45 protein-coding genes and 1 tRNA gene (2 of these 46 only partly in view) are annotated in these 57,671 nt (G+C 58.2%); 18 read left to right on the top strand and 28 right to left on the bottom strand.

The genetic code is table 11. The features are described from left to right. The 7 genes from B9Z41_RS14350 to B9Z41_RS14320 all read left to right on the top strand — a co-directional run. Positions 1 to 4,103, top strand: partial view of a VCBS domain-containing protein gene (locus B9Z41_RS14350; protein WP_233202708.1) — the 3' portion only. It extends 5,524 nt beyond the left edge of the window; only the last 4,103 of its 9,627 coding nucleotides appear in the window; the start codon falls outside the window, past its left edge; it ends in the stop codon at positions 4,101 to 4,103. Between the two features lie 159 nt (positions 4,104 to 4,262). After that, complete coding sequence (locus tag B9Z41_RS14345) at positions 4,263 to 5,888, top strand: efflux transporter outer membrane subunit (protein ID WP_100147753.1); 1,626 nt, start codon at positions 4,263 to 4,265, stop codon at positions 5,886 to 5,888. Next, complete coding sequence (locus B9Z41_RS14340; RefSeq protein WP_100147752.1) at positions 5,885 to 10,339, top strand: peptidase domain-containing ABC transporter; 4,455 nt, start codon at positions 5,885 to 5,887, stop codon at positions 10,337 to 10,339. The genes B9Z41_RS14345 and B9Z41_RS14340 overlap by 4 nt, the downstream gene beginning before the upstream one ends. A gap of 36 nt (positions 10,340 to 10,375) precedes the next feature. Then, entirely contained in the window at positions 10,376 to 11,572 is a 1,197-nt protein-coding gene (locus tag B9Z41_RS14335; protein ID WP_100147751.1) for an HlyD family efflux transporter periplasmic adaptor subunit, read from the top strand. Next, entirely contained in the window at positions 11,572 to 13,257 is a 1,686-nt protein-coding gene (locus tag B9Z41_RS14330) for a LuxR C-terminal-related transcriptional regulator (RefSeq protein ID WP_100147750.1), read from the top strand. The genes B9Z41_RS14335 and B9Z41_RS14330 overlap by 1 nt, the downstream gene beginning before the upstream one ends. A 10-nt stretch (positions 13,258 to 13,267) precedes the next feature. Then, complete coding sequence (locus tag B9Z41_RS14325) at positions 13,268 to 14,455, top strand: ABC transporter substrate-binding protein (RefSeq protein ID WP_199173003.1); 1,188 nt, start codon at positions 13,268 to 13,270, stop codon at positions 14,453 to 14,455. Position 14,456: 1 nt separating this feature from the next. Continuing rightward, entirely contained in the window at positions 14,457 to 17,090 is a 2,634-nt protein-coding gene (locus B9Z41_RS14320; RefSeq protein ID WP_100147748.1) for a bifunctional diguanylate cyclase/phosphodiesterase, read from the top strand. Positions 17,091 to 17,101: 11 nt separating this feature from the next. Here the strand turns inward: B9Z41_RS14320 and B9Z41_RS14315 are convergent, their stop codons facing one another. The 11 genes from B9Z41_RS14315 to B9Z41_RS14265 form a co-directional block, all read right to left on the bottom strand. After that, a complete protein-coding gene (locus B9Z41_RS14315; protein ID WP_100147747.1) occupies positions 17,102 to 18,178 on the bottom strand; it encodes an HD domain-containing phosphohydrolase in 1,077 nt (358 codons plus the stop codon). Positions 18,179 to 18,187: 9 nt separating this feature from the next. Continuing rightward, positions 18,188 to 18,568 (bottom strand): response regulator, encoded by a 381-nt coding sequence (locus B9Z41_RS14310; protein WP_100147746.1) that lies wholly within the window; start codon positions 18,566 to 18,568, stop codon positions 18,188 to 18,190. Between the two features lie 9 nt (positions 18,569 to 18,577). After that, on the bottom strand, positions 18,578 to 21,331 hold the full coding sequence (locus B9Z41_RS14305) for a PAS domain S-box protein (RefSeq protein WP_100147745.1): 2,754 nt from the start codon (positions 21,329 to 21,331) through the stop codon (positions 18,578 to 18,580). Positions 21,332 to 21,413: 82 nt separating this feature from the next. Next, positions 21,414 to 22,502, bottom strand: coding sequence for a Stealth CR1 domain-containing protein (locus B9Z41_RS14300; RefSeq protein ID WP_100147744.1), 1,089 nt, complete (start codon positions 22,500 to 22,502; stop codon positions 21,414 to 21,416). Positions 22,503 to 22,581: 79 nt separating this feature from the next. Next, a tRNA-Thr gene (locus tag B9Z41_RS14295) sits at positions 22,582 to 22,657 on the bottom strand. 37 nt (positions 22,658 to 22,694) lie between these two features. Next, the gene (locus B9Z41_RS14290) at positions 22,695 to 23,696 is read right to left on the bottom strand and encodes a class 1 fructose-bisphosphatase (protein ID WP_100147743.1); all 1,002 of its coding nucleotides are present in this window, start codon (positions 23,694 to 23,696) and stop codon (positions 22,695 to 22,697) included. Positions 23,697 to 23,722: 26 nt separating this feature from the next. Next, on the bottom strand, positions 23,723 to 26,461 hold the full coding sequence (gene pepN / locus B9Z41_RS14285) for an aminopeptidase N (RefSeq protein WP_100147742.1): 2,739 nt from the start codon (positions 26,459 to 26,461) through the stop codon (positions 23,723 to 23,725). A 34-nt stretch (positions 26,462 to 26,495) separates the two neighbouring features. Then, a protein-coding gene (gene prfB, locus B9Z41_RS14280) for a peptide chain release factor 2 (protein ID WP_100147741.1) occupies positions 26,496 to 27,600 on the bottom strand; the annotation gives its coding sequence in 2 pieces (ribosomal slippage) (positions 26,496 to 27,518 and positions 27,520 to 27,600; 1,104 coding nt in all). Positions 27,601 to 27,646: 46 nt separating this feature from the next. Then, positions 27,647 to 28,216 carry a hypothetical protein gene (locus B9Z41_RS14275; protein WP_146183337.1) on the bottom strand — a complete coding sequence of 190 codons (570 nt, stop codon included), beginning with the start codon at positions 28,214 to 28,216 and terminating at the stop codon, positions 27,647 to 27,649. A gap of 25 nt (positions 28,217 to 28,241) precedes the next feature. Continuing rightward, positions 28,242 to 28,811, bottom strand: a complete 570-nt coding sequence (locus B9Z41_RS14270; protein WP_143474210.1) for a hypothetical protein — start codon at positions 28,809 to 28,811, stop codon at positions 28,242 to 28,244. A 19-nt stretch (positions 28,812 to 28,830) separates the two neighbouring features. Then, on the bottom strand, positions 28,831 to 29,739 hold the full coding sequence (locus B9Z41_RS14265) for an alpha/beta fold hydrolase (protein ID WP_100147769.1): 909 nt from the start codon (positions 29,737 to 29,739) through the stop codon (positions 28,831 to 28,833). A 25-nt stretch (positions 29,740 to 29,764) separates the two neighbouring features. On the opposite strand from B9Z41_RS14265, the gene B9Z41_RS14260 reads away from it, so the two are divergent. Genes B9Z41_RS14260 through plsY form a run of 3 tightly spaced genes read left to right on the top strand, consistent with a single transcriptional unit; the run spans position 29,765 to position 33,322 of the window. Next, a complete protein-coding gene (locus B9Z41_RS14260) occupies positions 29,765 to 31,537 on the top strand; it encodes an acyl-CoA synthetase (protein WP_233202707.1) in 1,773 nt (590 codons plus the stop codon). Between the two features lie 41 nt (positions 31,538 to 31,578). After that, complete coding sequence (locus tag B9Z41_RS14255) at positions 31,579 to 32,646, top strand: aldo/keto reductase (RefSeq protein ID WP_100147738.1); 1,068 nt, start codon at positions 31,579 to 31,581, stop codon at positions 32,644 to 32,646. A 13-nt stretch (positions 32,647 to 32,659) separates the two neighbouring features. Continuing rightward, entirely contained in the window at positions 32,660 to 33,322 is a 663-nt protein-coding gene (gene plsY / locus B9Z41_RS14250; RefSeq protein ID WP_100147767.1) for a glycerol-3-phosphate 1-O-acyltransferase PlsY, read from the top strand. A 5-nt stretch (positions 33,323 to 33,327) separates the two neighbouring features. On the opposite strand, the gene B9Z41_RS14245 is transcribed toward plsY, so the two are convergent. Both B9Z41_RS14245 and B9Z41_RS14240 read right to left on the bottom strand, forming a co-directional pair. Next, positions 33,328 to 34,530, bottom strand: coding sequence for a peptidoglycan-binding protein (locus tag B9Z41_RS14245; RefSeq protein WP_158236192.1), 1,203 nt, complete (start codon positions 34,528 to 34,530; stop codon positions 33,328 to 33,330). Between the two features lie 216 nt (positions 34,531 to 34,746). Then, the gene (locus B9Z41_RS14240) at positions 34,747 to 35,232 is read right to left on the bottom strand and encodes a YajQ family cyclic di-GMP-binding protein (protein WP_100147736.1); all 486 of its coding nucleotides are present in this window, start codon (positions 35,230 to 35,232) and stop codon (positions 34,747 to 34,749) included. 40 nt (positions 35,233 to 35,272) lie between these two features. Between B9Z41_RS14240 and murB the strand changes: the two genes are divergently transcribed. Beyond that, positions 35,273 to 36,337, top strand: coding sequence for a UDP-N-acetylmuramate dehydrogenase (gene murB, locus B9Z41_RS14235; RefSeq protein ID WP_100147735.1), 1,065 nt, complete (start codon positions 35,273 to 35,275; stop codon positions 36,335 to 36,337). Positions 36,338 to 36,384: 47 nt separating this feature from the next. Here the strand turns inward: murB and B9Z41_RS14230 are convergent, their stop codons facing one another. From B9Z41_RS14230 to B9Z41_RS14205, 6 genes are read right to left on the bottom strand one after another with little or no spacing between them, the layout of a single operon-like run. Next, positions 36,385 to 37,584, bottom strand: coding sequence for a DUF1501 domain-containing protein (locus B9Z41_RS14230; RefSeq protein WP_100147734.1), 1,200 nt, complete (start codon positions 37,582 to 37,584; stop codon positions 36,385 to 36,387). Positions 37,585 to 37,599: 15 nt separating this feature from the next. Beyond that, positions 37,600 to 39,168 (bottom strand): DUF1800 domain-containing protein, encoded by a 1,569-nt coding sequence (locus tag B9Z41_RS14225; RefSeq protein WP_100147733.1) that lies wholly within the window; start codon positions 39,166 to 39,168, stop codon positions 37,600 to 37,602. Between the two features lie 36 nt (positions 39,169 to 39,204). Further along, positions 39,205 to 40,188 carry a tripartite tricarboxylate transporter substrate binding protein gene (locus tag B9Z41_RS14220; RefSeq protein WP_100147732.1) on the bottom strand — a complete coding sequence of 328 codons (984 nt, stop codon included), beginning with the start codon at positions 40,186 to 40,188 and terminating at the stop codon, positions 39,205 to 39,207. A 39-nt stretch (positions 40,189 to 40,227) separates the two neighbouring features. After that, positions 40,228 to 41,193 (bottom strand): tripartite tricarboxylate transporter substrate binding protein, encoded by a 966-nt coding sequence (locus tag B9Z41_RS14215; RefSeq protein ID WP_100147731.1) that lies wholly within the window; start codon positions 41,191 to 41,193, stop codon positions 40,228 to 40,230. A 10-nt stretch (positions 41,194 to 41,203) separates the two neighbouring features. Continuing rightward, entirely contained in the window at positions 41,204 to 42,229 is a 1,026-nt protein-coding gene (locus tag B9Z41_RS14210) for an amidohydrolase family protein (RefSeq protein WP_233202704.1), read from the bottom strand. A 36-nt stretch (positions 42,230 to 42,265) separates the two neighbouring features. Further along, on the bottom strand, positions 42,266 to 43,300 hold the full coding sequence (locus B9Z41_RS14205) for an esterase (protein ID WP_100147730.1): 1,035 nt from the start codon (positions 43,298 to 43,300) through the stop codon (positions 42,266 to 42,268). Positions 43,301 to 43,416: 116 nt separating this feature from the next. On the opposite strand from B9Z41_RS14205, the gene B9Z41_RS14200 reads away from it, so the two are divergent. From B9Z41_RS14200 to B9Z41_RS14175, 6 genes are all read left to right on the top strand, one after another. Beyond that, positions 43,417 to 44,376 (top strand): tripartite tricarboxylate transporter substrate binding protein, encoded by a 960-nt coding sequence (locus tag B9Z41_RS14200; RefSeq protein ID WP_158236191.1) that lies wholly within the window; start codon positions 43,417 to 43,419, stop codon positions 44,374 to 44,376. A gap of 26 nt (positions 44,377 to 44,402) precedes the next feature. After that, complete coding sequence (locus B9Z41_RS14195) at positions 44,403 to 46,142, top strand: CocE/NonD family hydrolase (RefSeq protein WP_233202703.1); 1,740 nt, start codon at positions 44,403 to 44,405, stop codon at positions 46,140 to 46,142. 13 nt (positions 46,143 to 46,155) lie between these two features. Next, positions 46,156 to 46,674 carry a heme-binding protein gene (locus tag B9Z41_RS14190; RefSeq protein WP_100147728.1) on the top strand — a complete coding sequence of 173 codons (519 nt, stop codon included), beginning with the start codon at positions 46,156 to 46,158 and terminating at the stop codon, positions 46,672 to 46,674. A gap of 67 nt (positions 46,675 to 46,741) precedes the next feature. Beyond that, entirely contained in the window at positions 46,742 to 46,957 is a 216-nt protein-coding gene (locus B9Z41_RS14185) for a DUF3820 family protein (RefSeq protein ID WP_100147727.1), read from the top strand. A gap of 128 nt (positions 46,958 to 47,085) precedes the next feature. Next, positions 47,086 to 47,388: a DUF6516 family protein gene (locus tag B9Z41_RS14180; RefSeq protein WP_233202702.1), complete on the top strand. Its 303-nt coding sequence runs from the start codon at positions 47,086 to 47,088 to the stop codon at positions 47,386 to 47,388. Further along, a complete protein-coding gene (locus B9Z41_RS14175; protein WP_100147726.1) occupies positions 47,388 to 47,786 on the top strand; it encodes a MarR family transcriptional regulator in 399 nt (132 codons plus the stop codon). Before B9Z41_RS14180 ends, B9Z41_RS14175 begins: the two co-directional genes overlap by 1 nt. A gap of 57 nt (positions 47,787 to 47,843) precedes the next feature. On the opposite strand, the gene B9Z41_RS14170 is transcribed toward B9Z41_RS14175, so the two are convergent. The 9 genes from B9Z41_RS14170 to B9Z41_RS14130 form a co-directional block, all read right to left on the bottom strand. Then, the gene (locus tag B9Z41_RS14170) at positions 47,844 to 48,830 is read right to left on the bottom strand and encodes a tripartite tricarboxylate transporter substrate binding protein (RefSeq protein ID WP_100147725.1); all 987 of its coding nucleotides are present in this window, start codon (positions 48,828 to 48,830) and stop codon (positions 47,844 to 47,846) included. A gap of 81 nt (positions 48,831 to 48,911) precedes the next feature. Then, a complete protein-coding gene (locus B9Z41_RS14165; protein ID WP_100147724.1) occupies positions 48,912 to 50,375 on the bottom strand; it encodes an aldehyde dehydrogenase family protein in 1,464 nt (487 codons plus the stop codon). Between the two features lie 59 nt (positions 50,376 to 50,434). After that, positions 50,435 to 52,219, bottom strand: a complete 1,785-nt coding sequence (locus tag B9Z41_RS14160; RefSeq protein ID WP_100147723.1) for a thiamine pyrophosphate-binding protein — start codon at positions 52,217 to 52,219, stop codon at positions 50,435 to 50,437. A 2-nt stretch (positions 52,220 to 52,221) separates the two neighbouring features. Then, positions 52,222 to 53,184: a tripartite tricarboxylate transporter substrate binding protein gene (locus B9Z41_RS14155; RefSeq protein WP_100147722.1), complete on the bottom strand. Its 963-nt coding sequence runs from the start codon at positions 53,182 to 53,184 to the stop codon at positions 52,222 to 52,224. A gap of 93 nt (positions 53,185 to 53,277) precedes the next feature. After that, a complete protein-coding gene (locus B9Z41_RS14150; protein WP_143474209.1) occupies positions 53,278 to 54,063 on the bottom strand; it encodes a sulfite exporter TauE/SafE family protein in 786 nt (261 codons plus the stop codon). A 3-nt stretch (positions 54,064 to 54,066) separates the two neighbouring features. Continuing rightward, positions 54,067 to 55,053 carry a tripartite tricarboxylate transporter substrate binding protein gene (locus B9Z41_RS14145; RefSeq protein ID WP_100147720.1) on the bottom strand — a complete coding sequence of 329 codons (987 nt, stop codon included), beginning with the start codon at positions 55,051 to 55,053 and terminating at the stop codon, positions 54,067 to 54,069. Positions 55,054 to 55,062: 9 nt separating this feature from the next. Further along, the gene (locus B9Z41_RS14140) at positions 55,063 to 55,935 is read right to left on the bottom strand and encodes a fumarylacetoacetate hydrolase family protein (RefSeq protein WP_100147719.1); all 873 of its coding nucleotides are present in this window, start codon (positions 55,933 to 55,935) and stop codon (positions 55,063 to 55,065) included. A gap of 83 nt (positions 55,936 to 56,018) precedes the next feature. Next, on the bottom strand, positions 56,019 to 56,921 hold the full coding sequence (locus tag B9Z41_RS14135; protein WP_233202701.1) for a DMT family transporter: 903 nt from the start codon (positions 56,919 to 56,921) through the stop codon (positions 56,019 to 56,021). Next, positions 56,918 to 57,418 carry a methylated-DNA--[protein]-cysteine S-methyltransferase gene (locus B9Z41_RS14130; RefSeq protein ID WP_100147718.1) on the bottom strand — a complete coding sequence of 167 codons (501 nt, stop codon included), beginning with the start codon at positions 57,416 to 57,418 and terminating at the stop codon, positions 56,918 to 56,920. The genes B9Z41_RS14135 and B9Z41_RS14130 overlap by 4 nt, the downstream gene beginning before the upstream one ends. A gap of 80 nt (positions 57,419 to 57,498) precedes the next feature. Here B9Z41_RS14130 and B9Z41_RS14125 point away from each other — a divergent pair, with 80 nt between their 5' ends. Further along, positions 57,499 to 57,671, top strand: the beginning of a protein-coding gene (locus B9Z41_RS14125; protein WP_100147717.1) for a phosphomannomutase/phosphoglucomutase. Its footprint extends 1,228 nt past the window's final position; 173 of the gene's 1,401 nt are visible here — the first part of the coding sequence; it begins with the start codon at positions 57,499 to 57,501; its stop codon lies beyond the right edge, outside the window.

Genomic DNA, 57,671 nt, shown 5'->3' with positions numbered 1-57,671 from the left:
TGATCACCGTCACGATGACCGGTACGAACGATGCCGCGGTGATCACCGGAACCAGTACCGCCAGCTTGACGGAAACAAACGCAGCAGCTTCGCTCTCAACTACAGGTACGTTGAGTGCCACGGACGTGGACAGCAGTGCGTTGTTTGTCGCCCAAACAGCGGTCGCAGGCAGTAATGGCTACGGTCAATTCAGCATTGGCACCAACGGCTCTTGGACCTACACGGCTAACAGCGCGCACAACGAGTTTGTCGGTGGTCAGACCTATACCGACAGCTTCACGGTCGCGACGGCAGATGGCACCAGCCAAGTGATCACGGTGAGCATGACGGGTTCGAACGACGCAGCGGTGATCACCGGAACCAGCACCGCCAGCCTGACTGAGACCAACAGCGCAGCCTCGCTCTCCACAACCGGCACATTGAGTGCTACCGATGTAGACAGTAGTGCAGCCTTTGTTGCGCAGAGCAATGTGGCCGGTAACAACGGCTACGGCCAGTTCAGCATCGGCACCAACGGCGCCTGGACGTATACCGCCAACAATGCGCACAACGAATTCGTCGGTGGTCAGACATATACGGATAGCTTCACGGTGGCGACGGCTGACGGAACAAGTCAAGTGATCACCGTCACGATGACCGGTACGAACGATGCTGCGGTGATTACCGGAACCAGCACGGCCAGCTTGACGGAAACAAACGCAGCAGCTTCGCTCTCAACTACAGGCACATTGAGTGCCACGGACGTGGACAGCAGTGCGTTGTTTGTCGCCCAAACAGCGGTCGCAGGCAGTAATGGCTACGGTCAATTCAGCATCGGCGCCAACGGCGCCTGGACCTACACCGCCAACAGTGCGCACAACGAGTTTGTCGGTGGTCAGACCTACACTGACAGCTTTACGGTGGCGACGACGGATGGCACAAGTCAAGTGATCACCGTCACGATGACCGGCACAAACGATGCCGCGGTGATCACCGGCACCAGCACGGCGAGCTTGACGGAGACAAACGCAGCAGCATCCTTGAGCACCACAGGCTCACTGTCTGCAACAGACGTTGACAGTAGCGCGGCCTTCGTCGCCCAGAGCAATGTGGCCGGTAACAACGGCTACGGCCAGTTCAGCATTGGCACCAACGGCGCTTGGACCTACACCGCCAACAACGCCCACAACGAGTTTGTCGGTGGTCAGACCTACACCGATAGCTTCACGGTGGCGACAGCGGATGGCACGAGCCAAGTGATCACCGTCACGATGACCGGTACGAACGATGCCGCGGTGATCACCGGTACCAGTACCGCCAGCTTGACGGAAACAAACGCAGCAGCTTCTTTGAGTACAACTGGTACTTTGAGTGCCACGGACGTGGACAGCAGTGCAGCCTTCGTCGCACAAACCGCGGTGGCAGGCAGCAACGGTTATGGTCAGTTCAGCATTGGCACCAACGGCTCTTGGACCTACACGGCTAACAGCGCGCACAACGAGTTTGTGGGTGGACAGACCTATACCGACAGCTTCACGGTGGCGACGGCGGATGGCACGAGCCAAGTGATCACAGTCAGCATGACGGGTTCGAACGACGCAGCTGTCATCACGGGAACCAGCACCGCCAGCCTCACTGAGACCAACAGCGCTGCGTCGCTCTCCACAACAGGCAGCTTGAGTGCCACGGACGTGGACAGCAGCGCGGCCTTTGTTCCACAGAGCAATGTGGCTGGGAATAACGGCTACGGCCAATTCAGCATCGGCACCAACGGCGCTTGGACCTACACCGCCAACAACGCCCACAACGAGTTTGTCGCTGGGCAGACTTACACCGACAGCTTCACGGTCGCGACAGCAGACGGAACAAGCCAAGTGATCACCGTCACGATGACCGGTACCAACGACGCGCCCGTGCTCACTGCCAACGCCACACATCTGGCGTATACCGAAAACGCAGCGGCTGCAGCCATCAACCCAGGCATGACCGCCACAGACGTCGACAACACCGTACTGACCGGTGCAACGGTCAGCATCACCGCAGGTTTGACCACGGGTGACATGCTGAGTTTCACCAATCAAAACGGCATCGTGGGCAGTTACAACCAGACCACAGGGGTATTGACGCTTTCGGGGTCCGCCACCGTGGCGCAATACCAAACTGCGTTGAGTTCAGTCAGCTACGCATCGCTCAACGACAACCCCACCAGCGTGTCTGCAACACGCACCATTGGTTGGGTAGTGAACGATGGCACTGCCAATTCGAGCACCGCTACCAGCACCATCGATGTGACCGCCGTCAACGATGCGCCGGTGGCGAATACACAAAACCTGATCGTCGCTCCCGGAAAAATCTTGTTCATGGCTGCCGACATCGACAATGCCACGCTGTCACTCAACACCCCATTTGCCAGCGCATTTGGCAGCCCATCGGTGGGCACGGGTGGTTATTTTGAGTTGACCCCCACCCAACAAACCAGTGCCGTGACTGGCACCTTGCAAGTCAGTGATGGCACCGCCAACACCAACGTCCTCGCGATGAGTTTGGGCACCAGTGGTGCCGACAGCTTTGACCAAAGTGCGAGTTCAAGTGCCAACGCCTTGTTTGGCTTTGCTGGCACCGACACCCTCAAAGGCGGCTCTGGTGCCGACATGCTGGTGGGTGGTGCAGGCGCCGATACCCTCACAGGTGGTGCAGGGGTTGACACCTTTGCCTATGCCTCGGGAGATACCGCACTCACGATTGGCGGCACCAACATGAACGGCACGATCACGGGTTACGACGTGATCACCGACTTCGCGTCGGGCACCGACAAGCTGATGTTGCCCGGCACACCGTTTATTCCAGCCAACGCAACGGTCAATGGCACCAATTCAACCTTAAAGGTCAACACCAACACCACGGTTTCATCGCACAAAATCACCGATGGCATCATCCAGTTTGACGATAACAACACGTATTCCGCTGCGGTGTCGCTGACCACCATTGGCGATGTTGCTGCGGTGGTGCAATATTTGCGAGCCAACGACTTGGGCAATGCCGGCGCCACGGTGGCTTTTACCGCCACCATCAGTTCCGTCACCCATACCTATATCTACACCCAAGTGGGGGCAACGCCCAGCGCGACAAACGACCTTTTGATTGATCTGTCTGGGGTCAGCAACATCACGGGTTTGTCTGCCTTGATCAGCAATGGCACGCTGGCTGCCAGCACGGACTATTTGGTTGCCACCTCGGGCAACGACACCTTGACCGGTGACAGCGGCCTTTCAGACACGGTCAGTTACTCTGCTGCAACCTCGGGTGTGACGATGAACTTGTCTGTCGCCACGGCGCAGACCACGGGCGGCTCAGGCAGTGACACCGTCACTGGGATGGAGAACGTGGTGGGTTCTGCCTTTGCCGACACCCTGACAGGCAACGCATCCAACAACTTGTTGATCGGTGGTGCGGGTAACGACACCTTGTCGGGCGGCGGTGGCAATGACATTTTGATTGGCGGGCAGGGCGTAGACACCCTCACGGGGGGAACCGGCGCCGACACATTCAAGTACAACACCCTGACCGATTTGCCGACTTTGTCGTCGGGCTCCAAAGAGCTGATCACCGACTTCAACAGCGCCATCGATGGCGACAAACTTGACTTTGGTACCTTGTTGAACAACTTGCCCAGTTCTGCGGGTACTTTGTTGCAAAACACCATGACCATTGACTCGACAGATGGCGCCACCACACATTCAATATTGAATATCTTTGATGGCAACAACACCTATGTGTTGGACATTCAAAATGCCAACCCCAACAGCGGTGTCAACGGTGCTACCTATGTCGAGCTTGATTCGCAGAAGTTGTTACAAGGCACCAGCAACACCACCACGGCCAGCAATTGGTCAGACATTGTGGACATCAAAGGCACCTACCACGGTGTCTCGGCCGCTGGCACCACACCTGTGGATGGGTGGGTCATCAAGGCGGCGTCCACACCCACGTGGGCGAGTGGTTTGTCGGTGGACAGTGCCTCGGGTTTTGCCGACACCTCAGGCAACACCACGGTGCAAATCGTGACCTCCGATGGAGTGACCCACAACATTGACAACGTTGACAAGATTATTTGGCATGCCTAGAGATAAGGTGTTATGTCTATCTATCCAGACTAACTTGAGTTAGTGTCTTTTTATTACCAAAAAATAAAATTTCAAAGTTATATAACTTGGCATAAAAGACCAAGTCCAGTATCATTCTGAGAATGAAAAAAGCATGTTTCATGCCCCTTAATCGCTGATATGAAGGCACCGGGCGAATCACTCCTTCCAAGTGTTTTTAATAATAAGGTTCGCTGCAAACTAGTAATTAAACCTTTAATACTCACATTGTTGTTTTCATTAATACAAGGTTGTTCTTCTTCTAAAATTGCTGACAATGCACCGCCTACAGGGCCCGAGTATGTTGGCTGGTTGCCAAAGACATTCAGCAGCCCACCTACCGAGGCTGTCTTGCCTGCCCCGAAAGAATTGTGGTGGCAAGACTTTCATAGCCAAGAACTCAACCAGCTGGTGGCGTTGGCGCTGACCAACAACTACGACTTGCGCATTGCCGTGGCGCGCGTGGCGCAAAGCAGGGCGCAGATTGATTCGGTCAAAGCGGCTCAGTCACCCACGGTGGATGTAACAGGGGGCTACCAGCGACAAGCACCTTTTCCGGCGGTGGGTTCGGCGGCCAGCAAAGCCGATTGGTACAGCCAAGGGACTTGGCAAATTGGTGCGATGGTGAATTACGAGGTTGACTTGTGGGGCCGCAAAGGTTTCAACACCGACGCGGCCTACGCGCAAGCCGTGGCCAGCGAGTTTTACAAAGAAGCCGTGGCGCTGACGTTGGTGGGCGATGTGACAGCCACCTACTTTCAGGTGGTGTCTACCGATGAGCGCATCGAGGTGGGCGAACGTAACCTCGAAACCATTTATGGCATCTCACGTGGCTTGCAGCAACGCGTGAGCAAGGGGGACGCCACCTTGATCGAGTTGTCGCAGCAATTGATTTTGCAAAGCAACACCGAGGCCTTGGTCACCAGCCTCAAGCTGCAACGCGAGCGGGCCTTCAACCGCTTGGCTGCTTTGTTGGGAACCACCGCATCGAGTTTAAAGATTCAAGCCAAATCGATTCAGAACTTGTCCATTCCCATCGCTTCGGCGGGCTTGCCTTCGGACTTGCTGTGTCGTCGCCCAGACATCAAGCGTGCTGAGGCCACTTTGCTGGCGGCGCAAGCTGACTTGTACGCTGCGCGGGCTAATTTATTTCCGTCCTTTGTGTTGTCGGGGCAGGGAGGCTATGGCAGCTACATGTTGTCAACGCTGACCAGCCCACAAAGTCTGTTCTACAACGTGTCATCCAATTTGGTGGCCCATGTGTTTGACGGTGGCAAACGCAAAGCAGATATTGAAATTGCCCAAGCTAAAAATATTGAACTGCTTGAGGCTTATGCCGGCACTGTGATCGCGTCGATGCGCGATGTTGAGGAAGCTTTGTCCAGCGTGGTGATGACCGACAAGAGCTACCAAACACTCAGCCAATCGCGCGCGCGGGGCAAGCAACTGGCGGCGATGACTTCCAAGGTGGTTGAGTTGGGTGGCATGGACTACATGCAGCTGTTCGAAATTCAACGCTCTGTGCTCGCTGCAGAGGATGCAGCCATCAGCGCGCGCCTGGACCAGTTGCGGGCTTCGGTCGATTTGTTCAAGTCCATTGGTGGGGGGCTCAAGCTGGGACAAAGCCCATGCTATGGCGGTGGCAAGCTACCCAAGCCAGATGCCAGCTGGATCGAGGCTGCACGCAAGCTAGATGCCTCCAACGGTTCAATGGCGGCTGTCAATGCACTGCAAGGTGTCGGTTCTGAGGCGACGGTCAAGCCATGAAATTCGTACAAATGCTCATGAAATTTGTGTTCCGAGTTCTCTTGCGAATTCTGGAAGTGGCTTTGTTTTTGGCCATCTTGCCTTTGCGTTTGTTGTTTGCCTTGTGTGCTTTGCTGAGCCAGGGCGTGAGCGCCTTGTGTCGCGGGATGGCACACAACCCAGTCACTCGAACCTTGATGTTTGTATTGCGTCGTGTGAGCGCTGCCTGCGCCAACGGTGGGCAACGCCTGTGGGCTGTGCTGCCAACAGGCTTGCGCCAGGTCCTGCGTCCTCTGGTGTGGGTGGTGGGCTTTGTCTTTGTTGCCGTTTGGCGGATCTACCGTCTGACCGTCCATCTCTTTGCCGTCATGCTCAACGACATGGCGCAAGCGTTTCACGTGCGTGAGACCACGCCCACACAGGCGCCAGACCTTGGTTTTGTGGAGCACTTTCTGCTGGGCAAGCAGTGGCGCAAGTTCAAGCAGGAGATGGCTGATTTGATGGCCCGCTGGGACAAGATCCAACAATCGGGGCCTGCGCTGCAAGCCATTGAAACCTTGTCACCGTTTGGGCAAGAGCGCACGATCATCGTCATCTCCAGTATCTTGATCAACGTGTTGGCGTTGGCTTTGCCCTTGTTGATGTTGCAGTTGTACGACCGCATCTTGCCGCACCAGTCATTGGAGACATTGACGATCTTCTCGATTGCCGTTGCCGTGGCGATTGCTCTGGAGTCTTTGATCCGCATCATCCGCTCCTACATCACGGCTTGGATTTCTGCCCGCTTTGAACACCGCGCCATCATGGCCGTGGTGGATCGCATCATGGTGCAGCCTTTGCATGAGTTTGAACTCAAAGGCACAGGTGCCGTGATGGAAGACTTCAAATCGGTCTCGACACTCAAATACCACTACTCCGGTCAAACCTTTCAGCAATGGATGGATTTGCCATTTGTCTTTTTGTATGTGCTGATCTTGACCCTCATCAACGTGTGGGTCGGCCTGTTGTTGGTCTGCGGGTACAGCGTGTTCGTGTTTGTCACGTGGCGCAACGGCCGGCATGACCCGGAGCTGATCAAGCAACAAAAAGAAAGTGATTTGCGGCGTGGCAACTTCTTGAATGAAATTTTCAAGAACATCCACACTTTGAAGGCGATGACCATGGAGTCGCTCATGCTGCGCCGTTACGAGCGCTTGCAAGAGAGTTGCGCCAAGGTGATGCTGCGCATGACCTATGCCTTGGACATGTCGTCGGGCATTGGGCAAGTGTTCTCGTCCTTGATGACCGTGTTGATTGTGGCGCTCGGGGCTTTCTTGGTCACGCAGGGACGGCTCACCAACGGCGAGTTGGCGGCTTGTGTGTTGTTGGGCATGCGGTCTTTAGCCCCCTTGCAACGTTTGAGTGGTATGTGGAGCAAGTACCAACAAGACGAGGTGCTGCGCGACCGCTTGGTGGCACTGTTGCAGCAGTCGGGTTTGAAACAGCCCCAGCAAGGGGGCGATCAAGCCTTAGAGGCCTTTCGTGGCAAGCCCATTGCGTTGGACATGCAGTCGGTGCGCTACAGCTTTCCCAAATCTGAAAACGCCTTGATTGCTGACTGCACCCTCGCCATTGCGGCGGGTGAATGCGTGATGGTGGAGGGCGATAGCGGTGCAGGGCGCAGCATTTTGTTGCAACTGCTTGCTGGTGTGTTGACCCCAGACGCTGGCCAGGTCTTGCTGGACCAACACGACTTGCGGGCTTTGGGCGTTGACGGTGCGTCCAGCTACATCGCCTATTTGCCGCAAAAGGCGGTGATGTTGGAGGGCTCAATCCTGGACAACATCACCTTGTTCGATCCATCGCGTACCGAGCTGGCTTTGCAGATTGCCACCGAACTCGGGCTGGACCGCTTTGTGGCCAAAATGCCGCGCGGCTGGGACTCGCCCATTGGCGACATGGCGACCGACTCGTTGCCTCCGGGCTACCAGCAACGCATTGCCATCGTGCGTGCGTTGTCGTCTAACCCCAGCATCATCTTGTTTGACGACGCCACCTCTGCCATGGACTCAGAGGGCGATGCGAACTTGCTCAGATACCTGGAGAAGGCGCGTAAAAACTTCACCATGGTGTTGGTCACGCAACGCCCGTCCTTTCGCAAACTGGCAGATCGCCGCGTGCGTTTGAGCAACGGCCACATTCAGGAGGTTGCGTTGACGGCCATGCCCGAAGGTGTGAGCGAGCGCTGGGGCGCCGAGCTTGAACCCGCCGCACCAGGGACTCTGCCTGTGGTGCAAAGCGCGGTTTTGCCTGCCCAGAGCATGCGGGCGGCGAGCGCCAACTTCTTTGAATCGCACACCCAAAAAATGTTCTTGGATGCGCAGAAATGGGAAGACATCCATGACACCATCCAGTCGAACTTCAAAGAAGTCGATGACTTGTCCGACTGCTTGGCGCTGTTGCTCAAGCTGTTGAACGCACGAGACTCCGCACGTGAGGTGTCTGAGGCCTTGCCTTACTTCATGCAAAACCTGGACCTCACGGGTTTTCAAAATGCCATGGCGCAGTTGAGCTACAAGGTGTCGGAGTTGAACTGCCACCTGTCTGACATCGATCCACGGTCGGTGCCCTGCCTGTTCATTCCCGATCACGCACCTGCGTTTGTGGTGACAGGTTGTGTCGATGGTCAGATCCGGGTGGCGCGTAACCTGGAGACGTCGTCTGAACTGCTGCAAGACACGCATGTGCGCGGTCGTGCTTTGTTCTACGAATACGTCGAACGCAAACCCTCTGAGATTCGCTCGTGGGTGGCCCATGTGATGTTGCGCTTTACACCCATGATGGTCATGGCCACAGTGACTGCGTTGCTGTCGGGCCTGGTGATGATGACCAGCTCGCTGTTCCTGACCGTGGTCTACAGCACCGTCATTCCAACCGGGGCGCAAGACACCTTGGCCTATCTGACCGTTGGCGCTGTGCTGGCGATTGCGGTGTCTTATTTCTTCATGCGCCATCGCGCCAAAATATTGGCCTTTGTGGCCGGGCGCATTGAATACATCTTCGGCACGGAAATTTTGAAACGTGTGCTGCAGATGGCGCCCAGCTACACCGAGCGTGCGTCAGTGAGTTCGCAGGTCACGCGCTTGCAGTCGTTCGATGCGATTCGCGATGTGTTCACCGGCCCCCTGGCATCGACGATTTTTGAGTCGCCCGCCACGTTGGTCATTTTGGTGGGGCTGTCCATCATCAACCCGGTGGCGCTGTTGATCTTTGTGGCCATGGCAGCCATCTATGCCTTGCTCTACCGCTTGTTCTTGCACAAGACGCAAGACTTCGTGCTGGCCAGCAGCAAAGCCTCGTCACGGCGCAACGCGTTTTTGATTGAGATGGTGTCCAAGATGCGCATCATCCATGAGTGCGGTGGCAGCTTGGTGTGGCGTGCGCGGTTACGTGACATTTCGGCCAACGCCACCATGGCTTCGTTCCATGCCGAGCAGCTCGCATCAATGCTGGTGGGCATTTCGTATTTCTTCATGATGCTTTCTGCCTTGCTGATCGTGGCCTTCACCACGCCGTTGGTGCTGTCGCAAACCTTGTCCTCAGGTGCGTTGATTGCTTCGATGATCTTGATGTGGCGCGTGCTCAGCCCCTTGCAAACCATTTTTGTCAACATGACGCGGGTCGAACGTGTGCGTGGTGCCGGAGAGCAAATCAATGCGTTGATGAAAATTGCGGGCGAGCGTCAAGACTATGCCGCGTCGCCCATTTCACGTGGTCTGCAAGGGCGTGTCGAGTTTTCACGGGTGTCATTTCGTTACTCCTTGAACCTGGACCCTGCTTTGGTGGGGGTTGATTTCCGAATTGAGCCCGGTGAGATGGTGGCCATTTCGGGCCCCAACGGCGGGGGCAAGTCCACCTTGTTCAAGTTGATGATGGCCATGTACCAGGCCCAGTCGGGTGGGGTGCTGGTCGATGGCGTGGACATTCGACAACTCGACCCCCTGGAGCTGCGCCGCCTGATTGGTTACGCACCCCAAGAGGCGCAGTTGTTTCGGGCCACGATTGCACAAAACTTGCGCCTGGCCCGCCCCGATGCCACCGACCAACAAATTCTCCAAGCGCTGGAAATGGCCGGTGCGCTGGACCAGGTGTTGGCCTTGCCCAGAGGGGTGGAGTACCGCGTCGGTGACAACACCAACTCCTTGCCGTCAAGCCTGAAGCAAAAAATATCGCTGGCCCGGGCCTACATCACGCGCGCGCCCATCATGCTGTTTGACGAACCTGGCAATGCGTTGGACGCTGCGGGGGACCGCTGCTTCACCGATGTGATGACGTCGCTCAAAGGCAAGTCCACCGTTCTCTTCATCAGCCACCGCCCCAGCCAAATTTTGCTGGCCGACACCTTGCTGGTGTTTGATAAAGGCTATTTGCGTGCAGCGGCGCCACCCGCAGAAATTTTGAAGCAGACCACCGTCACGGCGATCAAACCATGAATGCGATGGACATGACACGAAGAACAAGGAGTCGCAATGCGTGATGCAAACCCCGAACGTCCCAAGCTGGCGTTGGGCAATCGCTCGGACAACTACTTGGCCAAAGCCATTTTGTTGGAAGAAGCTGCCCCGCCGCGTTACATGGAAACCACGGTCAAACTGGTCTTGTACGCCATCTTGGCGTTTGTGGTGTGGGCTTTGTTTGCCAGTCTCGATACGGTGACCACAGCCAGCGGGCAAATCATGCCCATTCAGTCGGTGCAAGTGGTGCAACACATCGATGGTGGGCGCATCAAGTCCATCGAAGTGATCGATGGCCAAACCGTGACCAAAGGGCAGTTGCTGATCAGCTTCAACGAGGCTGAACCGAATGCGGAATACGAAACCGTGGCCGCCAAATATTGGGCACTCCATGCGCGGGTTGAGCGTTTGCGGGCGTTATTGGCCAACCGTCCTGCCAATTTCAACGAGATTCCTGCACAGTACAAAACCTTGGTGGAAGAGCAAAAGCACACGCTCAAAACCTCGCTCGATCAAATTGCCCAGTTAGAGAAAGAAATCACCATCCTCACCGAGATCAGCAAAATTCGAGGTGACTTGGCCAAAGACAAGCTGGCCACACGCGTGCAAGCCCTGGACGCGCAGCGCAACGTGAACCAGGTTCAGGCCGAGTTGTTGCGCTTTCGGCGTACCAATCTGGATGACTTGAACACCTCAGCCAGTGAACTGGCACAGACCGAGGAGCAGCTTGGCAAATTGCGTGACCGTCTGGAGCGCTTGCAGATAGTGGCGCCCTCTGATGGCGTGGTGCAGGACCTGCGCTACCGCACCGTGGGCGGGGTGGTGACACCCGGGGCTGTGCTCATGAACGTGGTGCCCGCCGATCGCAAATTACAAGCCGAAGTGCGCGTCTCGCCCAGCGAGATTGGGTTTGTGCATGTGGGCCAAACCGCACGCGTAAAAATTGGCGCCTACGACTACATGCGCTACGGCACCTTGGATGGTTCGGTGTCGATGGTGTCGGCATTTAGCACCTTGGATGAACGTCAACAGCCTTACTTCAAAGTGATCGTGACCTTGCCCGCCACACACTTGGCCACCGCTCACCAGGTGCTCAGCATCGAGCCCGGCATGACGGTTCAAGCCGATGTGGTGACCGATCACCAGTCGGTGCTGCGCTATTTGTTACGTCCGATTTATGTGGCCTTCCAGCAGGGCATGCGTGAGCGCTGATGAGTGACAACGACGCATCCCTCAAGCCTGCATTGAGCCATCGGCAAATGCAGGTCTTGATGCTGCTGTCGCAAGGCAAGTCAAACAAGGAAATTGCGGCTGAACTGAGTATCAGCTATGGCACGGTGAAGCAGCATTTGTTCACCATTTTCAAAATCATCGGGGTGAGCAATCGCGCCAAGGCGACCATCATTGCCCGGCGCATGATTCAAAGTGAAGAAGGGCAGTCGGTGGCCCCGACAAGCCGATCACGTCACTTTGGTTATGTGGTGCGCACGGTCACGTCGGTGGCGGTGGTGGCCCCTGGCAGCTTGCCCACCCCTGTTGAAACGCTGGCCTTGCGGCATGTGTTTTTCAATGCCTTGCAAGAGCTGGCCACCCGTTTGAGCGATGCCTTTGATGGCCAGCTCATGCAGTTGCCCGATGGGGGGGTGTTGCTTTGGTTTGGTCATCCGGTGGCGCATGTGGATGACGCCGATCGCGCTGTTTATGTGGCTCAGTACCTGCAAGCGTGGATCAATCAGCAGCCCTATGTGCACGAACTCCGAGCGCATGCCAGCAACCAGGCAGGCAAACCCCTGGAGCGAGCTATTGGCGTTGGCATTGCCTCACACATCGAGTTTGTGGCCAACGGGTCGGAGCAATTGCGCGCTGCGGCGTGCTTTGCCATTGCCATTCAGCTGGCCCAGCATGCGGCGTTGGGCATGCATCCTTTGAGTGACCAGTTGACGCGCAAACTGGCGGCGTTGAGTGTGCCTTGGTTGGCGGTGAAGGCCGTGAGCCCGAACGCAGACAGCGCACCCAAAGCCTCAGAACATGTGTTTGCCCTGGGCACAGCGGCCATGCCGTTGCCCGATGTCAAAGACCGCTGGGGCGGTTTGCCCTTCCTGCATGACATTTGCCGTCTCGTGGAGTCGGGCTTGGCGCAGTGGGCATCGGTTGAGTCTTGGCCACCTGCTGTGGCTGCGTCGTTGATGGATGCCATGGGCAACACATGCCTGCTACAGGGCTTTACCTTGATTCGGTTACGACTGCCGCACTCCAGGCAGCGCGACCGCTTGCTGGAGTGTTTGTTTCAGCAAATTTCTTTTTCTCAACTCAAGCTGGATTTCGAGGACATACGTGCTTCTATGACGGCGGGAGAGCGCTTGGCCACGATGCTGATCAAGGCCGCCAACGCTGGGCCATTGATGCTGCAGGTGTATGGGTTGCAGTCTTTGGACATCATGCGCACTGTGTTGGGTGACAAGGGCATTGCGCGGTTGGTAGGGCACCGCATCTTCCTGGTCGTCACCAATTTGCAAGCCTTGGCCGATCAACAAGTTTCTGTGCGGGTGCTGGGGCCTCGTCCTGCCGAGGCGCCTTTGACGCGTGTTCACCACATGCACGCGCCCAGCGTGGATGATGTGTCGCTGACCACGCGCAACAACTTGTTGGCGGTGTTGGACAATTTGTCGCCGGGTGCCTATGCCCTGATCACGCAAGCGGCACGGCAATCTAAGCAAGTGAGTTTTGACTTTTTACAAGAGAACCACATTCCTCGCCCGGTGCTGCAAGCGTCCATTCAAGAACTGTTGGCCATGGGCCTGATTGCGCCCAGTGTGAATGGTGGCTTTGAGTTTCGTGACCTGACAACCGTCAGCGCCATTCGAAGTTTGTCGGTGGACCTCACTGAGGATGCATGAGATGAAGAAGATGGTTCAAAAATCAATCGGTCTTGGCTTGCTGAGCTGCCTGCTCAGCGTGTGCTGGGCGGCGCCATCGGGTGGGGCGGCAGGCGCTCCAGTGCTGATTGGATTTGACGGTGCCTATGGTCAAAAGACCAATACAGCGCCGCAGTCGATCGAGTGGGGCATCCGTGCGGCGATGGCTGAAATCAATGCTGCGGGTGGCGTGCTCAATGGCCGTCCTTTGAGCTTGGTGACCACCGACAACAAAGGCGTGTCGGTACGTGGCAAAGACAACTTTGTGGAGTTGGCGGGGCGCCAGGATTTGGTGGCTGTTTTAGAGGGCAAGTACAGCCCGGTCAGTGTGGAAGTTTTGCCCGACGCACACCGGCTCAAAGTGCCGCTGATCAGCGTGTGGGGGTCGGCCGACCAAATCACCGACCACAGCTACAAGCCTTCCTACAGCTTTCGGGTGTCTTTGAAAGACTCGTGGGGTGTGGAGACCATGATCAAGCGTCTGGCCGTCAAGTACAAGGCCGACAAGGCATGTGTCTTTTTGCCCAACACGTCGTGGGGGCGGTCTTCGGAAGCAGTGATCAGGGCCAAGGCGGGGCAGTACAAAGTCGACTTCAACGTGGTGCGCTGGTACAACTGGGGCGATGTGAGTTTTGTCGAGCCCTACCGTGCGTGTTTGAGTGCTGGCAGCAAAGCCTTGATGTTTGTCGGCAATGAGAAAGAAGCGGCGCTGTTGCTGCGAGACGTGGCGTCACAACCCCCGCAGCTACGCTTGCCCATGGTCTCGCACTGGGGGGTGTCGGGCGGGGTGTTGCACGAGCTGGCGGGCGAGTACTTGGGGGACGTCACGTTCGACGTGATTCAAACCTTCACGTTTGTCAAAAACAACCGGCCCCGGGCCAAGTACCTGGGCGAATGGATTCGCAAGAACGGTGGCTTTCAGTCATTCACCGACATTCCCAGCCCGGTCGGTGCTGCACAAGCCTATGACACCGTGCATTTGCTGGCCATGGCGGTGAACAAGGCGCAATCGACGCAAGCTGTCAAAGTTCGCGATGCGCTGGAGAAACTACCAGCCTTTGAGGGGGCGGTGAGACACTACACGCAGGCGTTCACGTCTGCTCGGCATGACGCGTTGGATGCGTCACAAGTCTTGTTTGTGAAGATGGACCGTTTGGGTCGCTTGATACCGATTGAATGACATGAAGTCCGTGACCCTGCGCGAGCAAATTGGCCGAAAACTGTTCAAGATTTTTGGTCTCTATTTGTCAGTGCTGACCGCGCTGATTGTGCTGTTGGCCGTCAGTGGCTCGCTGTTTTACAAGTACAGCCAGTTGCAGCAACACCAGTCGTTGGTCACGTCTACCTTCTCGGCTGAAGTCAGTGCCATGCTGCGTGAGGCGGATTCGCTGGGCAACTCTTCCTTGATCTGGACTGGCTTGACCGATTCAGTGGGACGTGACGTGTACTTGGTTCCCTTGTTGAATCGACTCAACAACAACACCATCCGTCGCATCGACTTGCTCGATTACAAAGGGCGTGACTACATCTTGAGCACCCAACCGGGGAGGGCCTTGCGCCCTTCGAATCAAATGATTCAAAAAACCATCGATGAGGTTCGGCCATTCCATGAGCTGTTGACCCAAGACGATGGCCAGCACTTGGTGTTCACCTTGCCGGTGGTGGCGCCATTTTCAGATGGCGTGCTGGGCATTTTGTTGATTTCATTCAACGTGACCCATCTGACCGATGAGTTGCATTTACCCAAGGATTTGGCGCTGATGTACTCATTGACCGATGGGCACGAGACGAGCACCTTGGGGGCTGTGACCCATGCGTTTGTGAAGGTGCCTATTGCACTGGGCAAATACGAATTCCCGGTGTACCTGCACCTTTCTCAAATGATTTGGGACAGTCTGTTGGTGGTGGCCGCCGCGTTTGCTTTTTCGTTGATCAGTGGCGTATGGTTGTTTCTTGGCTTGTATCGGTGGACCAAAACTTTTTCACAGGAAACCACACGCAGACTCAATGCCCTGGTGGATTTGGCTTCGCGCATGATCAATGGCCAAGAGGTGGAGATGGAGACCGGCCCTATGGGCGATGAAATTTCTTCGGTGCATGACGCGTTGCTGCAACTGCTGTTGCGACAACGTGCGGCCAACCAGCAGTTGTTGATTTCAGCGCGTGTGTTTGAAACCGCGGCCGAAGCAATTTTGATCACCGATGTACATGGGCGAATTGTCGATGTCAACACCGCCTTGATCCGCATGACCGGGTATGAGAAAGCACGTTTGCTGGGCAAGCCAGCAGGCATTTTGTACCGCAACGAAGACTTGGGAGGCTCGGGGCTGTCGATCGTGGAGTCGATCAAGCATCATGGTGAGTGGCGGGGTGAAACTTTCTTCACCACAGCCGACAAGCAGTCGATACCCACGATTCTGTCCGTGTCCACCCTGCTCAATGACAAAGGCGTGAGTCAGGGCAATGTGGCCATCTTTTCCGATGTGCGTCCTCTGAAAGCCGCCGAGTCGCGGTTGAAGGATTTGATTTACCTTGACCAGTTGACGGGCTTGCCCAATTACCGTGCCTTTTTTGAATACATCACCGAGCGCTTGAATAAAAAATCGGGCAGTCCTCAGTTTGCGGTGTTGTTCATCGACTTGGACCACCTCAAGAGCATCAACGACAGCTACGGCCATGAGCAGGGCGACGTGGTAATCAAGCAGGTGGCGCAGCACCTGAGCGAGAAATTGCCTGGCCCCAAATACATCTGTCGCCGCTCAGGCGATGAGTTCATCGCAGTGATCGACATGAACGAAGACGTGGCGTCTTTTCAGCAGCGCCTCAAGGACTCGATCCAGGCGGTGGCCCTGAACATCCAGTTCTCAGGCGGCATTCACCTCACGGCCGGGTTCAGTGCCGGCGCTGCCATGTACCCGAGTGATGCGGACAACATCAACGACTTGTTGATCTATGCCGACACCGCATTGCTGCATGCCAAAGAGTCTGGGCGATCGCGGATTGAGTGGTTGGACGCCAAGCTGATCAAAATCATTTCACGCCGCAACAAAGTGGAAGCCAAGATGGCCGTGGCCCTGATGAACCAAAGTTTGTCTGTGAATTACCAGCCTGAGGTCGATTTGAGGACCGGAAAGATTTTGGGTTTTGAAGCGTTGGCGCGTTGGCATGACGATGAATTGGGCATGGTGTCGCCTGCCGAGTTCATTCCGATTGCGGAAAAGATCGGTGTGATCGACCAGGTCACAGAGCTGGTGTTGATTCGCATCACAGAAGATATCAAGCACATCCAGCAGCGGTTTCCGGGTTGCAAAATTGCATTCAACTCGTCGCCACAGCTGTTTGCCAAGAAGAAAATTTTTAAATTGCTGGCCAAATACCTTGGGTCGTACAACGACGATTACGCAGGCTTGGTGCTTGAGTTCACAGAGTCCGAGTTGTCTCAGAGTGAGCACGAAGTGAACAGCCAGTTGGAATCCATGATTGGCATGGGCATTCAAATCGCGATCGATGACTTTGGCAAAGGCTACTCGTCGATGTCGCGCTTGGCCAATATGCCGGTACACAAGCTCAAGATTGACAGCTCATTCATTTCCGCTTTGCGCCACACGGGCGACTCTCGTGTGGTGGCCAGCATCATGGCCTTGTCCAAAGCACTCAAGCTGGATGTGACCGCCGAAGGGGTGGAGTCAAACTTCCAACGCGAAATCTTGATTGAGACAGGCTGCTTCAAGGCCCAAGGTTTTTACTTTTCCAAACCGTTGCCACTGCAGGAGGTGCTGCAATTGCCCAGTGCGCTTCGGCCATTTGACGACTGATGCAGCCAGGTTTATGCGGTGTGTCGCACGTCAAGGTGCGCATCAAAAATATCTTGGAATTGCGTCGCGCATTGTTTGAAGGCTTGCAACACGTCTGGGGCAAAGTGTGAGGGCGCTGTTCTGCCGTCGCCGGTTGTGATGATCTCCAAGGTGCGCTGATGCGACAGCGCCTCCTTGTAGGGTCGCACCGAGCGCAGGGCATCGTATTGGTCGCAGATGTTCATGATCAGCGCCGACATCGGGATGGCTGTGCCCACCAATCCCAAGGGGTAGCCGCCACCATCCCAACGTTCATGGTGGTGGGCGGCGATTTCTGCACCCATGAGCAGGTAGGGGGAGTCGGAGCCGCTGAGCAGTTTGGCGCCGAGCTGTGAGTGGGTTTTCATGATGGCCCATTCCTCAGGGGTGAAGGCCCCGGGCTTGCTCAGGATGGCGTCGGGGATGGCAATTTTTCCGACGTCATGCATGGGGCTGGCGTAACGAATGAGATCGGAGAAAGTGGCATCCATGCCCAGCGACTGCGCCAAAACTTCGGTGTAGAGCCCAATGCGGGTCACGTGGGCACCCGTTTCCTCGTCTTTGTAGGAGGCAGCGCGGGTCAGCACTTCGATGGTCTGGTGGTAGCTTTTGACCAACTGCTGGGTGCGTTGCATCACCAAGGCGTCGAGCAGGTGGTTGTTTTCTGCCAGGAAGTCGTTGAAGGTTTTGAGGCGCAGCAGGTTCTTCACGCGGGCGAGCAGTTCGATGCGGTCAACCGGCTTGGTTAAAAAGTCTTCTGCCCCTGCTTCTAGGCCACGCAAGCGAGAGTCGCGGTCATCCAGCGAGGTGAGCATCACGATCGGAATGGCACGCGTGTTGTCTTGTGCCTTGAGGGCGCGTGCCACCTGGTAGCCGTCCATGCCAGGCATCATGACGTCAAGCAAGATGATGTCGGCGCGCTGCGTGGCCATGGTTTGCAATGCGGCTTGCCCGCTGCCCACGGCGTTGACCAGGTAGCCTTCGACTTCCAGCATGGAGGTGAGGAGGCGGCGATTCCGCTCTTCATCGTCAACGACCAAGATGAGGGCATGTTTGGGTGTGTGTGTCATAGCAACTCCTCAATCGTGCAAGCCTTTCACGTCGAGCAGGCATTCAATTTCTGTGAGAAATTTTTTGTATTGAATGGGTTTTTCAAAGTAACCATCAAAACCAGCCGCCAGCAGCCGCTCGGCATCGCCCTTCATGGCCAGCGCGGTCAGGGCCACCACGGTCAACCCATGGGTCTGTGGATTGGCGCGCAATTCACGCAGCGCGGTGAGTCCGTCCATGCCTGGCATTTGGACATCCATGAACACCAAGTCCGGGCTTTGCGCGGTGGCCAAGGCAATGCCATCGGGGCCGTTGTCGGCACTCAACACTGCGTACTCGGCTTGTTCAAGCACGGCCACTGCGAGTCGTAAGTTGCGTGCATCGTCGTCGATCACCAGGATCTTTTTCATGCGGCCCCCTCATCTATCGTTGCGTTTGGGCAAGGCCCGGCGTACTTCGGCCAACAGTTCAGCGTTGTTGAAGTGGGTTTTTTCCATGATGCTGTCCACGCTGAGTTTGAGGCGTGCCCGGTCCTCTTCGCTGAGCTCCATGGCGGTCAACACCAGAATTGGCATGTGGACGCTGTTGGGTTTTTGTCGCATGGCCAATGCCACCTCGAAGCCATTGACCTCGGGCATCATCAAATCCAAGATCATGAGGTCAGGCACTTCCACACTCACGGCATGGATGGCTTCTGCCCCACCATAGGTGCGTGTGACGCCATAGCCTTCGGCCTCCAAGAGTGTGGCCAAGAACTCCACCAGTTTGGGGTTGTCATCCACAATCAAAATTCTGACCTTCGGCGTTCCCGGTTGTGGCGACACCACAAGCCCGCTCAAGGCCGATCTCAGTTGGGCGCGTGAGAACGGCTTGTGCAACACCCGTCGTGCACCCAGAGCCAAGCCGTGGTCCATTTCTTTGGAGGCCGTGATCAGCACCACAGGGGTGTTTTTCAATTTGGGTGAGGCTTTGAGTTTGCGCATGAAATCAAAGCCGTTCATCAAAGGCAAGAAGATGTCTAAGGTGATCAAGTCGGGTGGTCGCCTTTCTGCCCGCACCAAGCCTTCTTCAGCGGTGACCGCGCAGATCACTTCAAAGCCATCCATCTGGAGTTGCCCCGCGATGAGGCGGGCGGCATCTTCATCGTCTTCGATCACCAAGGCCAAGGGGGGCTGCAAGCTCGTGTTGGAGGTCACAGTCAAGGCCGGGCTATCGAGCAGATGCTCGGTGTCTTCTTCTTGCGCCTCGGTATGGGCCACTTCGCAATACGGCAGCCAGACCTGAAAGCAACTGCCCATCCCCAGACGGCTGCTGACCCCAACCGTGCCGCCGTGCAGTTCTGCCAGGCGGCGGACCAGCGACAGTCCCAAGCCCGTGCCCGATTGCAGGCGTGCGGCAGAGCTGTCGACTTGCACAAAGGGTTCAAACAGTTTGGGCAGGTCTTCTGGCGCAATGCCAATGCCGTTGTCTTCAATCGCGATGTGCAAGAACGCTTGGTTGTCGCTGGTTGGCAGCTCCAGCAGCCGTCCCGGCAGGGCGGGGTTCAGTGTGATGTCTGCGCGCGTGCAGCGTTCAATGCGCAAAGACACGGTGCCACCGTGTTCGGTGAATTTGATGGCATTGGCCAACAGGTTGTAGATGATTTGTTTGACCTTGCGCTCATCGCACAAGGCGGTGCCAATGCTCTGGTCGATGTGGGTGCTGAGTTCAATCGCATGATTGAGCGCTTTCTCGCGCACCATCAAGGTACTGGACTGAAACAGTTGCAGCAAGTTCACGGCACTGAGTTGCAGCTGCAACATGCCAGCTTCAACTTTGGACAAGTCCAAGATGTCGTTGATCAAGGACAGCAAGTGTTTGCCTGCTTCGTAAATGTCGGCGCTGAAGCCGCGTTGCCGCTCGTCCAGTGGTCCCAGTGCGCCGTCTTTGAACATTTCTGAAAACCCGATGATCGCGTTCAAGGGGGTGCGCAACTCATGCGACATATTGGCCAGAAAGTCGGACTTGGCGCGGTTGGCCGCCTCCAATTGCATGGTGCGTTCAGCGATGCGTTTTTCCAGCAGGTTGTTGGCTTCATTGAGCATCGCCTCGGCTTGTTTGCGCTCGGTGATGTCCACCACGGAGGCCACCACCTGCATGTCGATGTTGCTGTCTGGGCCGGTGGGGTTGAGGCCAATTTCGACGGGGAACTCATGCCCGTCTTTGCGCAGACCAAACAGATCACGGCCTACGCCCATGGCACGGGGTTGTGGTGTTTGCAGATAGTTGTTGCGCAGCATGATGTGTTTGCCGCGGTAGCGTTCGGGCAACAACATTTCAATGGACTTGCCCAGCATTTCTTCTTGTGCCCATCCAAACAAGCGCTCCATTTGGGTATTGACCATGACGATGGCGCCGTTTTTGTCGATGGCCAACATGCCGTTGGGTGCGGCGTTGAAAATGTTTTTGATGCGATCACGCCCGGCACGCAGTTCCGCTTCGGCTTGTTTGCGCTCGGTGATGTCGACCACTGAGGCGACGATTTGCAGGCCAATCACGCTGTCGGGGTCGGTCGGGTTGAGGCCAATTTCAACCGGGAATTCCTGCCCGTCTTTGCGCAAACCAAACAAGTCCCGCCCAGCCCCCATGGCGCGCGGTGTCGGGGCCTGCAAAAAGGTGTGGCGCAGCATCAAGTGTTTGCCGCGGTAACGTTCAGGCAACAACATTTCAATGGGTTGCCCCAGCATTTCTTGCCGAGACCAGCCAAAGAGGCGTTGCATTTGGTTGTTGACCATCACGATGATGCCGTTGGTATCGATGGCCAGCATGCCGTTGGGTGCCGCATCTAGCATGGCACGTAAGTGGCGGTCGCGTTGCACGCCTTCGAGAACCCACTGCTTGCGTTCTTGCGCCCGCAGATAGCCGATGCACAGGGCTAAAACCGCCAACCCCAGAAGCATGCCCATCAGACCAGCCCACAAGGGCATGTTCCCGGTGATCAGCCAGACCGTCCAATGGGTGGGGTCGTCATCTTGGTAAGACCACCAAGCCAAACCGACGAGGATCAGAACCAGGGCCGTCAGCCCGCTGCCGATCCAAAACGAGTGCCAAAGAGTGCCGGGGTATTTCAGCCGATCAGGCCATCCCTGCCCGTGCGGGCCATTTGTCTGCGTGGGCGATGGTTGCTTGGACATGGCCAGCTTTCAATGAAAAGTTCAATTGAACAAAGTCTTCATTTCGGTGGCAATACTACTCCTAGGGAATTAATTTGTGAATCTAAATTAAAAAATATGTAAGTAAATTTGACTGTCGTTGCGGCTTGCCCGATAAGCCCCGATGTGACGTGGCGTGGCGCATCTTTTCAAAGGAAGAGGGCGCTTGGAGCAGGGTTTGCAAGGTGTCGCGTACCTGGGTCAGGCGCGGATCGTCAGGGTGAGCGTCGTCGGTGGTGTCGTTGATGCAAAAGAAGTCCAGTGAACCCCAGGCATGGCGCAGTTGTTTGAGTTGAGTGTGCGTGTCCGAGGCACCCGTGGAAACATAGCTGTGGCTGTAGTCTTTGAGTTGGGCCACACCATGTGCCAGTGCCCAGCGCAAGACAAAGTCAGACACCAGAGTGGGTTTGTCCCAGGCGCGAAAGACGGTGGAGCGTACCTGTGCAAACAAGTCGGGTGCTTCATGTTCCAGGGCATACAGCAAGGACTTCAACATGGGCCGTGGCGAGTGCGCAAAGGTGCGTGGGGTGTGCGCGTAATGGGGGTCTAAGCGGTGTGCGCCGATGGTTGTGTGTGGTGTCTGTTGGGTGGCTTTGGTTTGCAGCCATTGGCGCGACAAACGGCTGGCGTTTTCTAACGAGGTGTCGTGGCTTTGCATGGCCAAGCCTGGCACACACGGGTCGTCCGACCAGGTGACGTAAAAGCCACCCGGGTAGAACCAGTCGCTGGCGTGCACAGGGGCGCCAAAAAATACGTCGTCGTTGAAATAAAAGTAACGCTCGGACAAGCCCGGGATGCGGTGGATGTACGACTCGATGTGACCGGAGTCAAAGGTGGGCAGCGCGTCGTGTGGAATCAGCGCCCGGTGATCGACGATGGTCAGTCGGTTTGAGTCTTGCAGCCACGCCGGCACTTGTGCGTCGGTGACGAGGTAGACGTGCCCATGGGTTGGAAAAAATTGATCCAACGCCCGCAGGCTGTAGCGCAGCTCTTGGTTGTCACGAAAGCGCCCCTCTACATTGCCAAAGCGGGCCATCGCGTTGTGACCGTCAGCGCAGAGTTTGCTGGCTGCCTGCTGGCGTTTGAGACGCCATTGGCTGTCGTTGCCATCGACCCAGAGGTACACGATGTCGATGGGAAAAGTGTCTTGCATGCCGTGATGTTTCAAGTGGGAGGGGTGTTGCAGACAAGAAAAAGCCCCGTCTTGTGAACGGGGCTTCTTGTGTGATGTGTGGTGCCGGAGAGATGAATCGAACACCCGACCTTCTCATTACGAATGAGCTGCTCTACCGACTGAGCTACACCGGCAACCGAGCCAAGATTATAGCCAGGCTGTGTGTGTGGCTCAGCCTTTGAGGTGGTAGCTGGTGATGCGGTCGACCTCATGTTTAGAGCCCAGCACCACGCTGACACGTTCGTGCAGTTGCGTGGGCTGAATCTCCAAAATGCGTTGACGCCCATTGGTGGCCGCACCTCCGGCTTGTTCGATCAACCAGCTCATGGGGTTGGCCTCGTACATCAGACGCAACTTGCCGGGTTTGTTGGGTTCGCGCTTGTCCCAGGGGTACATGAAGACACCGCCACGCGTCATGATGCGGTGCACATCGGCCACCATGGAGGCGATCCAGCGCATGTTGAAGTTCTTGCCACGTGGGCCTTCTTCGCCTTGCAAGCACTCGTCGATATAGCGCTTCACGGGCTCGTCCCAGTGACGCATATTGCTCATGTTGATGGCGAACTCTTTGGTGTCGGCCGGAATGCGCACATCTTCTTGGGTCAACACAAACGAGCCTTGCTCGCGGTCGAGGGTGAACATGGCCACGCCATCGCCCACGGTGAGCACCAGGGTGGTTTGCGGGCCATACACGCAATAACCTGCTGCCACTTGGGCTGTGCCGGGTTGCAGGAAGTCGTCTTCGCTCACGCCTTTGCTGGTATCGGTTTTTTTCAGCACGCTGAAGATGGTGCCAATGCTCACGTTGACGTCGATGTTGCTGGAGCCGTCGAGCGGGTCAAACATCAGCAGGTATTCACCCTGGGGGTAGCGGTTGGGCACCACGTGGATGGTGTCCATTTCTTCTGAAGCCATTGCTGCCAGGTGGCCGCCCCATTCGTTGGCTTCAATCAGCACATCGTTGGCGATGATGTCGAGTTTTTTCTGCACCTCGCCTTGCACGTTCTCGCTGCCAGCGGTACCCAGCACATCGCCCAGTGCGCCTTTGTTGACGGCTTGGCTGATGCCTTTGCAGGCGCGAGCCACCACTTCGAGCAGCAAACGCAACTCAGAAGGAATATGGCCTTTGGCACGTTGCTGTTCGACCAGATAGCGGGTGAGTGAAATGCTCATGGTGTTTCTCTGTGATGAGGGTTGAATTAACTGAGGGCACGCGAGATGACTTCGCGCACGTCGTTGCTCAAGTCAGACTTGGCGGCAATGCGGGTGAGGGCCACATGGGCGGCGCTGCGGTAGGGCTCGGCCAATTTGCTCCAACGGTCCAAGGCGCGGGCCAGGCGGGCAGCGACTTGGGGGTTGATGGCGTCGAGTTCGAGCACGCGCTCGCTCCAGAACACATAACCCGCTGCATCGCTGCGGTGGAAAGCCCCTGGGTTGGCGCTGCAGTAGCTGAAGATCAGGCTGCGTGCGCGGTTGGGGTTTTTGAGTGTGAAGTCGGGGTGCTGCATGAGTTGACGCACCACGGGCAGCACATTGCCGCCACGGTCAGGTGCACCGGCTTGCAAGGCAAACCATTTGTCCATCACCAATGCTTCGCGCGAGAACAGGCTGTAGAAGCGTTGCAACGCAGGCGTGGCCAAAGCGTGTCCGGATGCCACCAGAGCGCTCAAGGCGTTGAAGCGGTCGGTCATGTTGTGCGCGTTGTCAAAGCACTGCAAGGTGCGCTCAGGCCACGTGATGTCGCCACTGCTGCGCGCATCCAGGCACAGCATGTGCAGCGCCAAGCCGCTCAGTGCACGACGTCCGCTGGAGACCGGGTCGGGTTGGTAGCTGCCGTTTTCGCGGTGTGACTCAAAGGCCCAGGCCCAGTCGTCATGCAGGGCTTGCGCGAGTTGTGCGCGCATGGCTTCGCGTACCGTGTGGATGCGCTGTGGGTCCACCACATCGAGCTGTTCGGCGATGTAGGTTTCGGCAGGCAGGGTGAGCACGAGTTCTTTGAACGCGGCATCCAAGTTGGGATGGCGCAAGACCGTGCGCAGGGCTTCGAGCAAAGCTGTGTCGAGCACCTGGGTGGGGTCGCCATCCGCTTGCACAGCCGCCAAAGCGGCTTGCAGGTAGAGGCGTTGTGCGGCTTCCCATTGGTTGAAGGGGTCGCTGTCGTGGGCCAGCAAGATCAGCAGTTGGTCGGCGCTGAAGTCCATCTCCAGCACCACCGGCGCACTGAATCCACGCAGCAGTGAGGGCACGGGCGCTTGGCCATCGGCGATCGGCAGGTCATGGAACTCAAAGCTTTGCGTGGCCTCGGTGAGCACCAGCAACTGGCTCGGGAGCACCTCGCGACCCGTGTGGTCGAGCAAGCCCATTTGCACGGGAATGACGAAGGGTTCTTTGTGGTCTTGGCCGGGGCTGGCCGCACAGCGTTGGCTCAGTGTGAGGGTGTAGCGGTGGGTGGCCGCGTCATACGTGCCTACCGCCTGCACGCGTGGTGTGCCAGCTTGGGCATACCAGCGCTTGAACTGTGGCAAATGCAGGGCCAAGGCGGTGCCGGGGTTAGCGTCGGCGATGGCTTGGGCAAAGTCGTCGCAGGTGACGGCTTGGCCATCGTGGCGCTCAAAGTACAAGGCCATGCCTTTGGCAAAGCCTTCGCGCCCGGTGTGTGTCAAGCCACCCACGGTGCCGCTGGCGGTGAGGGCGGGCGCCACCAAGGTTTGCATCATGCGCACCACCTCGGCGCCCTTTTCATAAATCGTGACCGTGTAGAAATTGTTGATCTCGACATAGCTGTCGGGACGCACCGGGTGGGCCATGGGGCCGGCGTCTTCGGCAAATTGCACGGTGCGCAGCAAACGCACGTCTTCGATGCGTTTGACGGCGCGCGCCGAGTTGGCGGCTGCCTCGTCGCCCGCCAGTGCATGACTGGCCAAGTCTTGGCTGAACTCTTGGTCGCGGAACACCGTGAGGCCTTCTTTGAGCGAGAGCTGAAACCAGTCGCGGCAGGTGATGCGGTTGCCAGTCCAGTTGTGGAAGTATTCGTGGCCCACCACGCTCTCGATGTTGGCGTAGTCGGTGTCGGTGGCGGTAGCCGAATTGGCCAACACGAACTTGGTGTTGAAGATGTTGAGGCCTTTGTTTTCCATGGCGCCCATGTTGAAGTCGCTGGTGGCAACGATCATGAAGCGCTCCAAGTCCAGGCTCAGTCCAAAGCGTGCTTCGTCCCACGCGATGCTGGCACGCAAGGAGTTCATGGCGTGTTCGGTTTTGTCCAAGTCGCCCGAGCGCACATACACCTGCAACAGGTGTTCTTTGCCCGAACGTGCCGTGACGCGTTGCTCGCGGCACACCAACTGACCGGCCACCAAGGCAAATAGGTAGCAGGGTTTTTTGTGCGGGTCGATCCACTGTGCAAAGTGACGGCCGTCTTCCAGGTCACCGTGTGCCACCAGGTTGCCGTTGCTGAGCAAGACGGGATAGGCCTTTTTGTCGGCGCGCAGGGTCACGCTGTAGCTCGACATCACATCGGGGCGGTCCAGAAAGTAGGTGATGCGACGAAAGCCCTCGGCCTCACACTGGGTGAAGAACGATTCGTTGCTGACGTACAAGCCCGACAACTGGGTGTTCTTGCTGGGATTGCAGGTGGTGAAGATTTCCAGCGCGAAAGCGTCGGTGCCTTCGGGCAGGTTTTCCAGCACCAATTGGTTGCCGTCCATCTTGAACGAGGTGCCTTGGCCGTTGACCAGCACGCGCGCGAGGTTGAGCTCTTGGCCGTCCAGGCGCAGGGGCTGGGCCGCTACGTCGGGGTTGCGACGCAAGGTCATTTTGTTGAGCACACGGGTTTTGACGGGGTCGAGGTCAAAGGTCAAGTCAACGGTGTCGATCCAAAACGCAGGCGCGCTGTAGTCGGCGCGTTGGGTCAAGGTGGCAGAGCCTTCACGAAGCATGGTGTTTTCCTAAGGTAGGCGCAAAACGGTGTGTTTACACACCTTGTTTGAGAGAGGCTTCGATGAACGCATCGAGGTCGCCGTCCAGCACTTTTTGGGTGTTGGAGATTTCAACGTTGGTGCGCAAGTCTTTGATGCGGCTTTGGTCGAGCACGTAGCTGCGAATTTGATGACCCCAACCCACGTCAGTCTTGGTGTCTTCGAGCTTTTGCTGGGCTTCTTGGCGCTTGCGCATTTCAAAGTCATACAAACGCGAACGCAGGCGTTTCCACGCCACGTCTTTGTTGCTGTGCTGGCTACGACCGTCTTGGCACTGCACCACGATGCCGGTGGGGATGTGCGTCAAACGCACAGCCGAGTCGGTTTTGTTGATGTGCTGGCCGCCCGCACCGCTGGCGCGGAAGGTGTCGGTGCGCACGTCAGACGGGTTGATGTCGATCTCGATCGAGTCATCGATCTCGGGGTAGACAAACACACTGGCAAAGCTGGTGTGGCGACCGCCTGATGAGTCAAAGGGCGACTTGCGCACCAAGCGGTGCACACCGGTTTCGGTGCGCAGCAAACCAAAGGCGTAGTCGCCTTCGATCTTGATGGTGGCGCCTTTGATGCCGGCCACGTCACCCGCAGACTCGTCTTCGACGGTGGCTTTGAAGCCTTTGCGCTCGGCGTATTTGAGGTACTGGCGCAGCAGCATGCTGGCCCAGTCGCAAGCCTCGGTGCCACCGGCGCCGGCTTGGATGTCCAAGAAGGCGTTGCAGGGGTCAGCCTCGTTGCTGAACATGCGGCGAAATTCGAGTTTCTCGATGTCGGCGACCAGACCTTTGGTTTCGGCTTCGATGGTGAGCAAGCCGTCTTCGTCGCCGTCGGCTTTGCTCATGTCAAACAACTCGGTGTTGTCGGACAGCTCTTGCGTCAGGCGTGACAAAGTCACGACCACGTCGTCGAGGGATTTTTTTTCACGGCCCAGTTCTTGGGCTTTTTTGGGATCGTTCCAGACCGAAGGGTCTTCTAGGGAGGCGTTGACGGTCCTCAGGCGCTCTGACTTGGCATCGAAGTCAAAGATACCTCCGTAAATCAACCGTGCGCACGCTCAGGTCTGCGAGGGTGGTGCCAATGAGGTTGATGCGTTCTGCTTCCATGATGGGTCTTCTTTAAGTGTCTGGGAAACCCGAGATTTTCTCACGTTCAGAAGCGGTGGCTGTAGGCGAACAAAACCCCTGCTGTGCCCAGCAACATCAGTTGGCCCGAATCGTGGGGCGTGAAGGCATAGCTGAGCGACGGAATGATGGCGGGTGCTACGCCGTAGTTGTTGAAAGGGATCTTGTCTTGGTACTCGTTGCGGTAGCCGTAAATCAGGCCCGCCGAGACTTTGGCGGTGAGTTTGGGCTGGCCCCATATGCCTGACCACTGCTTGCCAACGTAGACATACGTGGCGGCTTTGCCAAAAGAGTTGCGAAACAGGGCCAGACCGCAAAAACGCTCGCCTGCCACATGCCGCTCCAAGGCACCCAGGATGACCGGACGGTGTTCGGCGCTGTAGTTCCAGTGGTAGGTGTAGGGCGAGAGAACAAGTTCCCATTGCTGGTCAGGGTCGGGTTCAGCCGCGTTGTCTTGTGCCAGCGCCTGCGTGCAGGGGTTCCAGTTGTGCCAGGTCTGCTCTGAGCCTTCGGCCCGGGCCATGTCAAACAGCGCAGTGATGCACAGCGTGCCGATGAGCAGGCATTTGGCCAGACCTTGGGTGGGGATGCGCAGCATGGCTGTGAACTTCAAAGTACGCATTCTATTTGGGTGCCAAAACCGCCGGGCCAATTTCTTGCAAGGGGCCCAGGGGGTTGTTTTGGACGTCGACTTCATTGATTTCGGGCTGGCCACCCCACGAGCGGTACACCACCACATCGTCGACCAGCAAGATCAGCGCGTTGAAGCGCCAACCGGTGGTTTCGGAGCGTCGCTTGAAGTTGACGAAGTCGGCAAAAAAGTTGCCGGTTCTCACCTTGTTGACTTTGGACACGTTGATTTCCCACCCGTGGCAGGTATCCCGTGCTTCGATGCACATCAAAATGCCTGGCCCCAAGTCGGCTTTGGTGAGCACGCTGCCGTTGACCACCCGTCGAACAATGTCGGGATAGGACAGGATGACCGTGTTGGGTTGTTGGGCCGGGTCAATTTTGAGTCGCACCAAAGTGTCGGTGGTGCTTTGCATGGGCACCAGTGACTCAACGGCGTCACGTGCGTCTTGAAAGCTTTGAAACGTGGGTGACTCGGTGCGCGCACGCGGCAGCAAACCAGCGCACCCGACGAGCAGCAGCGCTGAGGCAGTGGCAAGGAGGCCGATCACGCGTCGTGTCATGTATTGCTTTCCGTGTGCGTCACGCTTGGGCAAGAAAGTCTTCGATCAATTGTGCCAATTGTTGCGGCTGGTCATGGTGCAGCATATGTCCTGCGTCTTCTACGACGGCATGGCGCAGTTGTGCCACCACGGCGATGCGTTGTTTGAACTCGTCCAAGGTGTACTTGCCTTTCCACCACTGGCCCAGGCTGTCGCTGCTGGCCACCACGCACAGCGTGGGAGCGCTGATGCGTTGGTAAATGGCTTGTACCTCGTCGACGCGAAACAATTGGGCGTTGACCACTTTGTGGCCTGCATGGCCCAGGATGCGCCATTCGCCCTGTGCATTGGCGCAGGCCCAGTGTTGGGCCAACCAATGGGCTTTGTCGGTGCCTAGGCGTGGATTGGTTTTGATCAGGCGTTGCGCCACAGCCTCCAGGCTGTCGTAGGGCTTGAGGTCCATCTCACCGCGTTGCAGGCTTTTGAGTTCGTCGATCCATTTGGCATAGCGCCCGGGTGCCTGCGCCGAGCGCGAGGCTGGCATGCCAAAGCCCTCCAGGTTGATGAGGCGGCGTACGCGCTCGGGGCGCACGCCCGCGTACAAGGTGGCGATGTGTCCGCCCATGCTGTGGCCTACCAGATGCACGGGCTGGTCACCGACGTAGTGGTCGAGCAAGAAGTCCAGATCGGCCAAGTAGTCGGGGAACCAAAAGTTGTCGGTGGCAGGGGTTTCGGTCAGGCCAAAGCCGCGCCAGTCAGGCGCAATCACCCAGTGGTCGTGTTGCAAAGCGTCGACCACAAACTGAAACGAGGCGGCCACGTCCATCCAACCGTGCACCAGCACCAGTGGCGGCGTGTCAGGCGAAGGCGTGCCCCATTGGCGCACGTGGTAGCGCAGCTGTCGTATCGGTACAAACTCGCTGCGAGAAACTTTTTGGATTGGGTACATTTTTTCAATCATAAGGACACCGCCCATGACCCAGCGCTCAGCCTCTCAGACACCTGATTTTTACGCGGCGATGCACCAAGGCTTTCGCTGGGCTGTGCCCACCCACTTCAACATGGCCGAGGTGTGCAGCCGCCGCTGGGGCGCGCAGCCCGATGCGGCTGCGCGCATCGCGGTGATCACCCACCACTTGGATGGCCAGATCCGCAGCCACAGCTACGCCGAACTGTGTGCGGCCGCTGACGCCTTGAGCCATGTGCTGGTCAACCAGGGGGTGCAGCGTGGGGACCGGGTGGCGATAGTGTTACCGCAGCGTTTTGAAACAGCGGTGGCTTACATGGCGGTGTTGCAGCTGGGGGCGGTGGCCATGCCCTTGTCGATGTTGTTTGGGCCAGAGGCGCTGGCTTATCGGTTGCAAGACAGTGAGGCGGTACTGGCTTTGGTCGATGAGGCCACTGTGGATCACGTGCTGGCTGCGCGCGCGCAGTGCCCAGCTTTGCGCTGTGTGGTGGGTCTGGATGGCGCTGCACCGCGCTGCGATGTGGACTATGCCAGTGCCATCGGCGCGCAAAAGCGTCGCTTCACGGCGGTGCAGACGAAGGCCGACGAAGCGGCGGTGTTGATTTACACCAGTGGCACCACCGGGCCACCCAAAGGGGCCTTGATTCCCCACGGGGCCCTGATGGGCAACTTGACGGGCTTTGTGTGCAGCCAAAACTGGTTTGGTTTTGCGACCACATCGGCTGAGGGCCTGGTGGGACAAGGGCCGGTGGCGGTTAAGGCGGCGGGTGCCGCCGCTGATATGCCGCCTGAGCCTTTGGTGCCGACCGTGTTTTGGTCCCCCGCCGATTGGGCCTGGACCGGTGGCTTGATGGATGCCTTGCTGCCCACGCTGTACTTTGGCCGACCCATCGTGGCGTTCAACGGTCGCTTCAGCCCTGAGCTGGCCTTCACGCTGATGCAGCAGCACCGTGTGACCCACACCTTTTTGTTTCCGACCGCGCTCAAGGCCATGATGAAGGCCTATCCCACCCCGCGTGACACCTTTGACCTCCAACTGCTGGCCATCATGAGCGCGGGCGAAGCGGTGGGGGATGCGGTGTTTGCCTATTGCCAAGACCACTTGGGCGTGACAGTGAACGAGATGTTTGGGCAGACCGAGATCAACTACATCGTGGGCAACTGTGCCATGCCGGGCGGCTGGCCTGCCAAACCGGGCAGCATGGGGCGCGGCTACCCTGGCCACCGTGTGGCGGTGATCGATGACGAGGGCCGTGAGTGCGCCGTGGGGGTGCCTGGCGATGTGGCGGTGAACCGCTTGGATGTGCAGGGCGACCCCGATCCGATTTTCTTTTTGGGCTATTGGAAAAACCCGCCAGCCACGGCGGCCAAGTTCACCGGTGACTGGTGCCGCACAGGGGATGTGGCGGTGCGTGATGCCGACGGTTACCTGTGGTACCAAGGGCGCGCCGACGATGTGTTCAAGGCCGCGGGTTACCGCATTGGTCCCAGCGAGATCGAGAACTGTTTGGTCAAACACCCGGCGGTGGCCAACGCCGCCGTGGTCCCCAAGCCCGATGCCGAACGCGGTGCAGTGGTCAAAGCCTATGTGGTGTTGGCGCCGGGCTTTGAGGGCAGCGAGGGGCTGGTGGCTGAGCTGCAGCAGCATGTGCGTGGCAAGCTGGCGCCGTATGAATACCCCAAAGAGATCGAATTCCTGACCGAGTTGCCCATGACCACCACGGGCAAGGTGCAACGCCGCGTGTTGCGCTTGCAAGAGGAGGCACGCACGAAGCTTTAGACTTGGCAGCTTTTGACAAGCAGCTTCAGGGAGTGGTTGGTATGAGTTTTCCTTTCGTGCAATTGGGCACCAGTGCGTTGCACGTGACGCCGATTTGCCTGGGCACCATGACCTTTGGCGAGCAGGTGAACGAAACCACGGCACACAGCATCCTCGATCGCTCGTTGGAGCGGGGGGTGAATTTTTTAGACACGGCCGAGATGTATTCCGTGCCCGCCAAAGCGCAGACCTGTGGCGCAACCGAAACGATTCTTGGCAACTGGTTGGCCAAACGGCCCGGGGCCCGTGACAAGCTGGTGTTGGCCACCAAGGTGGCGGGGCCTACCCGTGGCATGCCCTGGATTCGCGAAGGCACGGGCATGACCTCGCAAGACATTGTCAATTCCTGTCATGCCAGCTTGCGTCGCTTGCAAACCGATGTGATTGACCTCTACCAAATCCATTGGCCCGAGCGGCATGTGCCGGCGTTTGGCACCGCGTATTACGACCCCAGCAAAGAAACCTCCACCACGCCGATCCATGAACAGTTGGAGACGCTGGCCGGTTTGGTCAAAGCGGGCAAGGTGCGTGCCATTGGCGTGTCCAACGAAACCCCGTATGGCGTGCATGAGTTTGTGCGCCTGGCCGAGCAGCACGGCTTGCCCCGTGTGGCCAGCACACAAAACCCGTATTGCCTGATCAACCGCACCTTTGAAAACGGCCTGGATGAAACCTGCCATCGCTTGAACGTGTCCTTGCTGGCCTACTCACCCCTGGGCTTTGGTTTGCTGACAGGCAAATACGATGCGAGTGGCACCGAAGGCCCCCAGGCGCCGCAGGGCGCGCGCATCAGCACCTACGAGACGGTGCGCAAACAACGCTGGGGCCGTGCCGAAGCACTGGCGGCGGCACGCCGCTACAACGCCTTGGCGCGTGAGCATGGGCTCACCCCCGCGCAAATGGCCCTGGCGTTTTGTTACACCAAATGGCAAGTGGCCAGCACCATCATCGGTGTGACGTCTGTGGCGCAACTCGACACCGACCTCGACGCTTGGGGCACCACCTTGTCACCTGAAGTTTTGGCCGCGATTGACGCGATTCGTTGGGAATTGCGCGATCCTGCGCTTTGAAAGTTTGACCATGATGTCTTTAGATTCATCCACCATTTTGGGTCTCGTGCTGGGCGGCTACTTGATCGGTTCGCTGTCCTTTGCCGTCATCGTCAGCCGTGTCATGGGCCTGGACGATCCACGCACCTATGGCAGCCAAAACCCCGGTGCCACCAACGTGCTGCGTTCGGGCAACAAGCAAGCAGCCGTGGCCACTTTGTTGCTGGATGCCTTGAAGGGCTTTTTTCCGGTGTTTTTCGTCAAGTTGTATGGCGCCCAGTTTGGCTTGGACGAGCGTGCCGTGGCCTTGGTGGCGCTGTCAGCGTTCATCGGCCATGTGTGGCCCGTGTTCTTTCGGTTTCAGGGGGGCAAGGGCGTAGCCACTGCGGCGGGCGTGCTGTTTGGCATTGAGCCCGTGTTGGGCTTGGCCACTTTGGGCACCTGGTTGATCGTGGCGTTTTTCTTTCGCTACTCTTCTCTGGCCGCGCTGTCAGCCGCTGTCTTTGCACCCATGTATTACTGGTTGGGGGACCGCATCGTCTGGGCGGCCAGTCAGGCCGAATTGCTGGCCGTGACCTTGATGTGTGTGGTGTTGATCGTGCGCCACTCCGACAACATTGCCCGCTTGCTGCGGGGCGAAGAATCCAAAATTGGGTCTAAGAAACCCGCGGCATCCAGCGACGCGGATTCCAACTAGACGCTTTATTTGGCTGAGGTCGTGATGCCAAGAGCGTCGAGGGTTTCGTAGGTCAGCAGTCCAGTCGCAAGACCTTGGCGTGCTTGGTAGGTTTGCACCGCAGTCAAGGTGCGATCGCCCAGCTTGCCATCCACCGCACCCACATCTTCGCCTTTTTCGCGCAAAGCGTTTTGCACTTCTTTGATCAAGGTGGCCGGTGCATCTTTTTCGCACAGCACACGGCGCCACGTCACTTGAGGAATGCTGGTGTATTGCTTGACTGTGATTTGGCTGCTCGTGGGCGGAACTTCTTGCGTGGCAACAACCGCAGGCGTATCTACAGTGGTCACAGGCAAGTTGATGGTGACGGGTGGAATCGGGACGGGAATCACTTTGGCACTCTCGTTCAAGACCATTTTGGTGATGGTTTTGTAAACGGCCGGAGTGATTTCTTCGCGGACGGATTCAGCTTTCACCAGCAACAGTCTTTTCACTGTCTTATAGCGCGCAGGAACTTCAGTGGCACATTGGGTTCTTGGGGCTTCAGACTGCTTCGTGCCCGCTATCCGCAGTCCAGCGGCGCGGCACGAGCGCAGCACGATGTGTGCGGACTCAACCAAGACATCTTCTGTTTTTTCTTGGTAGATAGCAGGCTCAACGATCATCTTTTTCACTTCGTCTTTGACCTTCACAGACTCCGTGACTTGTGTGTACGTTGGGGGCTGCACACGGAAAGTTTCGGCGCCTTCTTTGCGCACGAAGGCAAGCTTGTCTGTTCGCAATTGCGCGGGCTGCACGTTGTAGCTGAGTCGACCTTCTTGGGTCACAAAGTCTTGAACTTCTTGTGAGACACGTGACGGGATGACCAGTTGAGCCCAACATTGCCCCACGGGAACCATCATGCCATCTTGCTGCAACGCAACTGGTTTCGATTCGTTCTCGGCAGGTGCCAGTTCCTTGGTCGAAACTTCAACGCGTTGCTCTGTGGTCGGCAACAGTTCGAGCGCAGCAACTGCTGGCACGTTGCGTGCTGGCACAGGTGCATTGGTTGATGGTGCTTTGTCGGGTTGACTGCCATTCCAGTCTGAGGCCAGCCAGTAGGAACGGGCATTGGGTGTCGGGGCATTGGCAGACGTGTTGCCAGGCAAAACAGAACAAGCACTCAGTGCCGATGTAGCCAAGATGGCTACCAGCGTGCGGGCTGAAAAAGCGACGAAATGATCGGACATGCAGTAAAACCTCATTCAACGCACAAGGCGTCTTAACTTCAATATGGCGTGCAAAATTGTTACAGATGATAAACGTGTTCTGAGCTTGAAGCTGTGCCAGAGTGGGTGTTTACAAAATTTATCTGTTCGCTATCAAGAAGGGTGAGTTGCACTTACAACGTGGCCACCCCCATGCAAAACACAAGGCCCGTGTTTGGTATGCACGGCGCAAGTGTGTCAGTCGCGAAAGTTGTTGAACGACAAGGGCAGGTCAGTCATCTCTTTGCGAATCAGAGCCATGGCGGCTTGCAAGTCGTCGCGTTTGGTACCGCTCACACGCACGGCATCGCCCTGGATCGAGGCTTGCACCTTGATCTTGCTGTCTTTGATCAAGCGCTGGATCTTTTTCGAGACTTCGGTCTCAATGCCATTGCGTACTTTGATGACTTGCTTGACCTTGTCGCCGCCCACCTTTTGGACATCGCCTTTGTCTAAGAAACGCACATCGACTTCGCGTTTGGTCAGTTTGTTGCGTAGCACGTCTTCCACCTGCACCAGTTGAAAATCGGCGTCCCCGTACATGGTGATTTCTTTGTCTTTGAGCTCAATGGCGGCAGAGGTGCCTTTGAAGTCAAAGCGCGTGACAATTTCTTTGGCCGTGTTTTCCACGGCGTTTTTCACTTCGACCAGGTTGGGTTCACACACGGTGTCAAAAGAGGGCATGGCAATCGCTTGAGGTTATTCAGGGTGAGACAATTCTCCTATGTTAGTTGAGTCCAATTACCCCCTTCAAGCGCACAACACTTTTGGCATCGTTGCCAAAGCTTTGCAACTGGTGCATGTGCGCAGCGAGGCCGATGTGCAGGCCGTGGTGGCCCATGCCCAGCTGCGCGACTTGCCCAAATTGGTGTTGGGTGGCGGCAGCAACATCGTGTTGACAGGGGACGTGAAGCCTTTGGTGCTCAAGGTCGAACTCAAAGGCATGCGTTTGGTCGAAGAGACCGACAAGGCTTGGATGGTCGAGGCTGCCGCTGGCGAGTCTTGGCACGAGCTGGTGCAATGGACGCTCGCGCAGGGTTGGCCCGGTCTGGAAAACATGGCTTTGATTCCTGGCTCGGTCGGGGCATCACCCGTGCAAAACATCGGTGCGTACGGCGTGGAGTTGCAAGACCGCTTTGAGTCTTTGGACGCCATCGATTTGCGCACCGGTCACAGCTTCAGTCTGGACGCTGCGCAATGCGCCTTTGGCTACCGTGATTCGGTGTTCAAACACGGCCCCAACCAAGCCAGCGGCGGCTCGCGCAGCATGGGACTGGCAGGTCAAGCCTTGATCAGCCGGGTGCGGTTTCGTTTGCCCAAGGCCTGGAAGCCGGTGCTGGGCTATGCCGACTTGGAACGCAAGATGGCCGAGACGGGCATCACACAGCCCAGCGCCCAGCAAATTTTTGACTGGGTGTGCGCCATTCGCCGTGCCAAGCTGCCCGACCCCGCCGTGATTGGCAATGCGGGCAGTTTTTTCAAAAACCCCACGGTCACGCCAGAGCAATGCGCCGACATCATCGCGCGCGATCCCAAGGTGGTGCACTACCCGCTGGATGACGGCACCATCAAACTGGCCGCAGGTTGGTTGATCGACGCCTGTGGCTGGAAAGGCAAAACAGTCGGCAATGCGGCGGTGTACGACAAGCAGGCGCTGGTGCTGGTGAACAAGGGGGGGCGCGACCATCCTTGTACCGGCGGGGAAGTGATGACACTGGCCAAGGCCATTCAGACCAGTGTGTATGAACGCTTTGGCATTCGTTTGGAGCCTGAGCCGGTGGTGGTGTGAAGCGAGCATGGCCTGCCAACTACCTAGAGGCGTTGCAGGTGGCGGTGTCAGGTGAGTACGCGCTGGGCCAAATCTGCCAGCACTTGTTTGACATCACGCGTCTGTTGGAGGTCCATACCTTGGTCAAGCTGGTCTGTTGCGAGCCCGGGCCATAACGTGGGCGGCAACAGACCACGAGCTTGCGTATCGAGTGCCCACACAATGCCCGCATGGCCATGGTCGGTACCGCCACTGGCGTTGGCTCTGAGTCTTCGTCCGAACTCGCTGACCACGACCATGGTGGTGTGCTTGCCAGCAGCTTGCACGTCATCGAACAAAGCACGAAGGTTGGCCGACCACTGACGCACCAAGTTATTGATCTTGCCGCTTTGATATTCGTGCGTGTCCCAGCCACCTAAATCCAGGCAGGCAACTTGAAGTCCGATGTCCATACGAATGAGTTGAGCAACCGTTTGTACGGCTTGTTGCCAGTCGTAGTTTTCTGTGTTGTAGCTCACGCTCTTGGGTGCCATGTAGGAGGTGATGCGGCCATTGATACGAGGGGCTTTGTCGTCGACCAAGGCGAGTTGTTGCAAGGTTTGCCGACCTACTTGGAGCACCGGGTCTGAGCCAGGGGCAGATGGGTGATTGGCATAAAGTGCTTCCAGTACAGATCTGCCCACAGTGTCGCCAGGCAGGCTGAGTCCATTTCGCAACTCGCCCACCAAATTAATACCCGAATTCAAGCCTTGAAGGCTGCGAATTTGACCGGCCGATGTGGCTGCAAAGTCAACGCTTTTGCCTGTGATCGACGGACGCACAAAAGGTGCGATCCAGCCAGGCGTAGACGCTATGGGACGGCTTTGTGTTTGAGCAGAAGACTCCAAGATTTCTTGTGCCACAAAGTGGCTGCGGGTGGCATTGGTCAGGCCACAGGCGTGCAGCAGCTGTGCATGCCCACTTTGAAACAAGTCCAACAGGGGCGCGGCGGCTGGGTGGATGCGGCAGTCTTGTTCTGCGGCAAATCCTTTTGGCAAACGCAGACCAGCGTTTTGTGCCCCCTCAATGATGCGCAGCTCGGGGGGACGATTGGCCAGATAGTTGCGGTCGTTCACTGGCGCTGCCATGTGCAGGCTGTCAGCGCCACCACGCAGAAACACCACCACCAAGGTGCGGTTGGGTTGGGCTGCAAAGCTCAGGTTGCGAAGCGAGACCGCCTCTGCCAAACCTGTGTAACCCAAGGCTTTGAGGAGTTCACGGCGTTTCATGAGCGGCTCCTCGCTTCATTTCCACTGAAAGGCGGGGCTCATGGCCATGTAGGCCAAGTTGCGACGCACACCGGACCATTCGTCAGAGGCCGCGCTGAGTAAGCCTTTGGGTGTGAAGTTTTGCGCAGACAGAATTTTCTGTATCGCACTTTGCGCGGCTTGTGGGCCCAGCAGTTGTTCGGCGTGATGTGCCAGCAACTTTGCTTCATCCACGGGTTGCGCTATGCCTTGGCTGAGTTGCTGAGGTGTGACTTGGCCTGTTCCCCACCAGTTCTCCATGACACCCATGGCCAACATCCAGCGTTTGCGCATGGTGTGCGGTGTGAGCCAATAGCCTGTGACATCAGGGTGACCATCGGGGGTGGGCCACATATAGAGACGGTGGCCTGCAGCAGACATTTCGTTGATCAAACCCATGGAAGGTGCCAGGGGTAATTCCAGTTTTCGCGCGAGGCTGATCACCAATTCGAGCGGGCGTTTGAGCTTTTTGGGGCTGGGTTGATGCACCGCTAGGTTGAATTCCGCAGAAGCGAAAATGTGAGAGAGAACGCGTGCAACTTGCTGGGGGTGATGGATGTTGTCGCCCCACACTTTGCTGCTGGAGTGAACCAAGCTGGTGGGAGGCGTGTCGGCGACAAATCGGCGGCATAGCTTTTCGCACAGGTTCTGCGCGGTGCCAGGGTGCTTGACCAACATTTCAAGCACCCGTTTGCCGTCGGACATCGGGGATGCAAACGGGTCAAAGTCTTGCGCCAAGATGCGTTTTTGGTAAGGGTCATGCCAAGCGTCAAGGTAGACGAACTGCCCGGTCCGGGGGAGCGATTGCCCCCCACCGAGGGCTCTTCCGTCCTCAATCACCCAGCCAGTGAAGGCGCGGGCTGCTTCGTAGACGTCTTGGTCGATATACCCTCTTGGTTCACCTTGTAACGCGCCAGGAACTTCTCGCCACTTGGCGTACAAATCGTTGAGGTAGTGCTGTTTGCCCAAGGTGTGGAGCTCAAAGAGTTCACGTGCATAGTTTTCATTGGGCGCACCGGTGCGTGAGTTGCGGTTGTTGAGGTAGATCAGCATGGGCGTGCTGGTGGCCACGGCTTGGAGCATGTCTGAGAAGTTACCCAAGGCATGTCGTCTGATGCAGTCACGCTCAAAGCTGGGCATGGACACAGCCATCGATGCGTCGCTCGCATGGACGTTGAAATGGTCCAACCAAAAGTCCACCATCAGCTCTTTGATTTGCCACTGGCTACAGGCTGCATGCAAGAGACGCGAGGCCATGAGTTCGCGCAAGGGCCGCATGCGTTCCTCATACGCCATTTTGGTTTGGTTGTCGGTGAGTTTCCAAAGCTCAGACAGCGGCTGCGAGAGCAAGTTCAGGGGTCTGTTTTCGCTCAACGCTGAATAGTCAGGACCGGCGCCATAGCTGATTTTGAGAACCGCTGCATTCAGTGCTTGGGTGAGTACAGGGTCATCGTGCGTAGGGTGGAGCTGTGATTCGATCCACGCATTGACACCGGTTTTTTGAAGCGTTTCTATGTCGGCGCGTTGCGCACCGAAGCTAAGACGGTCTAGGATGGCGACAGACATGCTTCAAATTATGCGCGCCATCCGTGACGCTGTGTGTTACTCCACCTTGATGTCAAACTCACGCACCATCTGTCCCCAAAACGCGTAGTCAGCCGCAGCCACCGAGGCCATGACGGAGGCAGATGTGCCTGTGGGGGTGAGACCCAGCGCACGCATGCGGGCTTGAATTTCGGGCAGTTTCACAATCTTCACGATCTCGGTGTTGAGCTTGGCCACGATGTCGTCGGGCGTGCCAGTGGGCACAAAGATGCCGTGCCACGAACTGCCAATGACGCCGTTGACGTCGAGGTTGGCACCGAACTCGGTCATGGTGGGTACATTGGGCAAGCTGGCGATACGCTCTGCGCCCGAAATGGCCAAGCCTTTGACCTTACCAGAGGTGATCAGCGGAATGGCGGTGGTCGAGGCTTCGATGGAGAGGCTCACCACGCCACTCATCACATCGGGGGATGGGTTGGTTTTGTAGGGGATGTGGTTGAGCTTGATGCCTAGGCGTTGGGCCCAGGCTTCCATGGCCACATGGGGCTGTGAGCCAACGCCGAGCGAGGCGTAATCGACCTTGCCGGGGTTGGCCTTGGCATAGGCCACCAATTCAGCCATGGTGTTGAAGGGAGCGTTGGGCGCGGCGGTCAGCACGTGGGGCACCAGCAAAATTTGGCTCACGGCCTTGAAGTCGCGTGGTGGGTTGTACTTGGCGCTCTTGTAGACGTTGGGTGCAATGGCGTGCACGGCTTTGACGCTGAACAACAGGTTGTAGCCGTCTGCGGGGCTGTTGACGGCGGCCTCCGCGCCAATCATGCCGCCAGCACCCGGACGGTTGTCGATCACCACGGGTTGACCCAGCGCCACGCCCAGTTTGTCGCCGATCAAGCGTGCCACCACGTCGGGTGAGATGCCTGCGGCAAAGGGCACGATCATTTTGATCGGACGGTTCGGATACCCCATCGATTGCGCCCAGGAGGGCAGGGTGGCGGTGCTGGCGCCAGCGGCGAGTGCGGTGAGGACGTGTCTGCGTTGCATGGTGAGGTCTCCGGTTGTGGTTGTGTATGAAGCGTGGACTCAGTCCACTTGAATCTTGGCGTCGGCGATGGTTTTTTTCCAGCGTGCGTAGTCGGCCTGAATCAAGCTGCCCAGTTGTTCGGGCGTGCTGGTTTGAATGACCAAACCTTGTGCGGCCATTTGCTCTTTGACTTCAGGCAAAGCCAACACGGCGCTCACGTCGCGGTGCAAAGCTTTGACCAACTCGGGCGATGTTTTGGCGGGGGCCAACACGGCATACCAAGCGTCCACCGCGTCCATGAACTCGATGCCGTATTCACGAAACACCGGCACATTGGGTGTCACGGCGGAGCGTGTGGCCCCGGTGGAGGCGAGCATGCGCAAGCGCCCGGAGCGCACGTGCGGCAGCATGGAGTGCACGCTGGCGAACATGAGTTGCACCTGCCCGCCGATCAAGTCGGTGGTGGCGTTGCTGATGCCTTTGTAAGGCACGTGCAGCATGTCAAAGCCGAGCTGCTGCTTCATCAGCTCCATGGCCAAGTGGTGCGGTGTGCCGTTGCCGGGAGAGCCAAAGTTGATTTGGCCGGGTTTGGCTTTGGCCAAGGCAATGACGCCCGGCAAATCGTTGGCCCCAATGTTGGGGTTGACCACGATGGCAAAGTTGGCCACGGCCATTTTCATGATCGGCGTGAAGTCGGTGGTCGGGTCAAACGGCACCTTCTTGTACAGATTGGGTGCCATGGTCAAGGTGTTGATGGCCATGAGCAAGGTATGGCCATCGGGTGCGGCTTTGGCCGCCGCCTCGGCCCCAATGTTGCCGCTGGCACCGGGTTTGTTGTCGACGATCACCGCTTGCTTCCAGCGCTCGCTCAGCTTGGGCGCAATGATGCGGGCAATGATGTCGCTGCCGCTGCCCGGTGTGAACGGCACCACCAGCGTGACAGTGCGTTCGGGAAAGGCGTGCGCTGCGAGTGTGGCCGCGCACAGCCAAGTGCCCACCCACAGTTTTTTCAGAGTGCCTTGCATGGTGTGTTCCTTAGCCGTGGTGAGACAAGCCCAGCAATTTGTAGGCGTTGCCAAAGTAGAGTTTGCGGGCGTCTTCTGTGTCGAGTTTCAAATCTTCGATGGAGCGAATGCCTTCGCGAATGAACATCGGACCCTCTTCGGGGTCGAACGGGCAGTCGCTGGCAAACACCACCTTGTCGGCACCAAAAAAATCGAGGCCACAGCGCAGCGCCGAGCTGGAGCCGCCCAACACCGTGTCGCCATAAAACATCTTGAAATACTCGATCGGTGGTTTGGACAAACTTTTCAGCACATCGGCCTCAGACCCGTCCACGCTGCGGCTGCCCAATTGGGCCCACAGGGTTTCGGCACGGCCTGAAAAATAGGGCAGCATGCCACCGCAGTGGTGGGTGATCAAACGCAAATTGGGCAAGCGTTCCAGCAGGCCAGAAAACACCATGCGCGACATGGCCACGCTGGTCTCCATGGGCCAGCCCAGCACCTGCCAAATTTCGTATTTCGATTTGTCTTCGTTGGGGTAATCGGGGCGGCTGCCAGGGCGTGTGGGGTGCATCCACACGGGCATGTTGTGCACATTGGTGATGCGCTCAAAAATCTTGAACACCTCGGGCTCGTCCAAGGCTTTGCCGTTCACGCTGGTCAAAATTTGCACGCCCTTGGCGCCGAGCTTTTCAATGGCGTAGTCCATCTCTTGCAGCGCTGCTTCGGGGTTGTTCATCGGCAGCGAGGCCACAAAGTAGGGGAAGGTCTCGGGCCATTGGCGGCAAATCTCGGCCATGCCTTCGTTGGCGACACGCGCGTAGCCCGGTGACACATCGGGTCCGCCCAGCATCTCGGGTGAGGGCACGGCCAGCGAGATGACTTGCTGAACGCCAGGAAAGCCTTTCAGCATTTCGACCCGGGCGGGCATGTCCCAGAGCATGCGCAAGTTGCTCATGCGTTTGACCATACCGGGTTCTTTGCCGTGCTGTTTGACCAGCGCCACATAGGCGGGTGGCATGACGTGGTTGTAGATGTCGATTTTGGTGTCGGTCACGGGATGTCTCTTGATGGGGATTGAAAGTTTTAAAAATCAAGGGCGGATGTTCTGGTCCATCCACTGGGCCAACCAGTTGCCAATTTGCAGGCTGTGCTTGTCTTGCATCAGCATGTGCGAGGCGCCGGGCAGGCCGACTTGCGCCAGCTCAATCTGTTGCGCTTTGCCGCCCGCTTGGTTGACGGCGGCCACAAATTCGCGACACAGCTTCAAGCGTGGGGCCCAGCGGGGTGAAAGCTCCACATAATCGCCCCACAACACCAAGATGGGCATGCCCAAGTAGGGTTTGAGGTCGGCTTTGGGGTCAGGACAAGCGCCGGGCTCCACCGCCACGATGCCCTGGATGCCACGTGTGTCGAGCGCGGCGGTTTGGAACGGAAAAATGCCCGATTGCGAATGGCTCATCAGCACTGCGCCTTTGAGCTGTTGTGCCAGCTGCGACAGGGCGGGGACGGTGGGGTTGGGCGTGGGCAAGGCGTTGAGCCAGTCCGGCACCATCTGTTTGAAAAACTCGCCTTGTGCTTCCAGTGGAAACTGCATGCCGGGGAAGACCTCGGGGTACTTGGCACCAAAGCGGAAGATGGCCCATGCGCCTTCTTGCGACGCGCCAAACACCTGCGGCAAAGTCTCAGCACTGGCCTTGCCTGCTTTGACTTGCACGATCGCCGAAGGGTTGGCGGCAGAGCGTCCGCGTGAGACTTGGTCAATCACATACGTGGGGTAGCCACGGCGCACAAACAACTCGTCCCAGCCCATGCGGCCATCGGGGGTGGACTCCCAGGTTTTGCCCGTCAGGCAGCAGCCGTGGATGAGCACCAGCGGTGGGCGCTTGGCGGCCACAGGTTCTTGAAAGCGCACATACATTTGCTCTACCGCAATCGTGCCTGATGGCGCGTAGGCCGGTAGCAGTGACAGGTGGGCCGACTCGATGTTGCGCCCGCCCACAAAGAAGCTGCCTTGTTTGGCGATGGTGAGGGGGCCGGTGTCGGTGGTGGGGGTGTTCGAGGTGGCGCAGCCGCTGAGGGCGAGCGCAGTCACAGTTGCCGCGAGTGCGGCCATGATCTTTTTCATCGTGTCTCCTTTTTTCACAATATATGAGAGACAAGGTCATGCCCATGTAACCTGCATGACTGTTCCTGTTGCCGGTGTGGTCCATGATGCGGCCACAAAACAACAGGAGGAGACACATGATTCGCCATTTTTCACGCGCCGCCATGGCGTTGGCGTTGGGCTTGGCGGCTTTGGCCGCACAGTCGCAGACCTATCCCAGCAAGCCCATCCGACTGGTCATTCCATTTGCGCCAGGCGGCAGCACCGATGCCAATGCACGCATCATCCAAGACAAGCTCAGCACCCTGTGGGGGCAACCCGTCATCATCGACACCAAGCCTGGCGCCAACACCATCATTGGCACGGACCTCGTCGCCAAAAGCCCGGGCGATGGGTACACCTTGTTGCTCACCTCGACCGCCTATGTGGTCAACCCGAGCATGTACAACAAGTTGCCCTATGACCCCATGAGCGACTTCATCCCGGTGACCATGGTCTCGGTCTCGCCTTTTGCGTTGGTGACGCCGGTCACCTCCTCGATCAAATCGACCAAAGATGTGTTGGGCGCGGAGCAGGCCAAGCCTGGCAGTTTGTCGTTTGGCACCTCTGACTCCAGCGCCGCTTTGGCGGGGCACCTGTTCAACATGTTGGGCAAAACCAATTTGCAAAGCGTGTCTTACAAAGGCGCGGGTCCCTTGATGACCGACCTGGCCGGAGGCCATGTGCCGCTGGGCATTGCCGCTGTCAGCTCGGTGCAGACCCAGGTGCGCGCTGGGCGCGTGCGCTTGTTGGGCGTGGGCTCAGTCAAACCTTCATCCTTGTTCCCAGACGCCCCTGCGATCGCGGGCGATCTGCCGGGTTATGAGGCCACCTCGTGGTTTGGCTTGTTTGCTCCAAAGGGCACGCCCAAGGACGTGGTGACCAAGATCCAGCGTGACGTGGCCACGGTCCTGAAAGACCCAGAAATACAAAAACGTTTCTTTGACATTGGCGCCGAAGTGGGCGGTCAAAGCAGCGACGACTTTGCCGCCCGCGTGCGCACCGACATGGACTTGTGGGCCAAGGTGGCCAAGTCAGCAGGCATCAAACCCGAATAAACACAACCACCCAAAGGACTCACAGAATGGATTTCAAAACCGAAGTGCGCGACGGCATGCGCATCGATTGGGATGTGCCCATCGTCATGGACGATGGCTTGGTGCTGCGCGCCGACGTGTTTCGCCCCATCGCCGAGGGCCGCTACCCGGTCATCATGACCTACGGTCCCTACGGCAAAGGCGTGGCGTTTCAAGAGGGCTACAAAACCTCGTGGGAGATCATGTGCCGTGAAAACCCAGACGCGGTCTCTGGCACCACCAACCAATACGCCAACTGGGAGGTGGTGGACCCTGAGAAGTGGGTGCCCGATGGCTTCGTGTGCGTGCGCGTGGACTCGCGTGGTGCAGGGCGTTCCCCCGGTTACTTGTGCCATAACAACGACCGCGAGCAACAGGACTACCACGACTGCATCGAGTGGGCTGCGGTGCAGCCTTGGTCCACTGGCAAGGTGGGGCTCAATGGCATCTCGTACTACGGCGCCAACCAATGGCGCGCTGCGGCCACGCAGCCGCCGCACCTGGCGGCCATTTGTGTGTGGGAAGGCTGGCACGACAACTACCGCGACGGCAACCGCCACGGCGGCATCTTGTGCAGCTTTCGCAAAAACTGGCAAGACATGCAAGTCAAAACCGTGCAGCACGGTGTGGGCGAGCGTGGGCGCAAACACCCCGTCACTGGTGAGCTGGCGTGTGGCCCTGAAACATTGAGCGAAGAAGAGTTGGTGAAGAACCGCGAGAACATGGCCGCGCAACTGCTGGCCCATGAGTGGGATGGTCCTTACTACCGCGAGCGTTCCGCCAACTTGGCGCGCGTGCAAGTGCCCTTGTTGTCAGCCGCCAACTGGGGCGGCCACGGCCTGCACCTGCGCGGTAACTTGGAGGGCTTTGTGGGCGCGGCCTCGACCCAGAAATGGTTAGAGGCCCATGGCGGTTCGCACTGGGCACCGTTCTACACCGACTACGGTGTGAACATGCAAAAGAAGTTCTTCAACTACTTTTTGAAGGGCGAGCAAAACGGTTGGGACCAAGAGCCCCGCATTCGTTTGCAGGTGCGTCACCCCGGCGAAAAATTTGTCGAGCGTCACGAAACCGAATGGCCGTTGGCACGCACCCAGTGGACCCACTTCTACCTCAATCCGCACGACATGTCGCTGTCTCGCACGCCTGTGCAAAGTTCAGGCAGCGTGACCTATGAGGCTTTGGGTGAAGGCGTGACTTTCTCAACGCCGCCACTCACGGAGCCGATGGAGTTGACCGGGCCTTCTGCCCTCAAGCTGTTCTTGTCGTCGAGCACCGTCGATGCTGATGTGTTTGCTGTGCTGCGCGTGTTCGACCCGCAAGGTGTGGAGGTGGTGTTTCAAGGGGCCTTGGACCCGCATTCACCCATCAGCTTGGGTTGGTTGCGAGCCTCGCACCGCAAGTTGGATCCCGCGCGTTCATTGCCGTACCGCCCCTTCCACAGCCACGACGAAAAGCAGGCCCTGGTGCCGGGCCAAGTGGTCGAGCTGGATGTGGAGATTTGGGCCACTTGCATCGTGGTGCCCGTGGGCTACCGCGTGGCGCTCACCCTGCGTGGCAAAGACTATGAGTGGGACGGTCCAGCGGCCAGTTTGTCGAACATGAAGCACCCCATGAAAGGGTGTGGTCCGTTTGTGCACGACGACCCCGAAGACCGGCCTGTTGATGTGTTTGGTGGTCAGGTGACCTTGCACTTTGGTGCCGATCAGCCTGCCAGTGTGCTGTTGCCTGTGATTCCACAGGCTTGATCAGGAGATCCTCATGAAGATTAAAAAATTGCGCACCATCGTGGCCACTGCGGCGTTTGGTTTGTCCATCGGCTTGAGCACGGGCAGCGCCCTGGCCCAAGCCAGTTTTGCGGCACCGCCGCAAATTCCGTATGGTGCGCCCATCAGCACCGAGGCGGCTAAAAAAGCCGCAGCTGCGGCGATTGCAGAAGCGCAAAAAAACAAATGGAAGATGGCCGTGGCCATCGTCGACACCGGCGGCCATTTGATTTACTTTGAACGCATGCAAGACACCCAAACGGGCAGCGTGGACTTGGCGATTGAGAAGGCCCGCACTTCCGCCTTGTTCCGTCGTCCGACCAAGTTGTTTCAAGACGCGGTGGCCGGTGGTGGCGAAGGCTTGCGCTTGTTGCGCTTGACGGGCGCGATCCCGATTGACGGCGGCATTCCCCTCATCCAAGACGGCAAGCTCGTCGGCGCTGTGGGTGTGTCGGGCGGCAGTGGCGACCAAGACGGTCACACGGCCATGGCGGGTGCTGCCGGATTGAAGTAAGCACCGCACTATCTGAGTTGAAAACCACGGCCCTGCGCTTGCAGGGCCTTTTCATGGGGCCAAGCCTGTGAACCCTGAAGATCTGTACAAGTTGGTCACACTGACCATGCCGTTTGGCAAATACCAAGGCCGTCTACTGGCCGACTTGCCCGGCAACTACCTCCATTGGTTTGCGCGTGAAGGCTTTCCCAAAGGCGAGATGGGTCGGCTGCTGGCGCTCATGCATGAGATCGACCACAACGGCTTGAGTGAGTTGTTGCGACCGTTGCGGGTCAAACCGTAAATCTCACCCACCACCTTGTGCGGTTTTTATCTGAGACGCTGAACCCGCTTGACATCAGGCTTGATATTTAAGATCATGTCTGAATGAGGCAGGGCAAGCAGCATATGGTACGGTCCGTTGTGCAGGATGTGTACAAGCCTGCTGATGTGCGCTTGCCCAAGCGATTGGGCGGTGGCGTTTTGAAAGAGTATGTGGTGAGAGACCATGCCACGAAGAACGTGCTGCATTACGCATTGGCGTACATCAACCCACTGATTTATTCGGGAGATAACGGACGTGTGCTCGGCTATGACAAAAGTCATGGCTTGCCACACAAGCATTGGATGGGGCAGAGAAGCGAGGAGCCGTTCATATCGTATGAGGCCTTGTATGAAAAATTTCAAAATGAGTGGATGGATATCGCGATACGCTTTGTCAACGGAGAACTGTGATGACTAAAAAACAAAAAATCAGCACGACTGATTTCAAAGGCTACCAACCCCTGGTCAAACACGTGCGCCGAGGTGTTGACGTTGCCCGTGCGCTAGATGAAAAAACTGATTCTTTGCCTCACGCCTTGCAATTCACCAGCCTGGAATTTGGCAACTTCATGAGCGAATTGACGCCCAAGCGTTTCCAAATTTTGCGTTTGTCCAAAGGCGGTAATCGATCAATTGCTGAATTGGCGGTGGTGACGCAACGCGATCAAAGCGCAGTGTCTAAAGACGTGAGTCGCTTGAAAAAGCTCGGGTTGGTCACGGTGGTGGATACCTTGAATCCAGGGCACGGCATCAAGAAAGTGGTCCAACCCATTGCTGAAAATATTTTGATTCAAGCCAGTTTGACTTGAAACAAAAAACCAAGTGGGTGCGCGTTTTTTCAGTGCACACCCCATCGCTTCAACGTTTCATTCTTCGGCAGTAAAACCGGAGGCTTTGATGATGGGACCCCACATGGCCATGTCATTCTTGATGAGTGCCGCGAAGCTTTCAGGTGTACTGAGAAATGGGTCCATCCCGAATTTTGAAAATGTGTCGTTCAGTTCTTGAGATTTCAGTGCTTCATGGATCGCTGCAGCTGCTTTCGCAACCACAGACGGGGGTGTGTTGGCTGGCATCAAAATGCCGATCCAGATTTCGGCCACGACGTCTTTGAAGCCTGACTCGACCATGGTGGGTATGTCTGGCATGAACTTGCTGCGTTGTGCGCCTGTGGTGGCGAGCACGCGGACTTTGCCGGACTTGAGTTGCGGCAACACTTCTCCAATTGGGTTGAAGCTGGACGCAATCTGTCCCCCCATCAGGTCTTGCAAGGCGGGTGCTCCGCCTTTGTAGGGGACATGCAAAATTTGGAGGCCAGCAGCTTTGGAAAACATCACACCTGCGAAATGTGGGGTTGCGCCTGCGGACGTCGACGCGTAAGCCGCTTGTTTCGGATTGGCCTTGCACCACGTCACAAAGTCGGCCAGTGTTTTGACGCTCTCGGGCACGGATGGACCCACAATGAAAGCCAGCGCAGTTTTAGCGCAAGCGGCCACGGGGGTGAAATCCTTGATCGGGTCGTAAGTGAGTTTGCGAAAACTGTGTGGGTAAATCGTCATCGCAAAGTCAGGCGTGAACAACATCGTTGTCCCATCTGCAGGTGCGTTCTTGACGTATTCGACAGACAGCCGGGCAGCTGCCCCAGGTTTGTTCTCAACGAGGATGCCCGCCGGATAACTGCTACGTAATTTTTCTGCCAAGGCCCGCGCTGCCACATCGGTGCCACCGCCCGGTGGAAAACCCACGATGAGGCGGCTGATCTTGTCTTGCTGCGCCAGAGCAGCTCCTGGTGTGGCCAGTGTTGGCAATGCCAAGACGGCAGATAAGGAGAGGAGGTGTCGTCGATGGATCATGACTTTCGCCTTTCAAAGTTGGATGCAACCGTGGATGAACTTCAGGAGATGTGGCTACTCTGGATCACGTCTTGAAAACGTTCACAACACCACATGCACGTTCTTGTGCTGGGTGTAGGTCAGCAGTTCATCAAAGCCTTCTTCGCGGCCAATGCCCGACTGTTTGTAGCCACCAAATGAGGCGCCAATGAAGTGGCTGCTGGTGTGATTGACCCACACATAGCCCGCTTGCACGCGACCGGCTGCGCGGTGGGCGTTGGAGAGGTTGCTGCTCCAGATGGAGGCGGTCAAGCCATATTCCACCGCATTGACTTGGTCGAACAGCGTGTCTTCGTCGTCCCACTTGAGCACCGACAGAATGGGGCCAAACACTTCTTCGTTGGCAATACGCATGTCTTGCGTGACGCCGGTGAACACCGTGGGTTCGACAAACCAACCGTTGGCCAGCGCCGCATCTGTGGGCACCTTGCCGCCATAGGCCAGGTGCGCGCCACCGGCTTTGGCGATCTCGATGTAGCCCATGATTTTTTCCCACTGGGCTTTGGAGATGATCGAGCCCATGGTGGTCGCCATGTCGGTGGGAATGCCCGGCTTGTAGTGGGTGATGGCTTTGAGCAAGCCCGCCACCACTTGGTCATACACCGAGGCGTGCACAAACAAGCGCGAGGTGGAGCCGCAGCTCTGGCCGCACCAGGTGAAGTTCATGCCGCCCACGGCACCAGCAATGGCTTTGTCCATGTCGGCGTCGGGATAGATGATGCAAGCGTTCTTGCCCCCCAACTCCAGCGTGACGTGTTTGAGTTGGTCGGCGGCTGCTTTGGCAATGGCGCGTCCGGTAGGCACGCTGCCAATGAGCGACAAGCGTGGCACCAGCGGGTGGTTCACCAAGGCCTGACCGCCCGGGGCGCCAGAGCTGATGATGTTGAGCACACCGGGCGGCAAGATGCCGTCGATCAGCTCCATCATGCGGTAGGCCGACAGCGGTGCCTGGTAGGGCGGCTTCATGATCACCGTGTTGCCCGCAATCAAGGGCGGTGCCATCTTGGCGGCGGTGAACATGATGGGGTGGTTGTAGGCCACGATGCGGGCGCACACGCCATAGGGCTCGCGCACCGAGTAGTTCAGCACCCCGTCGCCCATGGGCAGGGTTTCGCCTTTGATCTCGGTGGCCAGGCCAGCGTAAAAGTCAATTTGCGCAGCGGCAATCAGGGCGTCGCGCTGCATTTCGCTGATCGGGTTGCCGCAGTTGGCCGCGTCGATCATGGCCAGCTCAAACGCGTTCTCGCGCAGCACCGCCGCCACTTTTTTCAACAAGGCGGCGCGCTCGAGTGGCTTGAACTTGCGCCACACCGCAAAGCCCGCATGCGCAGCACGTACCGCAGCATCTACGTCCTCAGCGTTGGCTTCGGCGCATGGGCCGAGCGACTCGCCAGTGGCGGGGTTGTGGGTGTCGAGGTAGCCGCCCAAGGGGGTGTGCCAGGCACCGCCGTAGTACAGGTCACGGTGGGTGGGCAGGAGTTGGCGGTAGTTGGAGGTGTCAGACATGGTGGGTTCAAACTTGGGCGGTGTGGGAGGTGTGACTCAAGGTGACTGGGGCAAGAGGTTCAGCGCTTGTGAACCGCAGAGCTGGTGGTGGCGGCGTTGCCACTCATGTTGGCGTCGTAGCCGGGGGCCACGCAGGCATCAATCACGCACACCTTGCCCGCTTGCACAGCCTGCAAGCCTTGCGCAATGGCCGCATGCAGGTCTTGGGCGCGGCGCACCGGGCCAATGCCTTCGGCACCCATGGCGCGGGCCATCTGTGCGATGTCAATTTCGGGGTCGCTCATGCGCTGGCCAATCCATTTGTTGTCGGTCGGGCGGTGGCGCTCTTTGGCCACACGCTCTTGGTGCAGCTCGTCGTTGAAGAACGAGTGGTTGTTGCACACGATCAGCAGCAGCGGAATGCCGTAGCGCACTGCCGTCCACACCGCGGTGTTGCCCATCAAAAAGTCACCGTCGCCAATCAGGGCCACCGGGATGCGGTCTGAGTTCGCGTCGCGCAAGGCCAAGGCCACGCCCACGGCGTTGCCGGGGCCAGCGCCAATGCCGCCGCCGCCGTCGGCCCCGAGGTAATCCATCGGATGGCGGAAGTGGCGGTAGGCACCGTTCCAGCCCAGGGGCAAGCGGGCGATGCACAGCTGTAGGTCGTGGGCGCAGTCGTGCAACACATCGGCCACGGCACGCAGGCTCACCACATCGTCTGACGGTAGGGCAGGCAGCGCGGCTTTGGCGGGCCAATCGCCCACAGGGGGGCGTGCCGTGACTGCGGCGTTCAAAGCCGCGATGGCCGCATCGGGCTCGCACAGCATGTAGACATCGGCTGGGGGCAAGCTGCCGCCGTCCATGCTCCAACCCCGGTGGATGTGCATGTCCAGCGACACGTGGATGACTTGTGCCGTGCAGGTGGCCCCTTGCAGGGCTTGCTTGAACGCACCGCCCGGGTCCACCCAGTCGAGCATCAGCACCACATCGGCTTCGCGCACAGCGGCACAGGCCTCGGCACTCATGAAGTAGGCGGGCGCACCCACATGCTGGGGGTGGTCGGTGGGGAAAGAGGCTGCGTTTTTGAGGTCGGTGATGACCGGCGCTTGCAGTGCTTCGGCCAAGGCCACGCGGGGCTGCCAGTCGGCCACTTCGCGTGACATGCGGCCCATCAAGATGACGGGCTTCTTGGCGTTGGACAACAGCTGCGCGGCGCGCTGCACATCGGTGGGTGCGGGCGGCGGGGCCACAGGGGCGGCGTAGCGCGTGGGGTCAGGGGTGGGCACCAGGCCGTCGGTTTTGCTTTCTTGCAAGGCCGCATCGAGGTTGATGTAGACCGGGCCACGCGGCGCGGTTTGCGCAATTTGTCCACCGCGCAGCAAGGCTTCAATGGCGGCAGGCACCGAGCCGGGTTGGTTGTCCCACTTGGTGTAGTCGCGCACCAGCGCGCCTTGGTCGCTGACGGTGTGGATCCAGTCGATCCAGGGGCGACGCCTGGCTGCGTCCCAAGGCCCGGTGGCACCCAGCATGAGCACGGGCATGCGGTCGCACCAGGCGTTGAACACGGCCATGGTGGCATGCATCAGCCCCACGTTGGAGTGCACCACCGCGCCCATCATGCGGCCTGAGGCTTTGGCAAAACCTTGGGCAATGGCAATCGCCACTTCTTCGTGCAGGCACAGCAGCATTTGTGGCGCGCTGTTGCCCAGGTGGTTGACCAGGCTGTCGTGCAGGCCCCGGTAGCTGGCGCCGGGGTTCAAGGCCAGGTAGGGCACGCCCATGGCGCGCAGGCATTCGGCGATCGAGTCGCTGCCCCAGTAGGTGGCGGGCTCGAGGTTGGGGGTCGGTTCTTCGCGTTTGATCATGGTCAGTCTGCTTTGATGTTGGCTTCTCGTATCACTTTGCCCCAGCGGGCGTAGTCGTCTTTGATGGTGGCGGCCAGCGCTTCGGGGCTGCTGGGGGCGGTTTCGATGCCTTGGCCACTCAGGTTGGCTTTGACGTCGGGCAGTTGCAGCACGCGCGCAATGTCGGCGTTGACCCGTGCCACCACGTCTTTGGGCACCCCAGCGGGCATGAACACACCCAGCCACACGTCTAGGGCCACGCCGGGCACGGTCTCAGCAATCGCGGGCAAGTCGGGGAAGGCCGCAAAGCGCTTGCCCCCTGCGCCTGCGATCAAGCGCAGCTTGCCCTCCTTGATGTGGGGCAACAGCGAGTTCACTGCACCAATGAACACCTGGATGCGTCCACCCAACAAGTCGGTGATGGCGGGCACCGCGCCTTTGTAGGGCACGTGTTGCATTTGAATGCCCGCGGCATGGTTGAGCATTTCAGACGCCAACTGCTGGGGTGAGCCGTTGCCCGAGGAACCGTAGTTCAGCTTGTCGGGGTTGGCTTTGGCATAGGCCACCAACTCGGCCACGTTTTTGGCAGGCACCGAGGGATGCACCACCAGCACAAACGGCACCAGGGCCACTTGGCTGATCGGGGTGAAGTCTTTGAACACATCGAAGGGTGTTTTGCCCACATGCGGGTTGGTGACAAAAATGTTGTTTGCCCCAAGCAGCCAGGTGTAGCCATCGGGCGGGCTCTTGGCCACCAAATCAGCACCCAAGTTCATGCCCGCGCCGGGGCGGTTGTCCACCGTCACAGCCTGGCCCCATTGCTCGGTCAGCTTTTGCGCGATGACGCGGGCCACCACGTCGTTGCTGCCCCCCGGTGTGATGGGCACGATGAATTTGACGGGGCGTGCCGGGTAGGCGGTGTTTTGCGCGTGGATGGGCAATGCCGCCCACAAACTTAAGCAGATGGTCAACAGATAGCGAACCATACGTGTCTCCTCCAAATCATTTTTGTAGAAGCAACTCTAGTGGTCGGCGGCAGGGGCGCCAGTCGCGCGGGCGTCAAGCGTGGGTGACGTGTCTTACTTGCTGAGAAGTGCGACGGCAATGCACAGCAAGAACACCAGCAAGATGCGTCTAAACAACACCTCGCTCACCCGTGTGCGCACACGCTTGCCCAGCGACAAGCCCAGTGCCATCGGGGCCATGGCGACCACCGACACCACAATGTGTGACAACTCCAGGCGTCCGTACCACCACAGCGCGGCATACAGCGGGGCAGCGCCAAACAGGTAAATCACGCTGATCGTGCCAATGAACTCTTCGCGCTTGAGTTGCAAGGCCATCAAGAAGGTGATGATGATGGGCCCCGTCAAAGACGACACCCCGCCCATGGCCCCCGACAGTGTGCCCACAGCGGCCCCAGCCCAGCGCTCCCAGCGTTTGGCAATGTGCACCTTGGGGTTGAAGGCCATCAGGCTGATGGCGGTGATCACAGCCACGGCCATCATGACGTTGAGTACGGTGGCGGGCAACTGCAGGGTCAGGGGCACGGTGATCAAAGTGCTCAAGAGCAAGCTCACGATCAAGGGCCAAAAACGGTACAGGTTGTGGCGCGAGGCCCGGCTGTCATAGGTTTGCCACAGGTTGGACACCAGCACCGGAGCGGCCACCAGCGCAATGGCCGTGGGCGTGGGCAACATCAACGACAGCAAGGGCACCACCACCAAAGGTAGGCCCACACCCAACACCCCCTTGACCGTGCCCCCCAGCATGAAGACCAGGCCTAAGCCCAGCCACAGCCAGACGCTGGCATGCGCAAACTCGGGCGGCAACAACCAGACGAGGTGGACGTGAGAGAGATCCAATACTCAGTCCACTTTGCCGATGCGTTGCACCAAGACGGCCATGTCTTTGGCGTCGGTCTGAACGTAGCGTTCAAACTCTGGCGCATCTTGAAACATGAAGCTGCTGCCCGAGGCCTGCATGGCCTGGTTGGCGCGTGCGTCAGCGGCTGCAAATTTGGCGGCTTGACGCAGTTTTTCGACCACAGCGGGGGGCGTGTGCGCAGGCACGAACAGCCCCGACCACTGGGCGTAGGCGATGGGCACACCCAACTCCTTGAGGCTGGGCACCTCGGGCAGGCTGGCCAAGCGGCCTTCACCCCAGTGGGCCAGTGCACGCAGTTTGCCGGCCTTGATTTGTTGCGCCACGCTGGCCGGTCCGGTGGACAGGGCTTCGATCTGGCCCGACAGCAAGGCCATCACGGCTGGGCCTGCGCCGGTGTAGGGCACATGCAGCATGTAGCTGGAGGTGGCGACCTTGAGTTGCTCCATCGGCACGTGCATGGTGCCGTAGTTGCCCGACGAGCCAAACGACACTTTGGCTGGATGGGCTTTCACATAGGCCATGAATTCGGCATAGGTCTTCCAGGGACTCTCGGCACGCACCACCAACACGGTGGGGTCGGCGCTGAAACGCGCGATGGGCTTGAGCTGGTCGAGCTGGAACATCGGCGCGCGTTTGAGCACCTTGTCGGCCTCGGGCAGCACCACCAGTGAAGACAGCGCCATCAGCACCGTGTAGCCATCGGGCTTGGCCTTTGCCACTTGGCCCATGCCAATGCCCCCGCCCGCACCGCCTTTGTTTTCCACCACCACCGACTGCTTGAGGTAGCGGCCCATGGCTTCAGCCACCGGGCGTCCCACCGCATCGGCCACGCCGCCGGGAGGAAACGGCACCACCATGGTGATGGGGCGGCTGGGGTAGTCTTCTTGGGCTTGGACGGATGGCGTGCCGCACACGCTCAAGAGTGAAAGCGTCAAAGCGCTGATCAGGTGTGTGCGGCGTGATGTCATGGGGGCACCTTAGATGAACTTGTTTTCGATGTGGCCAATGCCGTCAATCTCGACCCGCACCACGTCGCCTGCTTGCAGGTAGCGTGGGGGCTTGAGCCCCATGCCTACGCCAGCAGGGGTGCCGGTGGCGATGATGTCGCCGGGGTAGAGCGTGATGCCGCGCGAGATGGTTTCGATCAGCGTGGGGATGTCAAAAATCAGTTGTTCGGTGGGGCCGTCTTGACGCAGCTCGCCGTTGACGAAGCAACGCACACGGGTGCGGGTGCCGTCCAGTTCATCGGCGGTGACGAGCCATGGACCCATGGGGCAGAAGGTGTCAAACGACTTGCCCATGTCCCACTGCTGGTGACGCATTTGCACATCGCGTGCTGTTACATCGTTGACGATGGTGTAGCCATACACATGTTGCATGGCGTCGGCAGCGCTGATGTTTTTGCCGCCTTTACCAATCACCACCGCGAGTTCGGCTTCGTAGTCGATGTGGTCAGACACGGCACTGCCGGGCAACTGCACCGGGTCGGTCGGGCCCACCACACACTCGGGCACTTTGGTGAACACGATGGGCCAGGCCTGGGTGTTGGTGTTGCTGTCTTTGAAGACAGAGGCAGACAGTTCTTTGGCGTGCTCGTGGTAGTTGCGGCCCACGCACCAAATGTTGCGGCGTGGCAGTGGCAGCGGCGCTTCCAGCTGCACGTCTTGCACTGGCACCGCCGTGGTGGCCAGGGCAGGCAGTGCGCCGCCAGCCATCAGGCTTTCAATCAGGCGCAAGGCGCCGTGCTCGGCCACCTCTGCGCTGACTTGAAATGCGGTGACGTGTTGGCCGTCAGCGGAGACTTGGCCGACATGGCGTTGGTTGAGATGGCGATAGGTGGCGATGCGCACGGTAAGCTCCTGGGCAATAAATGATGACTGCGCGGGATGCTAAACCACATCGCTTCAAGTGGTGTGTCTGCGTGTCATGTGCATTACAGACGGGCGCGCAGACCGACCAAGCCCGAGGCCAGTGCCGTGCCTGCCACCACCACCAAGCCACCCAGCAGCATCCAGTGGGTCACCACCTCATCTAGCACCACGATGCCAATCAGATTGGCAAACACCGGGATCAGGTAAGTCACCGTCATGGCCCGCGCGGGGCCGGTGCGGCTCATGAGCCGAAAGTACAGCACATAGGCCAGCGCTGTGCATAAAAAGCCCGCCACGCCCAAGGCGGCCCAGGCACGCCATGGCGGCGTTTGATCGGGCCACAGCAGCAACGCAGGCAAGGTCAAAAACAAGCTGGCACCCCACAAGCTGCCGCTGGTGGTCACCATCGAAGGAATGCCTTGCAAATAGCGTTTGGTGAAACTACCGGCCAAGCCATAAAAAAACGTGGCTCCCAAGCAGGCCAGCACGGCCAGCCCCGAGCCGCCGCTTTGAAAGCCAATGCCTCCTGGCACTTCGCTGGCCAGCAACACCACACCCGCGAAACCAATGGCCAGCCCCAGGGCTCGTGAAGCGTTCAAACGGTCGCCCAGCCAATACCAGGCAATCAGCGCGCCAAACAACGGGGTGGTGGCATTCAGAATCGATGACATGCCGGTGCTGATGTGCAGCAACGCGTAACCGTACAAGACGAAAGGAACGCCTGCGCTGAGCACGCCGACGACAAAGGTCTTGCGCCAGTGCAACAGCAGCAAACCCACCTCGCGTCGCCACACCAACACTGGGGTGAGCATCAGTGCCGCCAACAACACGCGCACCCAGGCCGTGGCCACAGGCCCGAAGTCATGTGCGCCCAGGCGCATGAACAAAAACGAGGAGCCCCACAACAAGGCCAGCAGCACGAAATCGGGCACCCACTGGCGCCACGGCACAGACGCGTCGCTCACGTGTGAGCAGCTTCTAAAGAGAGCAAGGCTTTTTTGCGCTCCAGACCACCGGCATAACCCGTGAGCGCGCCAGCCGCGCCCAGCACACGGTGGCACGGAACCACCATGCTCAGCGGGTTGCGCCCCACCGCAGCGCCCACAGCGCGCACGGCCTTGGCGGAGCCCACACGGCTGGCAATTTGGCTGTAACTGGTGGTTTTGCCATAGGGCACGGCGACCAAGGCTTGCCACACCCGTTGCTGAAACGGTGTGCCACTGGCAAAGGCCAAAGGCAACTCAAAGGTTTGCCGCAAGCCATCGAGGTATTCCTGCAACTGGCCATGGGCTTCGCGCAACACACGGTGCTCGCGCACCCGTTGCCAGTCGGTGGTGTCTGGGAAATGCGCCTGGTCGAGGAACCAAATACCGACCAAGCCTTGGCTGTTGGCAGCCAGCAGCACTTCGCCCAATTGGGTGGGCAAAATGTTGTACACGATGTCTGAGTAGGTGCGTGTCATGGAAAGGCCTTTCGGCGTCATCGTATCCGCACTTTTGCGGGGCGTTTTGAAGCAATACCCCCTCTTTACAATCACTCTTTATGCAAGTTAATACCTCTATCTTCAAAGCCTATGACATCCGTGGTGTGGTGCCTAGCACTCTCAACGTTGAGGTGGCGCATGCTTTGGGCCGCGCCTTTGGCACGCATGCGCAAACCTGTGGCGAAACCGTGGTGGCGGTGGGTCGCGATGGCCGTTTGAGTGGCCCGTCCTT

The organism is Limnohabitans sp. JirII-31, assembly GCF_002778315.1.
Classification (GTDB): Bacteria; Pseudomonadota; Gammaproteobacteria; order Burkholderiales; family Burkholderiaceae_C; genus Limnohabitans.
This window is presented reverse-complemented; position numbering and strand designations above follow the sequence as displayed.

Coding starts and splice junctions, on each gene's coding strand:
- B9Z41_RS14345 (WP_100147753.1), top strand. CDS start 4,263: ATGAAGGCACCGGGCGAATCACTCCTTCCAAGTGTTTTTAATAATAAG.
- B9Z41_RS14340 (WP_100147752.1), top strand. CDS start 5,885: ATGAAATTCGTACAAATGCTCATGAAATTTGTGTTCCGAGTTCTCTTG.
- B9Z41_RS14335 (WP_100147751.1), top strand. CDS start 10,376: ATGCGTGATGCAAACCCCGAACGTCCCAAGCTGGCGTTGGGCAATCGC.
- B9Z41_RS14330 (WP_100147750.1), top strand. CDS start 11,572: ATGAGTGACAACGACGCATCCCTCAAGCCTGCATTGAGCCATCGGCAA.
- B9Z41_RS14325 (WP_199173003.1), top strand. CDS start 13,268: ATGGTTCAAAAATCAATCGGTCTTGGCTTGCTGAGCTGCCTGCTCAGC.
- B9Z41_RS14320 (WP_100147748.1), top strand. CDS start 14,457: ATGAAGTCCGTGACCCTGCGCGAGCAAATTGGCCGAAAACTGTTCAAG.
- B9Z41_RS14315 (WP_100147747.1), bottom strand. CDS start 18,178: ATGACACACACACCCAAACATGCCCTCATCTTGGTCGTTGACGATGAA.
- B9Z41_RS14310 (WP_100147746.1), bottom strand. CDS start 18,568: ATGAAAAAGATCCTGGTGATCGACGACGATGCACGCAACTTACGACTC.
- B9Z41_RS14305 (WP_100147745.1), bottom strand. CDS start 21,331: ATGTCCAAGCAACCATCGCCCACGCAGACAAATGGCCCGCACGGGCAG.
- B9Z41_RS14300 (WP_100147744.1), bottom strand. CDS start 22,502: ATGCAAGACACTTTTCCCATCGACATCGTGTACCTCTGGGTCGATGGC.
- B9Z41_RS14290 (WP_100147743.1), bottom strand. CDS start 23,696: ATGAGCATTTCACTCACCCGCTATCTGGTCGAACAGCAACGTGCCAAA.
- pepN (WP_100147742.1), bottom strand. CDS start 26,461: ATGCTTCGTGAAGGCTCTGCCACCTTGACCCAACGCGCCGACTACAGC.
- B9Z41_RS14275 (WP_146183337.1), bottom strand. CDS start 28,216: ATGCTGCGCATCCCCACCCAAGGTCTGGCCAAATGCCTGCTCATCGGC.
- B9Z41_RS14270 (WP_143474210.1), bottom strand. CDS start 28,811: ATGACACGACGCGTGATCGGCCTCCTTGCCACTGCCTCAGCGCTGCTG.
- B9Z41_RS14265 (WP_100147769.1), bottom strand. CDS start 29,739: ATGTACCCAATCCAAAAAGTTTCTCGCAGCGAGTTTGTACCGATACGA.
- B9Z41_RS14260 (WP_233202707.1), top strand. CDS start 29,765: ATGACCCAGCGCTCAGCCTCTCAGACACCTGATTTTTACGCGGCGATG.
- B9Z41_RS14255 (WP_100147738.1), top strand. CDS start 31,579: ATGAGTTTTCCTTTCGTGCAATTGGGCACCAGTGCGTTGCACGTGACG.
- plsY (WP_100147767.1), top strand. CDS start 32,660: ATGTCTTTAGATTCATCCACCATTTTGGGTCTCGTGCTGGGCGGCTAC.
- B9Z41_RS14245 (WP_158236192.1), bottom strand. CDS start 34,530: ATGTCCGATCATTTCGTCGCTTTTTCAGCCCGCACGCTGGTAGCCATC.
- B9Z41_RS14240 (WP_100147736.1), bottom strand. CDS start 35,232: ATGCCCTCTTTTGACACCGTGTGTGAACCCAACCTGGTCGAAGTGAAA.
- murB (WP_100147735.1), top strand. CDS start 35,273: ATGTTAGTTGAGTCCAATTACCCCCTTCAAGCGCACAACACTTTTGGC.
- B9Z41_RS14230 (WP_100147734.1), bottom strand. CDS start 37,584: ATGAAACGCCGTGAACTCCTCAAAGCCTTGGGTTACACAGGTTTGGCA.
- B9Z41_RS14225 (WP_100147733.1), bottom strand. CDS start 39,168: ATGTCTGTCGCCATCCTAGACCGTCTTAGCTTCGGTGCGCAACGCGCC.
- B9Z41_RS14220 (WP_100147732.1), bottom strand. CDS start 40,188: ATGCAACGCAGACACGTCCTCACCGCACTCGCCGCTGGCGCCAGCACC.
- B9Z41_RS14215 (WP_100147731.1), bottom strand. CDS start 41,193: ATGCAAGGCACTCTGAAAAAACTGTGGGTGGGCACTTGGCTGTGCGCG.
- B9Z41_RS14205 (WP_100147730.1), bottom strand. CDS start 43,300: ATGAAAAAGATCATGGCCGCACTCGCGGCAACTGTGACTGCGCTCGCC.
- B9Z41_RS14200 (WP_158236191.1), top strand. CDS start 43,417: ATGATTCGCCATTTTTCACGCGCCGCCATGGCGTTGGCGTTGGGCTTG.
- B9Z41_RS14195 (WP_233202703.1), top strand. CDS start 44,403: ATGGATTTCAAAACCGAAGTGCGCGACGGCATGCGCATCGATTGGGAT.
- B9Z41_RS14190 (WP_100147728.1), top strand. CDS start 46,156: ATGAAGATTAAAAAATTGCGCACCATCGTGGCCACTGCGGCGTTTGGT.
- B9Z41_RS14175 (WP_100147726.1), top strand. CDS start 47,388: ATGACTAAAAAACAAAAAATCAGCACGACTGATTTCAAAGGCTACCAA.
- B9Z41_RS14170 (WP_100147725.1), bottom strand. CDS start 48,830: ATGATCCATCGACGACACCTCCTCTCCTTATCTGCCGTCTTGGCATTG.
- B9Z41_RS14165 (WP_100147724.1), bottom strand. CDS start 50,375: ATGTCTGACACCTCCAACTACCGCCAACTCCTGCCCACCCACCGTGAC.
- B9Z41_RS14160 (WP_100147723.1), bottom strand. CDS start 52,219: ATGATCAAACGCGAAGAACCGACCCCCAACCTCGAGCCCGCCACCTAC.
- B9Z41_RS14155 (WP_100147722.1), bottom strand. CDS start 53,184: ATGGTTCGCTATCTGTTGACCATCTGCTTAAGTTTGTGGGCGGCATTG.
- B9Z41_RS14145 (WP_100147720.1), bottom strand. CDS start 55,053: ATGACATCACGCCGCACACACCTGATCAGCGCTTTGACGCTTTCACTC.
- B9Z41_RS14130 (WP_100147718.1), bottom strand. CDS start 57,418: ATGACACGCACCTACTCAGACATCGTGTACAACATTTTGCCCACCCAA.